This window comes from Flavobacterium johnsoniae (genome assembly GCF_001879205.1).
Lineage (GTDB): Bacteria > Bacteroidota > Bacteroidia > Flavobacteriales > Flavobacteriaceae > Flavobacterium > Flavobacterium johnsoniae_A.
On record NZ_MLFK01000009.1, the window covers coordinates 575,598 to 633,268 of the forward strand.

Annotated in this window: 59 protein-coding genes (2 of these 59 cut by a window edge); 36 read left to right on the plus strand and 23 right to left on the minus strand. The window is 32.7% G+C overall.

What is annotated here, in order from left to right; translation table 11 throughout:
• Positions 1-147: the 5' end (the start) of a 2-succinyl-5-enolpyruvyl-6-hydroxy-3-cyclohexene-1-carboxylic-acid synthase gene (menD, locus tag BKM63_RS18475; protein WP_071638029.1), read on the minus strand. It extends 1,518 nt beyond the left edge of the window; the window shows 147 of its 1,665 coding nt (coding positions 1-147); the start codon lies at positions 145-147; the stop codon falls past the left edge of the window.
• A 177-nt stretch (positions 148-324) separates the two neighbouring features.
• Here menD and BKM63_RS18480 point away from each other — a divergent pair, with 177 nt between their 5' ends.
• On the plus strand, positions 325-1,500 hold the full coding sequence (locus BKM63_RS18480) for a thioredoxin family protein (protein WP_071638030.1): 1,176 nt from the start codon (positions 325-327) through the stop codon (positions 1,498-1,500).
• 73 nt (positions 1,501-1,573) lie between these two features.
• A complete protein-coding gene (locus BKM63_RS18485) occupies positions 1,574-2,071 on the plus strand; it encodes a GNAT family N-acetyltransferase (RefSeq protein WP_071638031.1) in 498 nt (165 codons plus the stop codon).
• 121 nt (positions 2,072-2,192) lie between these two features.
• On the opposite strand, the gene BKM63_RS18490 is transcribed toward BKM63_RS18485, so the two are convergent.
• Together BKM63_RS18490 and BKM63_RS24065 are read right to left on the minus strand one after the other, a co-directional pair.
• The gene (locus BKM63_RS18490) at positions 2,193-2,780 is read right to left on the minus strand and encodes a glutathione peroxidase (protein ID WP_071638032.1); all 588 of its coding nucleotides are present in this window, start codon (positions 2,778-2,780) and stop codon (positions 2,193-2,195) included.
• A gap of 358 nt (positions 2,781-3,138) precedes the next feature.
• Entirely contained in the window at positions 3,139-3,264 is a 126-nt protein-coding gene (locus BKM63_RS24065) for a hypothetical protein (RefSeq protein ID WP_278248026.1), read from the minus strand.
• A 278-nt stretch (positions 3,265-3,542) separates the two neighbouring features.
• Here BKM63_RS24065 and BKM63_RS18495 point away from each other — a divergent pair, with 278 nt between their 5' ends.
• From BKM63_RS18495 to arsB, 8 genes are all read left to right on the plus strand, one after another.
• The gene (locus BKM63_RS18495; RefSeq protein ID WP_053473258.1) at positions 3,543-4,073 is read left to right on the plus strand and encodes an RNA polymerase sigma factor; all 531 of its coding nucleotides are present in this window, start codon (positions 3,543-3,545) and stop codon (positions 4,071-4,073) included.
• Positions 4,073-4,861, plus strand: a complete 789-nt coding sequence (locus tag BKM63_RS18500) for an anti-sigma factor (protein ID WP_071638033.1) — start codon at positions 4,073-4,075, stop codon at positions 4,859-4,861. The genes BKM63_RS18495 and BKM63_RS18500 overlap by 1 nt, the downstream gene beginning before the upstream one ends.
• A gap of 83 nt (positions 4,862-4,944) precedes the next feature.
• Positions 4,945-5,328: a DoxX family protein gene (locus BKM63_RS18505; RefSeq protein ID WP_071638172.1), complete on the plus strand. Its 384-nt coding sequence runs from the start codon at positions 4,945-4,947 to the stop codon at positions 5,326-5,328.
• A 28-nt stretch (positions 5,329-5,356) separates the two neighbouring features.
• A complete protein-coding gene (locus BKM63_RS18510; protein WP_071638034.1) occupies positions 5,357-6,094 on the plus strand; it encodes a DUF3667 domain-containing protein in 738 nt (245 codons plus the stop codon).
• Positions 6,095-6,173: 79 nt separating this feature from the next.
• On the plus strand, positions 6,174-6,506 hold the full coding sequence (locus tag BKM63_RS18515; protein WP_071638035.1) for an ArsR/SmtB family transcription factor: 333 nt from the start codon (positions 6,174-6,176) through the stop codon (positions 6,504-6,506).
• An 18-nt stretch (positions 6,507-6,524) separates the two neighbouring features.
• On the plus strand, positions 6,525-6,998 hold the full coding sequence (locus BKM63_RS18520; RefSeq protein ID WP_071638036.1) for a DUF6428 family protein: 474 nt from the start codon (positions 6,525-6,527) through the stop codon (positions 6,996-6,998).
• A gap of 22 nt (positions 6,999-7,020) precedes the next feature.
• Positions 7,021-7,638, plus strand: coding sequence for a protein-tyrosine-phosphatase (locus BKM63_RS18525; RefSeq protein ID WP_071638037.1), 618 nt, complete (start codon positions 7,021-7,023; stop codon positions 7,636-7,638).
• 3 nt (positions 7,639-7,641) lie between these two features.
• Positions 7,642-8,709, plus strand: a complete 1,068-nt coding sequence (gene arsB, locus BKM63_RS18530) for an ACR3 family arsenite efflux transporter (RefSeq protein ID WP_071638038.1) — start codon at positions 7,642-7,644, stop codon at positions 8,707-8,709.
• Positions 8,710-8,779: 70 nt separating this feature from the next.
• Here the strand turns inward: arsB and ccsA are convergent, their stop codons facing one another.
• Positions 8,780-11,974, minus strand: a complete 3,195-nt coding sequence (gene ccsA, locus BKM63_RS18535) for a cytochrome c biogenesis protein CcsA (protein WP_071638039.1) — start codon at positions 11,972-11,974, stop codon at positions 8,780-8,782.
• A 275-nt stretch (positions 11,975-12,249) separates the two neighbouring features.
• Between ccsA and BKM63_RS18540 the strand changes: the two genes are divergently transcribed.
• The 12 genes from BKM63_RS18540 (at position 12,250) to BKM63_RS18590 (ending at position 24,873) form a co-directional block, all read left to right on the plus strand.
• Entirely contained in the window at positions 12,250-13,011 is a 762-nt protein-coding gene (locus BKM63_RS18540; protein ID WP_071638040.1) for a Rossmann-like and DUF2520 domain-containing protein, read from the plus strand.
• A complete protein-coding gene (locus tag BKM63_RS18545; RefSeq protein WP_071638041.1) occupies positions 12,995-13,522 on the plus strand; it encodes a KdsC family phosphatase in 528 nt (175 codons plus the stop codon). Before BKM63_RS18540 ends, BKM63_RS18545 begins: the two co-directional genes overlap by 17 nt.
• A gap of 145 nt (positions 13,523-13,667) precedes the next feature.
• Positions 13,668-14,594, plus strand: coding sequence for a geranylgeranylglycerol-phosphate geranylgeranyltransferase (locus tag BKM63_RS18550; protein WP_071638042.1), 927 nt, complete (start codon positions 13,668-13,670; stop codon positions 14,592-14,594).
• Complete coding sequence (locus BKM63_RS18555) at positions 14,587-15,171, plus strand: Maf-like protein (RefSeq protein WP_071638043.1); 585 nt, start codon at positions 14,587-14,589, stop codon at positions 15,169-15,171. Before BKM63_RS18550 ends, BKM63_RS18555 begins: the two co-directional genes overlap by 8 nt.
• An 11-nt stretch (positions 15,172-15,182) precedes the next feature.
• Positions 15,183-15,713 carry a mechanosensitive ion channel domain-containing protein gene (locus BKM63_RS18560; RefSeq protein WP_071638044.1) on the plus strand — a complete coding sequence of 177 codons (531 nt, stop codon included), beginning with the start codon at positions 15,183-15,185 and terminating at the stop codon, positions 15,711-15,713.
• A 110-nt stretch (positions 15,714-15,823) separates the two neighbouring features.
• A complete protein-coding gene (locus BKM63_RS24070) occupies positions 15,824-16,459 on the plus strand; it encodes an AI-2E family transporter (RefSeq protein WP_278248027.1) in 636 nt (211 codons plus the stop codon).
• A complete protein-coding gene (locus BKM63_RS24075; RefSeq protein WP_278248028.1) occupies positions 16,456-16,923 on the plus strand; it encodes an AI-2E family transporter in 468 nt (155 codons plus the stop codon). The genes BKM63_RS24070 and BKM63_RS24075 overlap by 4 nt, the downstream gene beginning before the upstream one ends.
• Before the next feature lie 88 nt (positions 16,924-17,011).
• Complete coding sequence (locus BKM63_RS18570; RefSeq protein WP_071638045.1) at positions 17,012-18,841, plus strand: hypothetical protein; 1,830 nt, start codon at positions 17,012-17,014, stop codon at positions 18,839-18,841.
• Between the two features lie 194 nt (positions 18,842-19,035).
• Complete coding sequence (locus BKM63_RS18575; RefSeq protein ID WP_071638046.1) at positions 19,036-19,563, plus strand: hypothetical protein; 528 nt, start codon at positions 19,036-19,038, stop codon at positions 19,561-19,563.
• 153 nt (positions 19,564-19,716) lie between these two features.
• Positions 19,717-22,248: a PIG-L family deacetylase gene (locus BKM63_RS18580; RefSeq protein WP_071638047.1), complete on the plus strand. Its 2,532-nt coding sequence runs from the start codon at positions 19,717-19,719 to the stop codon at positions 22,246-22,248.
• Positions 22,249-22,369: 121 nt separating this feature from the next.
• Positions 22,370-24,094: a sodium:solute symporter gene (locus BKM63_RS18585; RefSeq protein ID WP_071638048.1), complete on the plus strand. Its 1,725-nt coding sequence runs from the start codon at positions 22,370-22,372 to the stop codon at positions 24,092-24,094.
• A 149-nt stretch (positions 24,095-24,243) separates the two neighbouring features.
• Positions 24,244-24,873 (plus strand): MCP four helix bundle domain-containing protein, encoded by a 630-nt coding sequence (locus BKM63_RS18590; protein ID WP_071638049.1) that lies wholly within the window; start codon positions 24,244-24,246, stop codon positions 24,871-24,873.
• An 18-nt stretch (positions 24,874-24,891) separates the two neighbouring features.
• Here BKM63_RS18590 and BKM63_RS18595 read toward each other — a convergent pair whose 3' ends face one another.
• The 7 genes from BKM63_RS18595 to BKM63_RS18625 form a co-directional block, all read right to left on the minus strand.
• Entirely contained in the window at positions 24,892-25,305 is a 414-nt protein-coding gene (locus tag BKM63_RS18595; RefSeq protein WP_071638050.1) for a nuclear transport factor 2 family protein, read from the minus strand.
• On the minus strand, positions 25,305-25,832 hold the full coding sequence (locus tag BKM63_RS18600) for a TetR/AcrR family transcriptional regulator (protein ID WP_071638051.1): 528 nt from the start codon (positions 25,830-25,832) through the stop codon (positions 25,305-25,307). Before BKM63_RS18600 ends, BKM63_RS18595 begins: the two co-directional genes overlap by 1 nt.
• 132 nt (positions 25,833-25,964) lie before the next feature.
• Complete coding sequence (locus tag BKM63_RS18605; protein WP_071638052.1) at positions 25,965-26,807, minus strand: DUF2911 domain-containing protein; 843 nt, start codon at positions 26,805-26,807, stop codon at positions 25,965-25,967.
• 70 nt (positions 26,808-26,877) lie between these two features.
• A complete protein-coding gene (locus BKM63_RS18610; protein WP_071638053.1) occupies positions 26,878-27,540 on the minus strand; it encodes an HAD family hydrolase in 663 nt (220 codons plus the stop codon).
• 161 nt (positions 27,541-27,701) lie between these two features.
• Entirely contained in the window at positions 27,702-28,418 is a 717-nt protein-coding gene (locus BKM63_RS18615; protein ID WP_071638054.1) for a tRNA threonylcarbamoyladenosine dehydratase, read from the minus strand.
• Positions 28,419-28,522: 104 nt separating this feature from the next.
• Entirely contained in the window at positions 28,523-29,173 is a 651-nt protein-coding gene (locus tag BKM63_RS18620; RefSeq protein ID WP_071638055.1) for a TatD family hydrolase, read from the minus strand.
• Positions 29,173-29,772: a DUF1684 domain-containing protein gene (locus BKM63_RS18625; protein ID WP_071638056.1), complete on the minus strand. Its 600-nt coding sequence runs from the start codon at positions 29,770-29,772 to the stop codon at positions 29,173-29,175. The genes BKM63_RS18620 and BKM63_RS18625 overlap by 1 nt, the downstream gene beginning before the upstream one ends.
• 97 nt (positions 29,773-29,869) lie before the next feature.
• Here BKM63_RS18625 and BKM63_RS18630 point away from each other — a divergent pair, with 97 nt between their 5' ends.
• From BKM63_RS18630 to BKM63_RS18665, 7 genes are all read left to right on the plus strand, one after another.
• On the plus strand, positions 29,870-31,087 hold the full coding sequence (locus BKM63_RS18630; protein ID WP_071638057.1) for an MDR family MFS transporter: 1,218 nt from the start codon (positions 29,870-29,872) through the stop codon (positions 31,085-31,087).
• 167 nt (positions 31,088-31,254) lie between these two features.
• The gene (locus BKM63_RS18635) at positions 31,255-31,623 is read left to right on the plus strand and encodes a BlaI/MecI/CopY family transcriptional regulator (protein ID WP_071638058.1); all 369 of its coding nucleotides are present in this window, start codon (positions 31,255-31,257) and stop codon (positions 31,621-31,623) included.
• Between the two features lie 5 nt (positions 31,624-31,628).
• The gene (locus BKM63_RS18640) at positions 31,629-33,209 is read left to right on the plus strand and encodes a M56 family metallopeptidase (RefSeq protein WP_071638059.1); all 1,581 of its coding nucleotides are present in this window, start codon (positions 31,629-31,631) and stop codon (positions 33,207-33,209) included.
• A gap of 26 nt (positions 33,210-33,235) precedes the next feature.
• Positions 33,236-33,604 carry a BlaI/MecI/CopY family transcriptional regulator gene (locus BKM63_RS18645; protein ID WP_071638060.1) on the plus strand — a complete coding sequence of 123 codons (369 nt, stop codon included), beginning with the start codon at positions 33,236-33,238 and terminating at the stop codon, positions 33,602-33,604.
• Between the two features lie 5 nt (positions 33,605-33,609).
• Positions 33,610-35,283 (plus strand): M56 family metallopeptidase, encoded by a 1,674-nt coding sequence (locus tag BKM63_RS18650; RefSeq protein WP_071638061.1) that lies wholly within the window; start codon positions 33,610-33,612, stop codon positions 35,281-35,283.
• 170 nt (positions 35,284-35,453) lie between these two features.
• On the plus strand, positions 35,454-35,594 hold the full coding sequence (locus BKM63_RS18660; RefSeq protein WP_056209078.1) for a hypothetical protein: 141 nt from the start codon (positions 35,454-35,456) through the stop codon (positions 35,592-35,594).
• A 65-nt stretch (positions 35,595-35,659) separates the two neighbouring features.
• On the plus strand, positions 35,660-36,505 hold the full coding sequence (locus tag BKM63_RS18665; protein WP_071638063.1) for an EamA family transporter: 846 nt from the start codon (positions 35,660-35,662) through the stop codon (positions 36,503-36,505).
• A gap of 61 nt (positions 36,506-36,566) precedes the next feature.
• Here the strand turns inward: BKM63_RS18665 and BKM63_RS18670 are convergent, their stop codons facing one another.
• Positions 36,567-37,121, minus strand: a complete 555-nt coding sequence (locus BKM63_RS18670; protein WP_071638064.1) for a fasciclin domain-containing protein — start codon at positions 37,119-37,121, stop codon at positions 36,567-36,569.
• 211 nt (positions 37,122-37,332) lie between these two features.
• On the opposite strand from BKM63_RS18670, the gene BKM63_RS18675 reads away from it, so the two are divergent.
• Positions 37,333-37,872: an ExbD/TolR family protein gene (locus BKM63_RS18675; protein ID WP_071638173.1), complete on the plus strand. Its 540-nt coding sequence runs from the start codon at positions 37,333-37,335 to the stop codon at positions 37,870-37,872.
• A gap of 22 nt (positions 37,873-37,894) precedes the next feature.
• Positions 37,895-38,416: an ExbD/TolR family protein gene (locus tag BKM63_RS18680; RefSeq protein WP_071638065.1), complete on the plus strand. Its 522-nt coding sequence runs from the start codon at positions 37,895-37,897 to the stop codon at positions 38,414-38,416.
• Positions 38,417-38,499: 83 nt separating this feature from the next.
• Here BKM63_RS18680 and BKM63_RS18685 read toward each other — a convergent pair whose 3' ends face one another.
• Positions 38,500-41,307, minus strand: coding sequence for a DUF7619 domain-containing protein (locus BKM63_RS18685; RefSeq protein ID WP_071638066.1), 2,808 nt, complete (start codon positions 41,305-41,307; stop codon positions 38,500-38,502).
• A gap of 138 nt (positions 41,308-41,445) precedes the next feature.
• Complete coding sequence (rpsA, locus tag BKM63_RS18690) at positions 41,446-43,221, minus strand: 30S ribosomal protein S1 (protein WP_071638067.1); 1,776 nt, start codon at positions 43,219-43,221, stop codon at positions 41,446-41,448.
• A gap of 381 nt (positions 43,222-43,602) precedes the next feature.
• Between rpsA and BKM63_RS18700 the strand changes: the two genes are divergently transcribed.
• Complete coding sequence (locus tag BKM63_RS18700) at positions 43,603-44,112, plus strand: hypothetical protein (RefSeq protein ID WP_071638069.1); 510 nt, start codon at positions 43,603-43,605, stop codon at positions 44,110-44,112.
• 63 nt (positions 44,113-44,175) lie between these two features.
• On the opposite strand, the gene BKM63_RS18705 is transcribed toward BKM63_RS18700, so the two are convergent.
• The 7 genes from BKM63_RS18705 to BKM63_RS18735 form a co-directional block, all read right to left on the minus strand.
• Entirely contained in the window at positions 44,176-45,552 is a 1,377-nt protein-coding gene (locus BKM63_RS18705; RefSeq protein WP_071638070.1) for a nucleoside permease, read from the minus strand.
• A gap of 69 nt (positions 45,553-45,621) precedes the next feature.
• Positions 45,622-46,314: a (d)CMP kinase gene (gene cmk / locus BKM63_RS18710; RefSeq protein ID WP_071638071.1), complete on the minus strand. Its 693-nt coding sequence runs from the start codon at positions 46,312-46,314 to the stop codon at positions 45,622-45,624.
• 34 nt (positions 46,315-46,348) lie between these two features.
• On the minus strand, positions 46,349-46,927 hold the full coding sequence (locus tag BKM63_RS18715) for a murein L,D-transpeptidase catalytic domain-containing protein (protein WP_242661181.1): 579 nt from the start codon (positions 46,925-46,927) through the stop codon (positions 46,349-46,351).
• 126 nt (positions 46,928-47,053) lie between these two features.
• Positions 47,054-47,470: a murein L,D-transpeptidase catalytic domain-containing protein gene (locus BKM63_RS18720; RefSeq protein ID WP_242661182.1), complete on the minus strand. Its 417-nt coding sequence runs from the start codon at positions 47,468-47,470 to the stop codon at positions 47,054-47,056.
• Between the two features lie 192 nt (positions 47,471-47,662).
• A complete protein-coding gene (gene porQ / locus BKM63_RS18725) occupies positions 47,663-48,682 on the minus strand; it encodes a type IX secretion system protein PorQ (protein WP_071638073.1) in 1,020 nt (339 codons plus the stop codon).
• A 210-nt stretch (positions 48,683-48,892) separates the two neighbouring features.
• The gene (gene lon, locus BKM63_RS18730; protein WP_071638074.1) at positions 48,893-51,346 is read right to left on the minus strand and encodes an endopeptidase La; all 2,454 of its coding nucleotides are present in this window, start codon (positions 51,344-51,346) and stop codon (positions 48,893-48,895) included.
• Positions 51,347-51,583: 237 nt separating this feature from the next.
• Positions 51,584-52,273 (minus strand): hypothetical protein, encoded by a 690-nt coding sequence (locus tag BKM63_RS18735; protein WP_071638075.1) that lies wholly within the window; start codon positions 52,271-52,273, stop codon positions 51,584-51,586.
• A 171-nt stretch (positions 52,274-52,444) separates the two neighbouring features.
• Here BKM63_RS18735 and BKM63_RS18740 point away from each other — a divergent pair, with 171 nt between their 5' ends.
• The 4 genes from BKM63_RS18740 to BKM63_RS18755 are packed head-to-tail and all read left to right on the plus strand — an operon-like array spanning position 52,445 to position 55,323.
• On the plus strand, positions 52,445-52,999 hold the full coding sequence (locus BKM63_RS18740; RefSeq protein WP_071638076.1) for an RNA polymerase sigma factor: 555 nt from the start codon (positions 52,445-52,447) through the stop codon (positions 52,997-52,999).
• Complete coding sequence (locus tag BKM63_RS18745; protein ID WP_071638077.1) at positions 52,996-53,532, plus strand: anti-sigma factor; 537 nt, start codon at positions 52,996-52,998, stop codon at positions 53,530-53,532. The genes BKM63_RS18740 and BKM63_RS18745 overlap by 4 nt, the downstream gene beginning before the upstream one ends.
• On the plus strand, positions 53,516-54,574 hold the full coding sequence (locus BKM63_RS18750; RefSeq protein ID WP_071638078.1) for a hypothetical protein: 1,059 nt from the start codon (positions 53,516-53,518) through the stop codon (positions 54,572-54,574). Before BKM63_RS18745 ends, BKM63_RS18750 begins: the two co-directional genes overlap by 17 nt.
• A gap of 20 nt (positions 54,575-54,594) precedes the next feature.
• Positions 54,595-55,323, plus strand: a complete 729-nt coding sequence (locus tag BKM63_RS18755; RefSeq protein WP_071638079.1) for a head GIN domain-containing protein — start codon at positions 54,595-54,597, stop codon at positions 55,321-55,323.
• 87 nt (positions 55,324-55,410) lie between these two features.
• Here the strand turns inward: BKM63_RS18755 and BKM63_RS18760 are convergent, their stop codons facing one another.
• A complete protein-coding gene (locus BKM63_RS18760; RefSeq protein WP_071638080.1) occupies positions 55,411-56,736 on the minus strand; it encodes an MFS transporter in 1,326 nt (441 codons plus the stop codon).
• Between the two features lie 153 nt (positions 56,737-56,889).
• On the minus strand, positions 56,890-57,671 hold the 3' portion of the coding sequence (locus tag BKM63_RS18765) for a M48 family metallopeptidase (protein WP_071638081.1). It continues 28 nt past the right edge of the window; 782 of the gene's 810 nt are visible here — the last part of the coding sequence; its start codon lies off the right edge, out of view; the stop codon is at positions 56,890-56,892.

The following is a 57,671-nucleotide window of genomic DNA, read 5'->3' on the forward strand; positions in this document are numbered from 1 at the left end:
ACTGTAACATTTAAAATTTGGATTTTGTGCAAAACCTATTGTCAGAGGCGCATTTCTTGAACCTGGAGAAATTATAATATTATCAATTCCTTTTGCTGCACAAATTTCGATAATGCTTTGTGCGAGCGCTATTTTGGGGTAAATCATTCTAAATGGTGTATAATATTCTAAGAAAATTTACTGCTTAAAATTTCCTTTTACAAATACAAAGTTACAAACTTCGCGGCTGATTTAACTTATATATTAGGAAGATATTAAGACTGATTTTAGAAAAAGAGGATATATTTGTAAAACATAATTTTCTTTACTAAAATAAACACTTTTATGCGTTTTGTATATTTACTCTTTCTATTCATTTCATTACAGGCTGTAAAATCTCAAAATCAGTTTTCTGTTGATGGAATTTCATATAAAACAGCTCTGGAAAATGCAAAATCACAAGGCAAACCCGTTTTTATTATGCTTTATGCCGATTGGTGTCCGCATTGCAATCAAATGAAAAAAGAGGTTTTCAGCGATGCCAAAGTGATGGATTTTTTAAATAAAAATTACATTTGTATCTGGAAAAATATCGAAAAAGAAGAAGGAATGGCGCTTAAAAATAAGTTTAAAACTACCTCACTTCCTGCATTTTTATTTTTAGATTCAAATGAAACATTATTATATGCTTTAAAAGGCGAAATGAAAACGCCGGAATTTTTAGCTGAAGCTGGTTATGCTTTAAATCCAAAATTTCAACTTCCTTATCTGGAGAAAGAATTTCTCGCTGATCCCAGTAATTCTACCAAGTTTTTTGCCTATTTGAATACTTTGAAAAAAGGAAAAGACAGAACCGAATTATCAATTCCTACCCATATTTATCTACAGACCCAATCTGATGCTCAATTAATAAGTGAAACGAATTGGCGCGTAATTGCAAATGGGGTTACAGATATTAATTCGCGTGAATTTCAATATGTTTTAAAACATCAAAACGAATTTGCTGCTGTGGCTTCGCAAAATCGTATCGATCGTAAAGTTGAAAGTATTGTAAATGAACTGCTTCGACCTTTGGTTGATAATTTAGATACGATAAACTATTACAAACAAAGAGAGGTGGCTAAATCAATCCGATTGCAAAAAACGGATTCTCTTGTTTTTAAATTTGATTTAACACTGGCTGAACGAACCGAAAAATGGAACTTTTATAAAAAAGTAACGCTTGAAGATACTGAAAAACTAGTTTGGAATGATGCCAGTTTCTTAAAAGATATAGGTCAGACTTATTTAAAACATATTAATGATACCGAAAGTTTAAAAATGTGTATTTCGTGGGTGAAACATTCTTTAGAATTAAATGATTCTTATGATGGAAATTTACTCGTTTCGAAACTTTACAATAAAATTAAAGACAAAAAACTGGCTTTAAAATATGCCAAAGACGCTAAAGCAATTGGTAAAGAAATGGGCTGGAGTACGAAAGATGTCGATACTTTACTTGCTGAATTAAATTCAAAATAAAACCTAAAAACACAAATTTCACGAATTGGTACTAAATTTTAAATGATATCAATTCGTCACAAATAACAAAAACATGAGCCTTATACTTAGACCTGCCACAACAAATGATTTAATGAAAATTCTGGAAATTGTAAACCATTCTATTCTGCATACAACTGCAAATTATAGCTATGATGTTCAAACACTGGAAGTGCAGACAAAATGGTTTGAAGATAAAAAAGCTAAAAATTTACCAGTTATAGTGGCCGATTTAGACGGAGAAGTGGTTGGTTTTGGAAGCTATGGTCAGTTTAGAGAAAAAATTGGATATCAATTTACCGTAGAACATTCTGTTTACGTCGTTGATAATGTGATTGGTAAAGGCGTAGGATCGAAATTATTAACTGAATTAATTCGGTTAGCAAAAGAACAAGGATTTCATGTTATGATTGGTGCAATTGATGCTGATAATGCAGGAAGTATTGCATTTCATGAAAAATTTGGTTTTGTGGCAACAGGAACTATCCGCGAGGTTGGCTATAAATTTGATCACTGGCTTGATCTTGTTTTTATGCAGCTTATATTGACCTAACGTTTATTGGCTTATGAATAAATCGGTAGCTGCTTTAAAACTTCGTTGCTTTGAACCTAAAAAAAATCCACAAATTTGATTTTCAGATTTGTGGATTTTTTTGGTTTAAATAGTTAGCTGACTAGCTTTTTATCCAGTTGATAACTTCCGGTTCTGTTACTAATGTTTTAGGTTTGATCACTTTTACCAATTCACCTTTTTCGTTGATTAGGTATTTTTGAAAATTCCATTCGACCTCCGAATCTTGTAAACCGTTTTTAGATTTTTGTGTCAGGAATTTATATACATCACACATATCATCTCCTTTTACAGAAACTTTATTCATCATAGGAAAAGTAACGCCGTAATTTTGCTGGCAGAAAGTTTCGATTTCCTTATTAGTTCCAGGTTCCTGAGAAGCAAAATTATTTGCCGGAAAACCTACAATTACAAAACCTTTGTCTTTGTACTCTTTGTAAACTGCTTCAAGATCTTTGTATTGAGGTGTTAAACCGCATTTTGATGCTGTATTTACAATTAAGATTTTTTTGCCTTTTAAAGACGCAAAATCAAAAGTGTCACCCGATAAATCTTCAACCTTAAACTGATAAATTGTTTCTTTTGTCATAGCCTTATCTGATTTAGATAATTTATTCTTGCTTGTTTGAGCCTGAGTTTGTACGCTTAAAAAAAAGACGGCACTGCAGGCTAGAAATAGTATTTTTTTCATTGTGGATTTTTTTTATAAAATTAGTTAAAATCTAATTTAGTGTACATCATTATTTTTATTAATTATAAGTTAAATAAAAATTGAAGCCCGGCGTTAATCAGACGCCGGGCTTCCCCCCATACAAACAAATCAAACCATGAATTAATCTTTGTTTTCTTTTATATATTTTTTTAAACTATAGTTGATGCCTCGGTTATATTTGAAAATTTACTTAATCTAAATCACACTGTTTCTATTTATCAATGGCGTTTATAAGTGGAAAATTTCTGTTCATTATACTGTGCGATCAAACATTAGCAAACTATTTTCTGCTGGAAGTCCGAGGACATCAACTATGCAATCTTTTTTATTTATCTTTTTATAAAAACACTTTAACCTGATCCTGAATAACTTCCTTTTTAAAATCACTATTACTAAAGTTTATAAGTGACAAAACAGTAGTTAAACCGACAATTAATACTCTAATTTTTTCTATTCCTTTCATACATTCTGTAATTAAAAAATTAGTTTTTATATTAATTATCTAAAAGCTTTTATTTATCAATTTCATTTCTAATGTTATATACGTAAGGAGTTTGTTTTTGGATTTAAAAAAAGTAAAAAAAATTGCACTTTTTTTCTAAATATTTTGTCAAGCCTTTATTTTTCTAAGGTTTTGGCTACTAAAAAAAATATGATTTTTCACAAAAAAATAAATTATCTTTATCTCAGGTTATAAAATATGTTCTATAATTTTTTTGTTTAAGCTTTAAATCCAAATCTATGAGTCAAGAAGAATTGTTAGTTTTAATTTACAAAAAAGACGAAAGAGCTTTTACCCATTTGTACGATATGTACTCAAAAAGTTTATTTTCGGTCATAAACGTTTTAATTAAAAATCGAGAAGAAGCTGAAGATGTTTTACAGGAAGTTTTTGTAAAAATCTGGAAAAACATCGATTCTTATAACGAAAGTAAAGGGCGTTTTTACACCTGGATCCTTAATATTGCCAGAAATACATCTATTGATAAGCTGCGATCAAAAAATTTTAATAACAGTCAAAAAAACCTTTCCTCAGATAATTTCGTAAATCTGTTAGATGACAGTAATAAATTAATTAATCGAATTGATACAATTGGAATTCAGGAATTCGTAAAGAAATTGAAACCTAAATGTATAGAGATTATTGATTTGTTATTTTTTAAAGGATATACCCAACAAGAAGCTTCAGAAGAATTGGCACTGCCACTGGGTACTATCAAAACTCAAAACAGAAACTGTATTAACGATTTAAGAAATTATCTAAAAATATAATGGAAGCACAAGAATATATTGAATCAGGAATTCTAGAACTTTATGTTTACGGTTTATTAACCGAAAAAGAGAATCTGGAAATAGCAGAACTGGCTAAGAATAATGCAGAAGTAGATAAGGAAATTATTGCTATAGAAAAAGCCATTGTTGCTTTATCATCAAGCTTTGCTCCTTTTCATTCTGTTGAAAATTTTGAAAAAATTAAAGCTCGTTTAGAACTTAAACATGGTAAAGTTGTTGATTTAAAACCTTCGTTAAACTGGATACAGTATGTGGGCTGGGCGGCAGCAGTTTTATTATTGTTAGGTTTTGGATATCAAACTTTGGAATTAACAAAATCAAAACAAGCAATTGCTGCAGTTGGAACTGAGAAAAACAAAATACAAAGAGATTTTGCTTACTTAGATCAGCAGAATAAACAAACCGAGAAAAACCTTAGTATTGTCAGAGATATTAAAAATACAGGGGTAACACTTGGCGGTCAGGCTGTTTCTCCTACTTCTTTTGCAAAAGTATACTGGAATAAGGAAACGAAAACAACTTATATTGATGCTGCTGGTTTACCAACGCCTCCAAAAGGAATGGTATATCAGGTTTGGTCTTTAAAATTAAGTCCGGTTCTTACGCCTACAAGCATTGGTTTACTGGATAACTTTGAAGGAAATTCGCAAAAAATATTCGCTGTAAGCCAGACAGACTCGGCAGAAGCTTTTGGAATTACTTTAGAGCCTGCCGGCGGAAGCCCAACGCCTACAATGGAACAATTGTATACTTTAGGAAAAGTGTAAAAACAAAAATATTTATAAATGTAAAGCGCATATTAATTACTTTTAATATGCGCTTCTTATTTTCTGAAAAAAAATATATTAAAATGAATGGAACTTTACTTTTAAGAATTGCTGTAGCAATAATCCTGCTGACTCATTCTGTTTTTGGAATGTTTAATAACGGGATAAATGATTTCGGAAACTTATATTTAAATCAAATTGGTTTTGCACCTTTTGGCGTTTTTCTGGCATGGTCCATTAAAATTTCGCATGTTATTGCCGCTATATTATTACTTTTAAATAAATACATTAAACCAGCAGGGTTTGTCACTATTTTTATACTGTTAATGGGAATTGTTCTGGTTCATTTTCAGGAAGGCTGGTTTGTTGTGGGAGGTGGAAGAAACGGTGTTGAATATAATTTTCTACTAATTTGTGTTTTATTGGTTATTATGTATCCAAATGGTTTAAAACCAAAAACAGATTAAAGCATTATTAAATATTTGTAAATAGAGTATGGAAATAATTTGTAAAAACTGTAAACAGAAATTTAAGGGCCATTACTGTAGTAATTGCGGTCAAAGTGCTGAAACCCATAAAATAAATATTCATTTTTTATGGCACGATATTCAACATGGGCTTTTCCACTTTGATAAAGGTATTTTTTATTCTCTAAAACAGTTATATACCCGCCCTGGACATTCTATACGAGAATTTATAGAAGGTAAACGTGTCAGACATTTTAAACCGCTTTCTCTTGTTGTAGTTCTGGCTACGTTGTATGGATTTTTATATCATTATTTTCATATTAACTTGTTTCCAGATTCGAATAATTCTTATGGAATTGATTATTTGGGGTTTAACGAATGGGCAACAACGCATTTTTCATGGACTACAATAGCAACAATTCCAATTTTTACTATCGGGACTTATATTTGTTTTCGAAAGCAAGGATATAATTTTGTAGAGCTTTTTGTTCTTAATACATTTAAAGCTTCTCAGCGCTTATTTTTACATCTGCTTACCTTTCCTTTTCTCTATTATTATAATGGAACGTCCCAGATTGATGCGATTGTAAAAATTCTTTATTTGATGGATATTATTTTGATTTTTTGGACTAATGTTCAGTTTTTCAACAAAATATCCCGAATAAAAGCTTTGCTCTTATCTATTCTAAGTCATATTATTTTCCTCACCATTGTAATGGTGATGGTTGCTATTGTGCTTCTAGTGACTGGAAAATTCTATAATTAGATTTTTTTTCGAAAAAAGTCGGTAAAAAAAGTATTCTAATTAAATTTATATCGTAATATTGCAATATAAAAATAATACGATGGGAGCAACTAAATCAGATCATTTTACAGAAAGCCAAAATGAATTGGCTGTTTTAACCAAAGCACTAGGTCATCCGGCCCGAATTGCGATTATAGAATATCTATTAAAAGTAAATACGTGTATCTGCGGTGATATTGTAAACGAACTTCCACTTTCGCAGCCTACAATCTCCCAGCATTTAAAAGAATTAAAAAATGCGGGATTAATTAAAGGAAATGTCGAAGGAAACGCGATTTGTTATTGCATTAACGAAAAAGGCTTTGAAAAAATAAAAGGTTTTCTGGGTGTTGTATCGCTTCATTTAGAAAAACGAAATAACGAATGCTGTTAATTATTAAATAGAAATATTATGAAACTTTCAGAAATTAAAAAAATATTAGAAACCGTAGAAACAGTAAATTTTCAACTTCCAAACGGAAATTTTGTTCCCGAACATTTTCATGTAACAGAGGTGGGTTTAATAACAAAAAATTTTATTGACTGCGGCGGTGTTGTTCGCAATGAAACAGTTATAAACTTCCAGCTTTGGGATGCCAACGATTTTGAACATAGATTGAAACCTAAAAAACTAGTTCATATTATCGAACTTTCTGAAAAGGTTTTAAATATTCAGGATTATGAAATTGAAGTTGAATATCAAAATACTACAATTGGAAAATATGATTTAGGTTTTAACGGAAAAGATTTTCTTCTGTTAAATAAAACTACAGCTTGTCTGGCACAAGATCAATGCGGAATTCCGTCCGAAAAAACAAAACTAAATTTAACACAATTGAGTCCTGATAATGGTAATTCCTGTACGCCCGGCGGTTCTTGCTGCTAATAAATAATCTAAAATTTCAATTATGAATACTTTATTCCCTGAAATTAAAGAAGTCATTTCCTCTTTTAACTTTAACACCATTACAATTGAACGTAAAACTATTTTACAGCCTTTAATAGATTTTATTCAATCTAAAAGTGATGTTGATTTAGAAATACGATTAAATCTAATTTGTACTCACAATTCAAGAAGAAGTCATTTATCGCAGGTTTGGGCACAGACAGCAGCTTATTATTACAATATAAACAATGTAAGTTGTTATTCTGGAGGAACAGAAGCGACAGCATTATTTCCTAAAGTAGCCGAAACACTTTCTAAATCAGGATTTAAAATTAAAAAAATATCTGAAGGAAAAAATCCGGTATATTCCATAAAATTTGCATCGAATGAAAATCCAGTAATTGGATTTTCTAAAACCTATGATGATAGTTACAATCCTGAAACCGGTTTTGCAGCTATAATGACTTGCTCGCAGGCTGATGGAGGTTGTCCTTTTATAGCAGGAGCCGAAAAACGCATTCCAATTACATTTGAGGATCCAAAAGCATTTGATAATTCACCGGAACAAGACGAAAAATATACCGAAAGAAGTCTGCAGATTGCAGCCGAAATGTTTTATGTCTTTTCTCAGATTAAATAATTTATGTCTGCAACTCATTGTTTCCCGGTAAATAAACCCAAAAAGCTTGGATTTCTCGATCGTTATTTAACCATTTGGATTTTTATTGCCATGACTATTGGCATTTCAATAGGATATTTCATTCCGTCGAGTAAAAACTTTATAAACTCTTTTTCTAGAGGTACAACTAATATTCCGTTGGCACTTGGGTTAATTTTAATGATGTATCCTCCTTTGGTAAAAGTAAAATACGAACGCCTTAAAACTGTTTTTACTAACGTAAAAGTCTTAGGTGTCTCTTTATTTTTAAACTGGATAATAGGCCCTGTTTTGATGTTTGCATTGGCATTGCTTTTTCTTAACGAATATCCGGAATATATGATTGGCCTAATCTTGATTGGATTAGCGCGCTGCATTGCCATGGTTGTAGTTTGGAACGATCTGGCCGATGGAAATAGAGAATATGCAGCAGGATTAATTGCGCTGAACAGTATTTTTCAGGTTTTTCTATACAGCTTTTATGCTTACTTATTTATAACCGTTTTACCTCCCGTATTTGGTTACAGGAGTTTTAATGTGAGTATAAGTGTGGGCCAAATTGCAGAAAGTGTTGGTATTTATCTTGGAATTCCATTTGTCCTTGGTATAATATCGAGATATGGATTGATAAAACTAAAAGGTGAAGAATGGTTTGAGCATAAATACATTCCGTTCATCTCTCCTATTACTTTAATCGCTTTGTTGTTTACTATTATTATAATGTTCAGTTTAAAAGGAGAATTGATTGTTGCGATTCCTATGGATGTTTTTCTCATTGCTGTTCCTCTTTTTATTTATTTTGCTCTTATGTTTGTTTTTAGCTTTTTCATCGGGAAATATTTTGGTGCCGATTATTCTAAAAGTACCGCAATTGCTTTTACTGCTACCGGAAATAATTTTGAACTTGCTATTGCGGTTTCAATTGGAGTATTTGGAATTAACAGCGGACAGGCATTTGCAGGAGTAATTGGCCCCTTAGTTGAAGTTCCTGCTTTAATTGCATTAGTCAATGCTGCATTTTGGTTTCGAAAGAAATATTTTTCTCAAGCCTAGAAAAAGTAATTCACAAAAAAAAGGTTCAACTTTAAGCTGAACCTTTTTTTTTGTATATAAAAGCAAAATACTATTTATAGTGTTTGCGGTATTTTGGATATGTTATTGCCCCAATTATTGCAATTACTCCTAATGAGTACCAAATCCAGCTCAAAGAATGTGCTTCTCCGGTTGCATAAGAATGCAGACCAACTAAATGGAAGTTCACTCCGTAATAAGTAAACAAGATCGAAACAAACCCAAACATACTCATTAAGTTAAAGAACCATTTTCCTCTTAAGGCAGGAACAAAACGAGCGTGAATTATAAAAGCATAAACCATAATTGAGATTAACGCCCAAGTTTCTTTAGGATCCCATCCCCAATAACGTCCCCAGCTTTCGTTAGCCCATTGTCCTCCAAGGAAGTTACCAATTGTAAGCATAATTAAACCTATTGTTAAAGCCATTTCGTTGATATAGGTAATCTCCTTAACATTCAGGCTCATTTTGGCTTTGTTCTTTTCAGTTGTAAAGAAAATCAATAATAAAGATACAAAACCTAAAATCAGTCCAAGAGCAAAAGGACCATAACTTCCTACAATTACCGCAACGTGAATCATTAACCAATAAGAGTTAAGAACCGGTTGTAAATTTGCGATTTCAGGATCAATCCAGTTCATATATGCTGCCATCAAAATCATAGCTGTAACGAAAGCAGATGATGCAACGGTAAGCTTTGATTTTCTGTCAAAAGCCAATCCGAAGAACATGGTTGCCCATGCAACATACACAATTGATTCGTAGGCATTACTCCAGGGAGCGTGACCCGAAATATACCAGCGTCCAATTAATCCTAAAGTATGAAGCGCAAATAAAAGTCCAATAATGATGTGGAAACCATTTATGGTAATACGAAGCCATTTCTTCTCAAAAAAGATATTTACGATTGTAAAAATCAACATTAAGATTGAAGCTGTAATATACCAATATGGCAATACTTTGAAAACGTCATATTTATTATATGCAATCTCGGCATCGATTTTTTGTTCGCTTGGACGAACTTTTGCTCCAAATTTCTTTTGAAAGCCATTGATACTTTCAACCAATTGATCAGCTGTATCCCAGTTTTTAGAAATAGAAGCATTATTTAACGCACTGAAATATAATGGAAGAATCTGTTTCACATAAGTAGAATCCATTCCTTTGAAACCATTATTATCGCGTTCTAAATACGAAACCCATTTATGATTAGGATCATTAGGAACTGGGAAAATTTTCAGAATACTTCCGCTTAAGGCAGATTCCATTAAGTTTACTTTTTTATCTGTTTCGATAAAATCTTTCTCAAACTGATTTGGATTTGCTGCTTTGTAAGCTGCATCTAAATAAGGAGAAAGTTTATAATTTCCGTTAGCATCAAAAAACTGAACAAAAGGAGCACGTTTAGCATCTTTATCAACACCTATTATTTTACGAATACTATCGTTTCCTGCTCTTAAATGCACAATCGGCACCTGAATCCAAACCTGAGCATATTGTGTCATAGACAAAAATACCTGATCAGAATTCATTCCGTTATATGTATCACTTTGGCTTACTTTTCTAAGTAATTCAGAAGAAAATGTATTGACTGGTTTCATTCTTCCTCCCGCATCCTGAATAATCAAACGTCCAAATTTTGCTGCGTGAGATTCCGGAGCTTTGTAAATTGTCAATAACGAATCTAATTGTTTTTGACTTGGCGGTGCCGTAACGTGATTCGCATGATCGTTTGGATCTGCTGCATGATTATGATCGTGATCGTGCGTATGAACGTGTGGTGCCTGAGCAAAACCATTCAAACTCAAAAGTAAAACCAGAACTGTAATTAGTTTTTCTTTTTTCTTTTTCACTACTTCTAATTTTCGTTTCAAGTCGGCAAAACGAGAATGTTTGGTAAACATAATAGCCATTAAACCAAAGAACAGCATGAAATATCCCAAATAGGTTATAGAAGTCCCCCAGAAATCGTGGTTTACAGACAATACTGTTCCTTTTTCATCCGGATCAAATGAAGACTGAAAGAAACGATATCCTTTATGGTCTAATACGTGGTTCATATAAATATCTGCATCAAAAGTTTCCGTAGAATCTAAAACAGTTACTTTGCTTTCAAAAGCCGAATAACTTTTTTCTGTTCCCGGATATTTAGTAGCAATAAAATCATTCAGTTTAACTTTAAATGGTAAAACATAAGCTTTACTTCCAAAAAATAGAGAATATTCAATATTACCAATTTTAACGGTTTTAGGTTCTCCAACACTTCCTTTAGATCCCATAACCATTACTTCTTTTTCCTGACCTTCCGCTTTTACTTTTACAATTAAAGCATCTGTATGAGATTTTGCTTTGTAATCGTTATTTGATTCATAATCAATTTTTCCTTTCATGGCAGGATCTGGAAAAACGATTCTAATATCGCCAATGCTGTATAAAGAACGCATCATTAAAGGCTGTACATTATCTTTCGTAACTTTTCCTTTTAACTGATCTGCCATTCGCATAAATTCTCCTTCAAAAGGAGTCTGAATGGTATATTTTTCGCCAGTTGTATTGATGTTAATTGCACCTTCGGTAGGTTTATTTAAAGCAAATAGAACGTTGTGAATATTTTGAACTTCACCTTCTTTTAGATAATGTTCTTCACGTCCGCCTGAACCGGCTTCAACTAATTTAAGGTATAAAGCTCCGTTTGGATCTGCTTTCACTACTTCCTTCGCTCCCATTATATAATTAGAATAGGTAACTTCAAAAGGAGTCTGATCGAATTTTCCTGAAATCGAAAAATCGTTATTGGTAACGGGAGAAAGTAAAACACTTTTTTCGAAAACTCTTCGTTTCATTTCTCCTTTATATTCACCGTCAACAAAAACGGTTAAAAATGTTTTGTCTGAATAAATTTGGTTTTCTGCTGCTCCTTCGCGGATTGGCATCATTCCTTCATAACTGATATAACGTGTAATAAATGCTCCTAAAAGAATAAAAACAAAAGCAATATGAAGTAATAAAGTGGCCCATTTTTCTTTTTTAAGCAATTGATAGCGCTTAATATTTCCGAAGAAATTAAGCATAAAAATCGCCATTATCGCCTCAAACCACCAGGTATTATAAATTAAAATTCTGGCTGTATCGGTATTGTATTTACTTTCGATAAAAGTTCCAACACCCATTGCAATTGCGAATGTTAAAAAAAGAACGGCCATTAATCGTGTAGAAAACAAAAAAGAGAATATTTTTTTATCCATTATTAGGGAATTACATTGTATAAAAGTGCCACAAAAATACTTAAAAATGTTGATTAGAGATACGCGTAATTTGTTAATAAAAACCAAATATGCCCTTGTAGCAGGTAAGCCGCAGATAATACAGATTAGATATAATCGCTTTTTTACTTGAATGTTTCATATTTTATACTTAATAAAATAGATAAGTAAATAGAAATCAGTTTAATCCGTATAATATGCGGTCAAACTTCTTCCTGTATTATTCTGCTTAAAAAAATAATACTAATTTTGCCATTATGATTCGAATAACGATAATTGGTTCCGGAAATGTCGCGCAGCATTTGATAAAAGCTTTTAAAAAAAGTGAAGCTATCGAAATTGTTCAGGTTTTTTCCAGAAAAAAAGAAAATCTAACTGCGGCGATTGAATTTGATAAAATTATAGATGATTTTGCCGATATAAAGGAGTCAGATTTATATATAATTGCTGTCACAGACAACGCAATTGCAGAAGTTTCAGCACAATTGCCTTTTAACAATCAACTTGTGGCTCATACTTCGGGAACGGCTTCAATTGAAACTTTGGATAACAAAAATCGCAGAGGTGTTTTTTATCCGCTCCAAACTTTTTCTAAAAATAAAGAGGTTGATTTTTCAGTGATTCCAATTTGTGTGGAGGCAGAAAACACATTTGATTTTAGAGTTTTGGAAACCGCTGCTAAAAGCATTTCAAACTCCGTTTTCCCTATAAATTCAGAACAGAGAAAAGCGCTTCATGTGGCGGCCGTTTTTGTGAATAATTTTACCAATCATTTGTACCAGATTGGCCAGGAAATCTGCGAAGAACATCAGGTTCCTTTTGAAGTGCTAAGACCTTTAATTCAGGAAACTGCAGAAAAAATCAAAACCTTAGATCCAATCGACGCACAGACCGGCCCTGCAAAACGCCATGATTCGGTTACAACCAATGCCCATTTGGAATTTATTACAAACGAAAATCAAAAAAATATTTATAAAATACTAACACAATCTATACAGAATAATGGCAAAAAGTTATAAAGAAATGATGAACGACATTACAACATTTATTTTTGATGTTGATGGCGTACTTACAGACAGTTCCGTTTTTGTAACCACAGAAGGAGAAATTCTTCGTACAATGAATATCCGAGATGGTTATGCATTAAAAGCTGCGGTAGAAAGCGGTTACAATGTTTGTATTATTTCTGGCGGAAGCAACGAAGGCGTTCGCGTAAGACTTCGTAATTTAGGAATCGCTGATATTCATTTAGGAACTCCTGACAAAGTTAAAACATTCAAAGAGTATACTGATATTAAAGATATTAAGCCAGAACAGGTTTTATATATGGGAGACGATATTCCGGATTACCACGTAATGAAATTAGTTGGGCTGCCAGCCTGTCCGCAAGATGCAAGTCCTGAAATTAAAAACATCTGCCGTTATATTTCGCATGTAAAAGGTGGAAAAGGCGCTGCACGTGATGTTATCGAGCAGGTAATGAAAGTACAGGGAAAATGGATGGAGCATTTTAATGGACAACATGACTAGTTTATAGTCGCAGTTTGCAGTCTCAGTCTCAGTTTACAACGAATCACTAAAATATAATCTTTGTCAGAGTTTTAAACTTTGACAAAGTCTCTAAAGAAAAACCTCTGCACCTCTGCCCCTTTGAACCTTTGCAACTTAAAAAAAAATGAAATACCTAAAACTAATTCGATATAAAAACTTACTACTGCTTGCTTTTATGCAGCTTTTATTTCGTTATGCTTTTTTAAAACAACAGGATATTCCGTTGGCATTAGCCGACTGGCAGTACGGGCTTTTAGTTTTGAGCACTGTTTTACTGGCTGCCGCGGGTTATGTGATTAATAATATATATGATGTTGCTACAGATACTATAAACAAGCCTCAGGACGTGGTAATCGGCAAAGGAATTTCAGAAACAGCTGCGTTTAATATTTACATAGGACTTAACGTTACAGGAGTTGCACTTGGATTTGTTTTGGCAAATATTATTTTACGTCCAACATTTGCTTCGCTTTTTATTTTAATTGCATCGCTGCTTTATTTTTATGCCACGACGTTAAAATCAATTATGATTGTTGGGAATTTTGTTGTAGCCGCATTATTATCAATAAGCGTACTAATAATTGGTGTTTTCGATCTTTTTCCGGCCACTACTATAGAGAATAAAGCTCAGATGGCAAGTCTTTTTTCAATCCTGACAGATTACGCGCTGTTTGCTTTTATGATCAACTTTGTTCGTGAAATAGTGAAAGATATCGAGGACATGGATGGTGACTATAACCAGGGAATGAATACTTTACCAATTGCAATAGGAAAAACCAGAACTACAAAAATTGCTTTGGGATTTGCTGTAATTCCGTTTATATTATCATTGCTTTATATCAATAAATATTTTGTCGAAAATAATCTTTTCATAGTTACGTTTTATGCGTTTGCTTTTGTTTTAGCACCATTATTATACTTTATCGTAAAAATTTTTAGTGCCAAAACCAAAAAAGATTTTCATCATTTAAGTTCTATTTTAAAATTGATTTTATTGTTCGGAATCTTGTCAATATTCGTAATCAGCTTAAACATTAAATACAATGCTTAAAGACAAACTCAAAAAATACAAATTAATTCTGGCTTCGGGATCACCGCGCAGACAACAGTTTTTCAAGGATTTAGATCTTGATTTTGAAATTCGTTTAAAAGATGTTGAAGAAATTTACCCTCCGGAATTAAAGGCTGTCGAAATAACCAATTTTCTGGCACAGCTGAAAGCAGCTGCTTTTGAAGGAGAATTAAACGAAAATGAAATTTTAATAACAAGCGATACAATAGTATGGCATCAGAATAAAGCTTTAGGAAAGCCAAAAAATGCCGAAGAAGCTTTTAAAATGATCAAATCAATGTCGAATGCTACGCACGAAGTGATTACTTCTGTGTGCTTTCAAACCAATACCGCTTCTACCCTTTTACATGATATTACCAAAGTAACTTTTAAAGAATTATCAGACGAAGCTATTTTATATTACATCGAAAATTACAAACCTTACGATAAAGCAGGCGCTTACGGCATTCAGGAATGGTTTGGTTTCATGGCAGTTACAAAAGTAGAAGGTTCTTATACCAATGTTATGGGACTTCCAACAGCCAAAGTTTACGAATATTTGACTACATTAGTGTAAAAATTAAATTTATGTTTTCGTTTAAAGAATATAGCCAGGAAATTTTAACTACTATAATTCTCCTTTTAGCATTAGCAGCACTAAGAGTTATTATTGCACAATTAGTTCGCCGTTATGCTAAAACAAGTCATTTATTAGAACATCGCACCAATTTGGTTATCAAATACATTCATATTTTAATGAATATTCTGGTAACCATTAGTCTTATTGTAATCTGGGGAGTTGAAACAAAAGATATATTCATTACAGTTTCGTCAATTGCAACCGTAATTGGCGTGGCCATGTTTGCACAATGGTCTATTTTGAGCAATATTACTTCCGGAATGATTTTATTCTTTTCCTTCCCTTTTAGAATTGGAGATACAATAAAAATTCATGATAAAGATTTTCCAATAGAAGCTGAAATAGAAGACATCAGCGCTTTTCATGTAAACCTAAGAACCAAAGAAGGCGAAAAAATTATTTTTCCTAATAACCTCCTTTTGCAAAAGGGAATTTCGATTATGCCAGCACATTACGAAGAGAAAGAATTTTTTGATTAATTTTTGAATGGGAATTTTATAAAGTATACAGAAAAAGCTGGAACGTTATAATTTAATTATATTATAATATTTGCTTAACCAATTATACATTTATTAAAAATCTCACCAAAATGACCCAACCTCTAAAGTTGCCGTTTTATGCAAAACTTGCTTGTATATTAGTAAGCTTGATTTCATTTGCTTACATGTTTTGCATTGCCAAAGATATTATTACTCCCGTATTATTAGCTTTTTTATTTGCTGTTTTACTCCTTCCTATTTTTACTTTTTTAAACACAAAATTTAAGTTTCCAAGACACCTTGCCGCGATTGTTTGTGTTTTAATTTTCCTTTCATTTATAGTAGGAATTTTGGTTTTCATCTCTTATCAGGTCACCAATATGGCCAATGATTTTGATACTATAAAGAAAAATGCCAATTCTTTTATCATTGAAATTCACAAGTTTATTAGAGAAAATTTTCAGGTAAGTATTGGCGAACAGAAAAAATATCTGGATACTGTAACCAAAGATTCAGTAAAAAATGGAAATGCTACTTTAGGTTCGGCCATTATATCAATTAGCGATGTTGTGCTTGACAGTACTATTATTGTCATTTATACGTTTTTGTTCTTAATTTATAAAGAACATTTCAAACTGTTTTTAGCCAAATTAATCAATAAGGAAAACCATGCTGTTTTAAAAGATATTCTTTCTCAGATTAAAGTTTCTATCAACAATTATATTGTGAGTTTATTATCGAAATGATTGTTGTAGCTATACTGACAAGTTTAGGACTGTGGATTATTGGTATAAAATATTTTATTTTATTAGGATTGATAACCGGAATTTTAAATCTCGTTCCATACATCGGAATTTTAATTGCCGGAATTATTACGGTTTTAGCTTCTTTAACAGGATCTGCAGAAACTTCTATGCTTTTAGGGATCCTTGTAGTTAATGTTATTGTTCAATTAATTGATAATAACTTACTTGTACCTCTGATTATTAACTCAAAAGTAGAAATAAATGCATTCGTTTCTATTATGGGAATTATAGTTGGTGGTGCCGCCGCCGGAATTTCAGGAATGTTCCTTGCAATTCCGCTCCTGGCAATTCTAAAAATTATTTTTGACAGAATCGAATCACTGGAACCCTGGGGATACTTAATGGGAAATCACATGCCGAGAAGATTTACGTGGAGAGTTCGAAGAGCAAAAGTACAAGAGTAAAATAATCTGCTGATTTTTAAAATATTTGTGTTATTTATCTTAAATTCATAGAATAATCAGCCTTTAAAATAAGTTTAAAATTATCTGAATGTTACTAAATAAAAAAATAATTGTTTTTATAACCTTATGCTTTTGTTTTCAAAGCATTTGTGCCCAGACAGATAATACAAAAAAAGACAAGTCTCCCAAAAAAGACAGTACCGAGATTTATACCAAAATAAAAAATTACTCCAAAAAAAATAAGTTCACTCAAACACTTCATAAATTGCTTTTCAGGTCAAAAAGACCTAAAAAGAAAGAAATTATTGAGCCGAGTGATACAGAACGTTTCAACGGAAAAATTATCAGAAAAATAAACATTGTTACTTTAGATCCGTTTGGTTATTCTATTTCAGATACTACTGTAGCGCCCAAAAATTGGGGAGAAAGAACAGGAAACAGGCTCCATCTTAAAACAAAAAAAATTGCCATTTATAATCTTTTATTATTTAGAAGAAACACGCCCTATGACTCCTATAAAGTACAGGAAACTGAACGTTTAATTCGTGCTCAAAGATATGTTACGGCTGTTAGGATTTCTAATGAACTAGCCAGTCCGGCTTCAGATTCTGTTGATGTTACAATCAGGGTTTTAGACTCATGGAGTACAATTCCGCGGTTTTCTATATCCAGCAGCAGAGTTTCGGTTGGATTTAAAGAAAAAGACTTTTTTGGATCAGGACAACAGCTGGAATATCGATTTACCAATCGATTTGACGATGGCCGAAACGGTAATGATGTAACCTATACCGTTCCTAACATTAAAAACACCTATATCTCAACCATACTTCACTATAACAAGGACTTAGACAACAATTATACTAAAAGTATAGATATTGAAAGAGATTTCTATTCGCCTTTAACTAAATGGGCCGGCGGTGTTTATGTTGGTCAAAACTTTAGAAGAGATAGTTTACAGGCTCCGGATTTAACGTATGCATTTCAGCCTTTGAAAAATAATTTTCAGGATTTATGGGTAGGTAAAGCAACAAAAGTTTATGAAGACGACAATGAAGCCATAACAAACTTAATTACTTCTGCACGGTTTTTAAATATTAATTACAGCGAATCGCCAGATTCTTTATATGATCCAACTGATTTTTACTCGGATGAAAAACTTCTTTTAATGGGAATTGGACTTAACCGACGTAAATTTATAAAAGACAATTATATTTTTAGAAACGGGCAGACAGAAGATGTGCCGATAGGAAGAATATATGGAATTACATTCGGGTATCAATATAAAAATAGGATTTGGAGACCTTATGCAGGCGCGCAGTTTTCTTTTGGAAATTATTACCGTTTTGGATTCCTGAGTATGAATTTTGAAGCAGGAACGTATTTCTACAAGTCCAACACTTACCAAACAGCTTATTTGCTCGAATCAAATTATTTTACAAAACTATTTAATCTTGGAACCTGGAAACTGCGGCAATTCATAAACCCGAAAGTTGTCATTGGTGCCAATCATGAAGATGTAATAGGAGATCAACTGAATATAAACGAGCGAAATGGTTTAGCTGGGTTCAATAGTGCTTTGTACGGAACAAGTAAAACAGTTTTATCTCTTCAAACCCAGACTTACTCCCCTTATGCGCTCTGGGGATTCCGTTTAAATCCTTTTTTTAATTATACAATCGCATTTTTAGGAACACCGGATAGCGCTATGTTTAACAGCAAACCCTATTCAAAAATTACTTTAGGATTATTAATCAGTAATGACTACTTAGTTTTTAGTTCTTTTCAGCTGTCACTGTCTTATTATCCAAGTATTCCTTTCCAGGGAGATAATGTTTTCAAAACCAATACTTTTGAAACAACTGATTATGGTTTACAAAGTTTCGAACTTGCAAAACCAAGAACTGTTGATTATAAATAATAAAAAATATTTTGATTTTTTTTTGATTACATAAGCTGATACAAATGCTTTAAAAATCAATATTTTACAAAAGACATAACTCAAACCAAGTCGTCAAAATACATTTTTTATCCGACGAAATGCAATTGTTTTTTATTTTTGGCACGGTATATGAAAATCCTTAAACAAGATTAACATTAAAAACTTTAGAAAAGATGAAAACAATAAAAATAGCAATCGCCGGACTATTCCTTTTGATTGCAAATGCCACGCAAGCTCAGGTATCGATTAACGTTAATATAGGAAATCCGCCAGCTTGGGGACCTGCAGGATATACTGAAATGGAGTATTACTATCTCCCAGATATCGAAGCTTATTATGATGTACGTGCATCGCAATTCATCTATTTTGGAGGAGGAAGATGGGTAAGAACCACTTATTTGCCAAGACAATACAGAAACTATGATTTATATGGAGGTTACAAAGTAGTTTTAACTGATTATCACGGAAGAACTCCTTATACTTACTTCGATCGTCATAGAGTAAAATATTATAGAGGATATCATGGTCCTGCTCAAAGACCTTACAAACCAAGACCGGTTTACGGCTACAACGAACGTCGTTATGATCGCAGAGATTACAAACATTACGACAAACATGATAAACACCATGGAAAACATGACAGACACGATCATGACGACCACGATGATGATCACAGACATGGAGGTCACGGAAGAAGATAAAACAATGAGAGCGTATTAAGTTTAATACGCTCTTTTTCTATTTTAAAACTCATTCAAAGAGCTTTCAAAAATTACCATTAACATTTCATTTAAATACTGTTTCATAATTTTATTAGTATTTTTGAAGCTATTACAAAACCATTTAACTACACCATGCAAAAAATACAGGTTCAAATACTTCTTTTATTTTTTATAGGTTTTCAAATCTCATTTGCACAACAGCCGCAAAAACCAAACACAGTCGAAATTTACAATCAAATCAAGAAACTAAACTTTTTAGGTTCTGTATTGTATGTTGCCGCACATCCTGATGATGAAAATACCCGAATGATAGCTTATCTGGCTAATGAAATGAATGCAAGAACCGGTTATTTGTCATTAACACGAGGCGATGGAGGTCAAAACTTAATTGGTCCGCAATTGCGCGAATTACTTGGTGTAATTAGAACTCAGGAATTAATTGAAGCCCGTAAAATTGATGGAGGCGAACAGTTTTTTTCGCGTGCAAATGACTTTGGTTTTTCTAAAAATCCATCAGAAACATTAGAAATCTGGGATAAAGACAAAGTCCTTGCCGATGTGGTCTGGACCATAAGAAAATTTCAGCCGGACATTATTATTAATCGATTTGATCACCGTTCACCGGGAACTACACACGGTCATCATACTTCATCGGCAATGTTGAGCGTTGAAAGTTTTAAGCTTACAAATGATCCGAAAATTTATCCTGAACAATTAAAATTTGTTTCGCCATGGCAGGTAAAACGCCAGTTTTTTAACCCTTCCTGGTGGTTTTACGGAAGCCAGGAAAAATTCGACGCTGCTAATAAATCTAAATTCACAAAACTGGAAACAGGTGTTTATTATACCGGATTAGGAAAATCTAATCAGGAAATTGCCGCTTTAAGCAGAAGCCGTCATCAATCGCAAGGATTTGGAAGCACTGGTGTTCGCGGTCTTGAAACGGAATATCTGGAATTAATTAATGGCGAAACACCCAAAGACCGCGACAATTTATTTGACGGCATCGATACCAGCTGGAACCGCGTTAAAAACGGAAAACCAATTGGAGATTTGATTGCAGTAATTATCGAAAAATACAATTTCAACAATCCATCTGCAAGTATTCCGGATTTGGTAAAAGCATATACCATGATTGAAGCTTTAGAAGATGGACATTGGAAAACTTTAAAAGCAGCGGCAATAAAAAACATTATTGCTTCTTGTTCCGGTTTATATCTTGAAGCTGTTGCAAGCGAGCAGGAAGCAACTCCGGGAAGCACTATAAAATTAAGTTTAGAAGCCATTAACAGATGTGCAGTCGAAATGCAATTAGCAAGTATAACAACATTGCCAGACAACAAAACGACAATTCAAAACAGTATTTTAAAAGACAATAATGATCAAAGAATCTCTTTGCAAATGCAGCTTCCAAACAATATCGAATATACACAGCCCTATTGGTTAAAGGAAAAAGCAACTGTTGGAATGTATACAGTTTCTAATCAGGAAAACATTGGAATTCCAGATATTATTAGAGAAGCAAAAGTTGTTTTTAATGTTAAGATAAATGGAGTTGAAATTCCGTTTGAACGAACTGTTGTGTACAAGTATAATGATGGCGTAAAAGGAGAAATGTATAATTTCCTGGATATAGTTCCGGAAGTTACTACTTCTATTTTAGAGAAAGTTTTGGTTTTTAGAGATACAAAAAGCAAAATGGTGCCGGTAAAAGTTCGCGCAGGAAAAGATGACATAAAAGGAAATCTGCAATTGGAACTTCCAAAAAGCTGGACGGTTTCTCCAAAACAAATTCCGTTTTCTTTAGATAAAAAAGGAAACGAACAAATATTTTATTTTGAAGTTACACCTCCTGTAAATCCTGAGGAAGTGACTGCAAAAAGCATTGCTGTTGTAGATAATAAACGTTTTGACAGAGATCAGACTATTATTGATTTCAATCATATTACTAAACAAATGGTTTTAAAACCAGCCGAATCAAAATGCATCAGGATAGATTTAAAAACTTCGGGTGACGCTATTGCTTATATTATGGGTGCCGGCGATGAAGTTCCTGAAAGTTTAACCCAAATGGGATACAAAGTTTCTATTTTAAAACCAGAGGAAATCACACCTGAAAAACTAGACTCTTTCAGCACCGTAATAACAGGAATTCGTGCTTATAATACCGTAAATGCTTTGGCAAACAAGCAAAACATTTTATTCAATTTTGTAAAAGGCGGTAAAAATATGATTGTGCAATACAATACAAACGGAAAATTAGTAACCGATAAAATTGCCCCTTATCCATTAAAATTATCTAATGACCGTGTAACCGAAGAAAATGCAAAAGTTACCTTTTTGGCACCAAATCATCCTGTTCTAAATACGCCTAATAAAATTTCATCCAAAGATTTTGAAGGCTGGACTCAGGAACAAGGTTTATATTACCCGGACGAATACGATCCTGCCTTCACTCCTATTATTTCATCTCATGATAAAGGAGAATCTGCTAAGAATGGTGCTTTATTAGTCGCTCCGTATGGAAAAGGATACTATATTTACACGGGTTTAAGCTTTTTTAGAGAATTACCAGAAGGGGTTGCCGGTGCATACAAACTACTGTCGAATATTATTTCGCTAAAACAGCCCTTAGAAGCTCCTAAACAAGATATAAAGCAATAAATTTCGAGAAATGGAAGCAAAAAAAACAAAAAAATGGAAGAAAAGTTACACCTATGTCCTGGTTGCTAATGCAATTTACATTGTGATTTTTTTCTTAATCATGCAATTTTATTCATAACCTATGCAGCTATTTGACTGGATCGTACTTATTGTAACACTTTTATTCATTGTTGGATATGGTTCATGGAAAACCAAAGGAAGTAAAAACGTTGAAGATTTCATTTTAGGAAACAACGAAACTCCCTGGTACACCGTTGGGCTTTCGGTTATGGCAACTCAGGCCAGCGCCATTACTTTTCTGTCAACACCCGGGCAGGCTTATCATGACGGAATGGGGTTTGTGCAATTCTATTTTGGACTGCCAATTGCCATGATCGTCATTTGTTTGACATTTATTCCGCTTTATCATAAAAATAAAGTTTTTACCGCTTATGAATTTCTTGAAAAACGATTTGATGTAAAAACCCGTTCTCTTGCTGCAATCTTATTTCTGGTTCAAAGAGGTTTAGGAACAGGGCTTACCATTTATGCTCCTGCCATTATCTTATCGGCTCTTTTGGGCTGGAACCTTACGATTATGAATATCATAATTGGAGTTCTTGTTATTATTTACACTTTTTCGGGAGGAACAAAAGCTGTAAACGTAACTCAGAAACAGCAGATGTTTGTAATCATGTCTGGAATGCTCATTACATTTTTCCTGATTTTGCATTATCTGCCAAACGATATGACGTTTACAAGCGCACTGCATATTGCCGGTGCTAATGATAAAATGAATATTGTAGATTTTTCTTTTGATCCGGAAGAAAAATATACTTTTTGGAGCGGTATTACAGGAGGTTTTTTCTTAGCCCTTGCCTATTTTGGAACAGATCAATCTCAGGTAGGAAGGTATTTATCCGGAAAATCAGTTGCAGAAAGCCAAATGGGATTAATCATGAACGGACTTTTGAAAGTGCCAATGCAATTTTTCATTCTGTTAACAGGAGTAATGGTTTTTGTATTTTTTCAGTTCAATCCCGTACCGTTAAACTTTAATCCGAATAATAAAATTGTAATTGAAAAATCAGCTTACAAAGAAGAATATCACACTTTAGAAAAAAAGCTGAGCAAATTGTCCGAAGACAAAAAGGTAATCAATTTACTGTACATAGACCAGTTGAATCAAGACTACGACAATCCTATTCTACGCAAAGAATTGGTGGCCTTATCAAACAAAGAAAAAGACCTGCGCGATCGTGCTAAAGAAATTATTTCAAGAGCGGACAGCAACAGCGAAACAAATGATAAAGATTATGTCTTTTTTCATTTTATCCTCCATTATTTGCCAAAAGGATTAATTGGATTGCTGCTGGCTGTTATTCTTTCCGCAGCCATGTCGTCAACTGCTTCCGGATTAACTGCTTTGGCTTCGACCACTGCAATTGACATTTATAAAAGAAATCTCAAAACCGAAAAATCAGAGAAGCATTATCTAAATGCCACCAAATTTTTTACACTGTTTTGGGGAATTGTAGCCATACTTTTTGCCTGCGTGGGAACTTTGTTTGAAAACTTAATTCAGCTGGTAAATATTATCGGTTCTATTTTCTACGGAACTGTGTTGGGAATATTTTTGGTTGGTTTTTACCTCAAAAGAGTTCAGGCAAAGCCAATGTTTATTAGCGCTATAATAAGCCAGTTAACCATTTTTGTTATCTACTATTATATGATTTATACCAATGAAAAATTAGGTTACTTATGGCTGAATTTCATTGGAGCGATTTTAACTATCGTATTATCGTTGATTATGCAGTTTTTATTTTTCAGAGGAAAACCGAATGACAATGATTTAGTATTAGAATAAAAAATGATTCTGTTTGTCATTTCAATGGATTGTTTATTTTGAACTTTCATACAGATTATTAAAATAGGCCGTTACGTTTTTCAAATTGCAAAATAGTGTAAAATCTAAACAAATTTCTATCTTTGAGAAAGCCACTTAAACAGAGCATTATGAAAGATCAGAAAAAATACAGCAACAAAACCAAAGCCGCTTTTATACTGCTGATTGTAATGCTCATTATTTTATTGGGAAACTTTAATACACTTTTAAACTCTAAAAATGTAAACGAAAACATCAATGCGATTTATAAAGATCGCTTGGTGGTTGCGCATTATATTTTTCAATATTCTAAAGAACTTCATTTTATAAAGGCCGAAGCAGAAAAACTCAATCTGAGCGATAATATCAAAAAAGATGAAATCGTCCATACTTTAAGCGTAATTCATGATATAGATGATTTATACGCCAAAACTGTTTTAACCAATAAAGAAAAACAATATTTTGATGCTTTTCTGCTTTCCTGTAAAGAGATCAACAAGCAAGTTGAAAATAAAAACTGGAATAAAATCGCCATTTCAAGCGGCGAAGCCTTAAAAACGTTAGAATCTCTTTCTCAAATTCAAATTCAGGAAGGAAAATCAAAACTAGCGAGTGCCAATGCCATGTATAGCAAAAACAATAGTTTAGGACAGCTTCAGATTGCTTTACTAATCATTTTAGGAGGCATAACTTTTTATCTTTTAATTGTAAAGAAAATTAAAAGAAAGATCAAAATTCCGGAACCGCCTAGTATGAACTAGTTTTTAAAATTCCGGATTTTATTTGAATTTCCTGTCCTCTTCTAAAATTTGAAGATCATTGATACTCGCAAATCTTTTCTGCATTAAACCATTACCGTCAAACTCCCAGTTTTCGTTTCCGTAAGCTCTGAACCAAATTCCTTCAGGGTTTTGATACTCATATTCAAAACGTACAGCAATTCTGTTTTCAGTATGGGCCCAATATTCTTTTTTTAGTTTGTAATTCTTCTCTTTTTTCCATTTTTCAGTTAAGAAAAGAATAATTTCATCGCGTCCGTTTACAAATTTATCCCTGTTTCTCCATTCGCTGTCTATTGTGTAAGCTTTTGAAACACGTTCCGGATCCTGGCTGTTCCACGCATCTTCTGCCAGTTGAATTTTTTCTATTGCTGTTTCTAATGTGAAAGGAGGCAATGGTAATTTCTGTTCCATTATTTTAAAATTAAAGTTTGAATTATTTTTTTTGATTGTTCTATTAATTGATTTGATTTAAATAGCTGACTTTCAATTATACAGCTTTCAAAAAGCAAATAAGCATGATCTGAAACTAAATCATCTTTTAAAATATCCTTAAAATAAGCTCGTAAATCACTTTTATGATTTTGAATAACGCTGAGTATCTTAATATTATCAGACGGAATCTCCGAAAGGATATTTAAAAAGCTGCAACCCCTAAAATTTTCATTTTTGTTCATAAAAATCAAAAAGTCAAAAGATTTCAGAACCTTCAAATTTGAATCTTCTGCATCTGAAGTAAATTTCAGCAATTCGTTAAACCAAAAAGAATGGCGCTGATTTAAAAAAGCGGCACACAAATCTTCTTTTGATTTAAAATGCTGATAAAAACTAGCCTTTGCTACTTTCGCTTCCTCAATAATCTGATTAATTCCAGTAGCGTTATAACCCTGTTTATGAAATAAAATAAAAGTCTTTTCTAAAATTCGTTCTCTTGGCTGCATCTTGAAACAATTGATGTACAAATATAATAATTATTTTAACATACAGACAAGTCTGTCTATATATTTTGCTAAAAAAAATTCCAAAGCTCAGCAAGCTTTGGAATTTATATTTTAATATGAAAAATTAAAGAATTATCTACTCCACTCAGAGATACTATCTTTATTCATTTTTACGTAATCTTGATTGTTAGCAGCCTCGGCAGCAGCTAAAGAAGCTTTTGCAGTTTCAATCGCTCCTTTTTTATCACCTTGTTTTGCCTGAATTAAAGATTTTAATCTGGAAACATAATAAGGCTTCTCTGTACTCATATCCAAAGCTTTGTCTACATAAACTCTTGCTGTTTCAATATTTCCGTTTGAAGAAAATAAATACTGAGCAGATGCAAAATAATCATTCCATGTTGGTCCGGCCAATGTTTTTTCAATACTAGCCGTTGCTGTTTTAGCAGTTGGAACTTCAAATTTTAAAGCAACATGAGAATTTTCCCAAGCCATTTCTAAATAAGCAAAATTAGGGTCTAAACCATTAATGCCAATTGTAAAACTCTCAACCGGAGTTGGCAGCGCATTTTCTTTAACCGTTGTTTTTAAAACAACATACGATTCGTTCCAGTTTTCAGGCAATCCCCAGTTATCTGTAGAAAGGTAGAAAATAACTTCCCAGCTTTCAATTTTAGGAATAGTATAAATAGCGTATTTTCCTTTTTTCAAAGTTTTACCATCGATAACCACATCATCACTAAAATTAATGATTGTATTTTCGTTAGCTCCGGTTCTCCAAAGTTTACCAAACGGAACTAAATTTCCAAAAACCGCTCTTCCTCTGGCACCTGGTCTTGAATAAGTAACTTCAACGTCAGTTAAACCAACTGTTTGTTTAATATATGCTTTTGGACTCGCTTGCGGCGTTTTTACTTGTGCTTCAACAGCAAAAGGGGCCAAAATAATGGCTAGTGCAATAAGTAGTTTTTTCATTATATGAGTTTATTTGTTTTCTTCAAATTTACAAATTCAATTACCGAACAAATGTTAAATTTTATATAATTCAGGCTTTAAGCTGTGATATTTTTTCAGCATTTAATTCGCTGAAATTGTGGATAATAATATTAGCATCACTAAGATCCTGCAGGTACGAATGGTCGCTCTTATAACCAACACAATAAATGCCTGCTGCTTTTGCTGCCTTTACACCATTTGTACTGTCTTCTATAATAATACATTCCTCTTTAGGAGCAATTGATAATGAAGCCGCATGAATAAAAATAGCCGGATTTGGTTTTGACTGAGGAAAATCTTCTCCGCTTACAATATCCGTAAAATATTGATGAAGATTAAATCTTGTAAAGACACGCTCAATTGTAACCTTTGATGCCGAAGAAGCCAAAATCAACTGAATTCCGTTTGCGTATAAATCCTTGATCAGATCTTCAACACCGTCAAGTAAATACAAATCTTCTTTGGTGTCAAAAGCATCATTAAAAATATTTCTTTTTCTTTGAATTAAATCTTCAACTTCATGCTCAATTGAAGGGAAAAATCCTTTTAGAGACTGAAATGTATTACGCGTAGAAAATCCGGTAAAGGAAGTATACATTTCTTCAGAAACCTCAATGTTTAATTCTGAAAATTGTTTGTAATACGCATAGCGGTGAACGGGTTCTGTATCGACAATTACACCGTCCATATCAAAAATTACTGTTTTTATCATTTTTTTTAGTTTCTGAGGTTCTGAGATTCTGAGATTCTAAGGGGCTAAGTTTATAGTTTGACGTTTCAGGTTTCAGGTTTTAGGTTGCGAAACATGAAACATGAAACCTGAAACAAAAAAAAACTTACCAACTTAGAACCTTAGCATCTCAGCCTCTTTATTTACTCTTTTTTTAATAAGTGACGAATAACCGTTTCAGCAGCGTGAAGTCCAAATAATCCCGGCATATAGCTGTTTGTTCCGTAGAATGATTTTTTGAAATTTTTACCGTCAGTTAATTTCAAGCTGTTTTCATTTTGAATTTCAGATGAAAAAACCACTTTTAATTTATTGATTTTTACCGCTTTTAATCTCTTGCGGATTGCTTTTGAAAAATAACAATTGATCGTTTTAGAAATATCGGCCACTTTCACTTTAGAAGCCAGCATCTTTCCTCCTGCTCCCATACTGCTTATTATTTTGACTCTTTTGCGCTTTGCTGCTATAATTAAATTTAATTTCGGCGTAATACTATCGATGCAATCTAAAACATAATCAAACTCTGGAGAAACGATTTCAAATGCTCTTTCCGGCGATAAAAATTCCTGAACACGTGTAAGTTTTAATTCCGGATTAATATCCATTAAACGATCACCTACAATTTTAATTTTTGGTTCACCAACTGTAGAATGCAAAGCCGGCAATTGTCGGTTAATATTAGTAATATCCACAACGTCTCCATCCACAATTGTCATATTTCCTACTCCTGCTCTTGCTAAAAATTCAGCAGCAAACGAGCCAACGCCTCCTAAACCAACTACCAAAACATTTGCATTACGCAAGTTTTCTAATCCTTCTTTTGTAAATAAAAGCTCGGCTCTTTCTGTCCACTCTGCCATATATTTTTTATTTGTTTTTAGTATTTATTTTTTTGTTTCAGGTTTTTCAGGTTTCAAGTTTCAGGTTGTCAGGCTGAGCGTAGTCGAAGCCCTTCTACTTCACTTCACTTTACTTCAAACACATTTTTATAATTACTTGAAATAATATCTTGTAATTCTTTTATTGTTATACTTTTATATCTTGATGCTATTTGATAAACTTGTTCAATATTTTCTTCAATTGTATCGGTTTCAAGAAAAAAACGATCATTTGGAATATTCTGAAAAACCGTTTTTAAATCTGGATTCTTTAATAGATATTTTCCAAATGAAAGATAAAATCCGTCTTTAATTAATTGTTCTGCAAGCTGCTTGTTTTTTGAAAAACCGTGAATAATCATAGGGACAGAAGTTTTTAACTTCTTTTTAATTGCCGTGATTTCCTGAAAAGCAGCGACACAATGAATTACAACAGGTTTCTTATATTTTTCGGCCAAAGCCAATTGTTTTTCAAAAACTATAATTTGCTGCTCCATTGGAACTTCTATTCGTTTATCTAAGCCGCATTCGCCAATAGCTAGACAATTTTTAGTTTGCAGTTTCTCTTCGATAATTTTCAATTCTAAATCAATTTGATCTACTTTAATATACCAGGGATGAATGCCGATTGAATAAAACGGAATAGATGAATCAAACTCCTTTGGATATTGATTCACCAATTCTAGTATATTAGACTGATTTGTAAATTGATGGGTATGAAAATTAAAGAACTCCATTAATGAAACGTTTTCACACCAGCTTTAATTTCTACTTTTAAATCATTTTCTAAAGGCACAAGCGGGCAAGAATATTTATGGTTGTATGCACAATACGGATTATAGGCCTGATTAAAATCGATAGCCATTGTATCTCCTTTCGGGATTTTTAGATCGATGTATCTGCCGCCTATGTAGCTTTCTTTTCCACAGGTTAAATCAGAGAAAGGCAGAAACAAATGATCTTTGTATTCTTTTTGCTTAGAAAGTTCAATACTTCTGTAAACATTCAATTGCATTTCTATACCATCCAGTGTAAAATATATAGTTCCGTATTTGATATATTTTGGCGTTCTTGTTCCCGTTGTTTTCATTTCGAAAACTTTCTCATTCTTTGCTTTTTCAAATTTTGCATTCACAAAATATTTCTCGCTGATGGGATAAAAATCTAAAGTTTTAAAAGTCTTTAAATCTTCTTCCATTAACGGACTTGTCTTAGCATCAGCATATTCTGAATTAATCTGCTTCTGAAATTTTTCTGCATCACTTTGGCTGAATTTCTTTTGGCTGAAGCCAAAATTAAAACCAAGTAATAAAACAAGGACTGCAATATTTTTCATCTTAGAAATTTTCTGCAAAAATAGTTTAAAAGTAACAAAGCAACAACCGTTGTAAGTGACAAAGTTTCCTAACTTTGTGGTAAATACGACAATTATAATGCTCAAAACTGCTTTCGGTCACTACATCAACAATTTTAAGGGATTTTCAAGAGAAATTTGGATACTTACTTTAGTTACTTTTATAAACCGAGCCGGTACAATGGTACTGCCCTTTTTATCAAAATATTTAAAAGAAGACCTTCAATTTACTTATAATCAGGTTGGATGGATTATGGTTTCTTTTGGTTTGGGTTCTATGCTGGGTTCCTGGCTGGGTGGTAAACTTTCTGATAAAATTGGGTTTTACAAAATCATGATTTTTAGTTTGTTTACAAGCGGTATTTCACTTTTCTTTATTCAATATGTAACCACATTTTGGGGACTCTGCATAGCTATGTTTTTCTTAATGGTTATTGCCGATATGTTTCGCCCTGCAATGTTTGTGTCTTTGGGCGCCTATGCTAAACCCGAAAACAGAACACGTGCGTTAACACTTGTGCGTCTTGCCGTAAATTTAGGTTTTGCCGCCGGACCCGCATTGGGAGGTTTAATTATTATGGGAATGGGATATTCCGGCCTTTTCTGGGTTGATGGTGCTTCTTGTATAATTTCAATTTCAATTTTCGCTTTATTAGTTAAAGAGAAGAAAAAAGTCGAACACCATGATAAATCAGAAAGCGCTTCTGATACAAAATCGGTTTTTCATGACAAAATATTCTGGGTTTTCTTATTTGTAAGTTTTGTAACGGCTATGATATTCTTTCAGCTTTTTACAACCTTACCACTATATCATAACGAAAAATACGGATTAAGCGAATTACAAACCGGTCTTTTAATGACTCTAAACGGGCTTTTGATTTTTGCTCTCGAAATGCCAACGGTTGGTTTTATGGAAAGAAAAGGTTTCCCGAAAATCAAAATCATTATTATAGGTTCACTTGTAATGGCTATTAGCTTTCTTTTACTGTTAATCAATATTTGGGCAGGAATCCTGGTTATTTCCATGATTTGTATTTCAATTGGAGAAATACTCACCTTTCCTTTTTCGAATGCTTTTGCACTAAGCCGTGCTCCACGTGGTCAGGAAGGCCGTTATATGGCATTGTACACAATGAGCTTTAGCTTGGCACATATTATAAGTTCAAAAGTTGGCTTTGAAATTATCTCCGATTTTGGGTATCAAATCAACTGGTTTTTTATGGCCTGTATCGGAATCTTTGCTACACTATGCTGTCTTTGGATCAAAAAAGCTTTGCATTTAGAGAAAAATAAATAAATCTAACCTCCTATCGTAAGACATTGTAATTCAAATCATTAATTTTGATTCTGGATTCATTTTCTATGCTTTAAACTCATCTTAAAACTAAAAACTTAGTTAAATAACTATATTTATAGTTGCGTAACTAAAAAAATAGTTGTAGGTTTGAATTAAAATTAGAAAACATGCAAAAGTTAACCAACAAAGAAGAAGAGATAATGCAGATTTTATGGAAACTTAAAAAAGCATTCGTAAAAGAAATTCAGGCAGAGATAACTGAAGACCAGCCGCATTATAACACGCTTTCGACAATTGTTCGAAATCTGGAGGAAAAAGGTTTTGTAGCGCATAACGCCTTTGGCAATACACATCAATATTATCCAATTGTTACCCTTGAAGCCTACAGCAAAAAATACATGAAAACGGCCATTGATAATTATTTCAACAGCTCGTATAAGAATATGGTTTCGTTTTTTGCCAAAGAAGAAAAAATATCTGCGGCTGAATTAAGAGAAATCCTGGACATGATCGAGAATCCTAAAGAAGAAAAATAATTGTTATGGAAGCACTATTTATTTATATCGCAAAATCGGCCGGGTTGATTATTTTATTTTATTGTGCTTATTATTTTTTACTTCGAAAAGAAACCTTTTTCAACAGTAACAGATGGTTTTTACTTATTGGTCTTATTACTTCCGTTGTTCTGCCGTTTGCAGTTTATAAAAAAGTGGTTTGGGTAAATCCGGATTTAGCTTCCAATTTAAGTTTAAGTCCAATTGAATCTCTTCAAAATTCTGAAAATAAATCTTTTGAAATCAATTGGTTCTACGTACTTCTTTCTATTTATATTATTGGACTTTTGGTTCTTTTGATAAAATTTGCCATGGATTTTTACAGTTTAAATTCGGTTTTAAAAGGAAAAAAGATCCAGCAGCAGGCCGACTTTAAATTTATCGATACAAACGAAAACATTGCTCCTTTTTCTTATTTTGAGTATATCGTATACAACTCATCAATGTATACGGCCTCTGAATTAGAAAATATTATTGAACATGAAAAAGTACACAGCGACCAGAATCATACTGTAGATGTTTTAATTTCCCGTGCTTTTTGTATGCTTTTTTGGTTCAATCCGGTTGTCTGGCTTTACAAAAAAGCTATTGCCCAAAATTTAGAATTCATCGCAGACAAAGAAGCAGCTAAAAAATTATCTGACAAAAAAGCGTATCAATACACGCTTTTAAAAATAACAACACATGAAAGCTGTGTTGCCATTACCAATCATTTTTATCAATCATTAATCAAAAAACGAATTGTCATGTTAAACAAAAATCAATCAAAAAAGAGGAATCTAGTAAAGTATTGTGTTGTAGTTCCGGCACTAGCTGCATTTGTATTATTATTTCAAGTTGAAGTTATTGCAAAAGAAAAGCAGCAGAGTTTAAAAGAAGTTTCAGGCGACATTAAATCTGTACATGTTTACAAAATCAATAAAAATTCTACAGATGCAGAATTAAATTTAATCAAAGAGAATTTAAAAAAAGATCATAATATTGATTTTGAAATCTCTGATGTAAAAAGAAATTCTGATAACAATTTAACGTCAATAAAAATTGATCTTAAAAATGGAAATCAGCAGGCACAATCTATTCAAACAGCCGGAGATCAAACAATCAAAGATTTTGGTATAATTGTTACAACACAAAAAGACGGTACTCAAAAAATTGGTATTCAGACTTCTGATGAAACAACTAATACCAAAACAGAAAAAAGCCCTAAAATCGTAACCAGCAAAAAACTAAAAACAAAAGTAAATACCAATGACAACACTTATTCTAATGTTAGTACAAAAACTAATACTAATAGTGACACAAATATTAGCACTACTGTAACAGTAAATAGTGATAATAAAACAGTTACTGCAAATGGAGTTACAATTTTAAAATCAAGCAAAACTAAAGTAAAAGCAGGTTCTCAGCTTATCATTGTTGACGGTACTGAAATGCCTGGTTCTTTTGATATTGAAGAGATTGACCCTCGTGAAATAAAAAGCGTAAGTGTTTATACTGGTACTAACGCCGAAGCTAAATATGGTGATCGTGGTGCAAATGGTGTTATTGAAATCAAAACACGCGATTAACTGCCTTTAATCTAAAAACCAAAAAAATGCAAAAACTAACCAATAAAGAAGAAGAAATAATGCACATTTTATGGAAGCTCAAAAAAGCTTTTGTAAAAGAAATTCAGGCAGAAATTACTGAAGACCAGCCGCATTATAACACACTTTCAACAATTGTTCGAAATCTGGAAGAAAAAGGTTTTGTGGCGCATAATGCTTTTGGAAACACTTATCAATACTTTCCTGCTGTAAGCTTAGAAGCTTACAGCAAAAAGTATATGAATACAGCAATTGATAATTATTTCAACAGCTCTTATAAAAATATGGTTTCATTTTTTGCCAAAGAGGAAAAAATCTCAGCAGCAGAATTACGCGAAATCCTGGCTATGATTGAAAATCCAATAGAAGCCAACTAATCATTATGGAAGCACTTTTCATTTTTATCATCAAATCAAGTGGTTTAATCGCTTTGTTCTATTTCGCTTACTTTTTTTTACTGCGAAAAGAAACTTTCTTCACCAGCAGCAGATGGTTTTTACTGGCTGGCTTAGTAACCTCGGTAATACTGCCTTTAGTTGTTTATACAAAAGTAATCTGGATTGATCCGGCTCCTGTTTCATATCTGCCGATGACAAACTATCATTATTTGCCAAATCATAAGCAGCATTTTACAACACCCGAAGAATCTTTGGAAATAAACTGGTACTTAGTTTCGCTCGCTGTTTACGCCCTTGGTTTTACTGCTTTTATGATAAAATTCGGAATCGATTTTTATAGTCTAAATTCCGTTTTAAAAGGAAAAAAAATAGAACAGCAGGCTGATTTCAAGTTTGTGGATGTAAATGAAAATATTGCGCCGTTTTCTTATTTTGATTATATCGTGTACAACTCATCAATGTACAGTGAAAAGGAATTAGAAAGCATTTTGGAGCATGAAAAAGTGCACAGCGACCAGCATCATACTATTGATGTGATAATTTCAAGAATCTTCTGTATTTTATTCTGGTTCAACCCATTAATATGGCTGTATAAAAAAGCGATTCTTCAAAATCTGGAGTTCATCGCCGATAGCGAAGCTGCTAAAAAAATTTCAGACAAAAAAGCATATCAATACACGCTTTTAAAAATCACAACACATGAAACTTGTGTTGCAATCACCAATCATTTTTATCAATCATTAATCAAAAAACGAATTGTCATGTTAAACAAAAATCAATCAAAAAAAAGAAACTATTGGAAGTATTATGCTGTGCTTCCGGCATTGGTAACTTTTGTTCTTTTATTTCAAATAAAAACTATTGCACAAGAAAAAGAAAAGAAAGCTGCCCAGGAAGTTATTGAACCCGCTGATTCTGTTGATGTATTCAAAATCAAGAAAAGTACAACCGATCAGCAATTAAAAGAGATGGCCGGAAAGCTAAAGAAAAATCATGATGTTGATGTCGTGATATCTGATGTGAAAAGAAATTCAAAAGATGAATTAACAGCCATTAAAATTGATGTCAAAAAAGGAAATGAGGAAAATCAAACCATTCAGATAGAAGGAAATAAAGCTATTAAAGACTGTGGTATTATAGTTTCTACCGCTGATAACGGTTCTAAAAAAATTGACATCGTTACCAATGGAGGAATTGACAAACCAATCGCGATTCAAAACCGTGTAGTACAGGTTAGAGAATTTAATAATCCTGATATGGCAGCGGCTCCAACTCCGCCTTCACCACCCGCAGTACCAGCACTAATTGATGCGCCTAAACCGCCGGTATGCCCTATTGATATGCCAAAAATGCCAAAGGCTCCGGTTATGCCAAAAAATATGAAAAATAAAGTATCTATGGCAAAATTTGAAAAAGAAATGGAAGAGTTTGACAAAAAAATGGAAGCTTTACAACCAGAAATGGACAAGTACGACATAGCGATGGAAAAATTTGGAGAAGAAATGGATAAATACAGCGCGTATATCGACCAGCAATTAGGACCAGATTTCGAAAAGAAAATGGAACAATTTGAAAAGGAAATGAAAGTCTTTGAAAAAACGATGAAAGAACAAGAAAAACAAATGATGAAAATTGAAAAAGAGAATAAACGTTCGTAGTTTATTTTTTTCAAATCCTCTTAAATATCAAACCAGTGTACTAGATGCACTGGTTTTTTTATTGCAAAATTTACCGTCACCGCTTAAGCGAAATGTATCAGGAGTTAGTTTCTGCGTATTATATTGAATGCCTTTTTCTTTTTTTATATCTTTGAAAAAACAAATTTGCCATGTATAAAATTTTAGCCAAACTAAATAAAATTCTTCTGCCAAGTTTTACAAAACAAGGCTTAGACATTTCGAAAGCAAAAAAATGGCAAATGGCTATTATTGGTTATCGCGCTTATGTTACTAAACGGGCTTTAGGATAGTCATTAATATACATTTTGTTTTATGCAGCAGAAGATAATCCTTTATTTTCTGCAATATTATTTTTATGAAAAACAAAGAAATTAACCTCCCTCCCGTTTCGGCGGTATTATTAGCCATTATAAGTGTACAATGCGGTGCAGCGATTGCAAAAACTCTTTTCCCTGCAATTGGAGCGGCAGGAACTGCATCAATGCGTATTGGCGTTTCTGCAGTCATTTTATTATTAGCCTACAGACCTAATTTAAAAGCCATTAGAGCAGACCAATGGAAAATTGTAATTCCTTATGGCATGGCATTAGGAGCTATGAATTTAATTTTTTATCTCGCCATTGAAAGAATTCATATTGGCTTGGCTGTTACTTTAGAATTCATCGGTCCATTACTAGTGGCTATTATCGGCTCAAAACGTTTAATTGATTACTGCTGGGTTTTACTGGCTGCCTTAGGAATTATTTTAATTGCTCCCTGGACAAACGATCGTTTGGATATTCTGGGCGTTATATTTGCACTTTTAGCGGGCGCACTCTGGGCTGCTTATATTGTTTTAGGCGGGAAAATATCTAAAATAATGAATGGAGGACAGGCCGTTTCAACCGGAATGTTATTTGCAGCCATCTTAATTCTGCCATTTGGATTTTTTGAAAACGGACTCACTAATCTAACTCCAAAACTATTCGGAATGGGCGTTGCGCTTGCTCTTTTATCCAGTGCGATTCCGTTTACGTTAGAAATGAAAGCGCTCGGTCAGCTTCCTCCCCGAACCTTTAGTATCTTAATGAGTTTAGAACCTGCCGCGGCTTCTATTTGCGCATTTATTTTTCTTCAGGAAAGTTTGAATTTTTATGAAATTTTAGCTGTCATCTGTGTTATAATTGCTTCGGCAGGAAGTACTTTAACGGCTAAGAAATAAAAAAAGCCCCGCATAAAACTGCAAGGCTTCTTCATTGTAGGCATTCTGTTTTTGGAGATCTTTATTTCTTTGACAGTAAAACAGCATCAACAACATGAATTACACCATTTGACTGATTCACATCAGCAATTGTAACTTTTGATTTATTTCCGTTTTCGTCTGTGATATATAAATCTTTTCCTTTCATCCAGGCTGTCAGAGTACCGCCACTCACTGTTTTTAGAGTTGCTTTACCTTTTCCATCTTTTATTGCTGTTGCAATGTCAGAAGCATTCATTTTACCTGCAACCACGTGATAGGTTAAGATCGTTTGAAGCGTTTTTTTGTTTTCAGGTTTTAGCAATGACTCAACAGTACCTTTTGGTAATTTATCAAAAGCTGCGTTTGTTGGGGCAAAAACGGTAAATGGACCTGCCCCTTGCAATGTTTCAACTAAGCCTGCCGCTTTTACAGCTGCAACAAGTGTTGTATGATCTTTTGAATTAACGGCATTTTCAATTATATTTTTATTTGGATACATGGCTGCTCCCCCAACCATAACTGTTTTTTGAGCATAAGAAGTAAATCCGAATGTTAAAGCTAAAATTGCTGTGGCTAAAAAATTTCTAGTTTTCATAATAAATGTTTTAAGTTATAAGCTCATTTACGGGGATATATTTGTTTTGGTTTTGCCGAAGATTAAAATAATTAAATATGAATCTTAAAAATCATTAAAACAGCCTGTAAAACAAGGCATTAAGAAAATAATTATTTTTTAATAAAACTTTCAATATCTGCCATTGATTGTGTTAAATTTATTATTAACTTTCAATGTAAATTCATTCGCTATGGAAAATCTACCTAAAAAAGTAAGAAGTAAAAAGTTAAATACAAGAGTTGATTTAACCGCAATGGTCAGCGTTTCGTTCTTGCTAATTATATTTTTTATGGTTGTTGGAGAATTATCGAAACCAAAAATTATGGATTTGAGTTTACCAGAAAGACATTGTGATGAAAAATGGAATCACGTAATAGTTTGTGGTTTACGTGCTGATAACCGTACAATAACAGTTTTACTCGATGAAAATGACAAGATAATTACGTATTCTGGTCTTTTGTTTGCTCCAATAGGAAAGCCTAAGAAATTAGATTATGGTAAAAACGGAATTCGTCAGGAACTTTTTAATAAGAAGAAAACAATTCTGGAATATGGAGCAGCAATTGGAAAACCCAAATATGGACCAATTGTAATCATAAAACCCAGCAAAAAATCTAATTTTAAAAATTTAGTAGATATTTTAGATGAAATGGCTATTACAAAAATTGACACTTATGCCATTGTACCAGAATACACTCCAGAAGAATCTAATCTTTTAGCATCAAAATAATTTCTAACCAAAACCAAAATCTATGCAAAACCTTCCTAAAAAAGTTCGAAGCAGAAAATTAAGCTCAAGAGTCGATTTAACCGCAATGGTCAGCGTTTCTTTCTTGCTAATTATATTTTTTATGGTTGTTGGTGAATTGTCTAAGCCAAAAAACCTAAATTTAGATTTTCCTGATAATGGATGTTGCGACTGTAGGCCTTATTATAGCGAAAATAGGTCTGTTACTATTTTATTAGGTGATAATAATAAAATAATATCTTACACTGGACTTCTAGATTTGCCAATAATTCCCCCAAAAGAAACAAGTTATGGAAAAGAAGGAATTCGTCAAGAGCTGATAAAAAGAAACAAAAGTGTGCTTGAATATTCAGCGGCATTAGGAAAACCTGGAAGAGGAATTAGTGTTATTATTAAGCCCAGCAAGAAATCTACTTATGGTAATTTGATAGATATTTTAGACGAGATGAAAATTACAGGAATAAACTCTTACTCTATTGTTCCTGAATTTACTCCTAAAGAAACAAAATTACTAGCTTCAAATTAGTTCAAGCAAAAATATCACTTTTAAAAAATTATAATAAAAAAAGCCCCGCAATAATTGCGGGGCTTTCTGTTTAAAATATATTTTTAATTTTTGATAAACTTCGTACTTGAGCTTCCTTTATCTGATTTTATTATTATAAAGTAATTACCTGAGTTTAATTTTGAAACATCTATACTAGAAACGGCTTTTGCATTTGGAACCGCAATAACCAATTGTCCTAAAATATCATAAATTGATATGTACTGTATTTCTATACTTTCCTTAGAATTGATATTCAATACATTATTTGTCGGATTTGGATACAACGTAACATAATTAGAGAACTCAAAATCTTTGGTTCCCAGTGCTGTAAACGTTGAAGCGGCTTTATTGGTTAAGATTGGGAAATTGTAATCGAAGTAAATATTGGCTTCATTCGTAAATGTATCTCCAACTCGCAAAGTAGGTTTTGTTTTGATTTTAAAAGCGATATAACCATCATTATTTGCATCGTCAAAAGGGAGATTGATTCCTTCAAAAATAAATTCTACTTTGTTCGTTTCTGATATTTTAATTACAAAGGAATGGCTTGAACTTGTTGGAATTAATGTTGTAATATCAAATTTATTTAGATCGATCATGTCTTTCACCACAATGTTTTGTGCCGGATATGTTCCTGTATTTTCAAAACGAATCATATAATGGACATACTCCCCTATTAAACCTGGCGTAATAACTGTTCCTTCTAAGCAGGTTTTATCATTTGGATCATAAGAACCAACAACAGTTTGATTTAAGCTAAATGAATTATCCAGAGGCATTTCGTCTGTGCCGCTAGAATTAATTTTTGATATAAATTTTAGAATATCACCATTATTTACGGCCGGAATCTCCATTGGAGAATTAATATTCATGGTAAACAATATTTCTTTGCTCTCAAATGGTTTTAAATTGGTAAAATTCCATGATAATTTATTAGTTGCCTGAGTCGAAACCAGCGGAATTGCTTCAATAAGATCTAAAACACTGTCATCAAAAATTAGATCAAGCGATCCTGATTGTATTATATTTCCTTTATTTTTATAAACAATTTTATACTTAACATCAAATCCAGGTCTTGCTGCTTCTAAAGGAATTAATGATATTTCTAAATCCTGATGTGTTCCATTTGCAGAAATACAAAAATCTTGTGTAAAAGGGCTGCTTTGCGCAGGAAAAGTAACATTAACAGAAGAAGGAGAAATTATAAAATAATTAGGGTTTTCAATACTAGGCTTAACTGTTATTGTGCCTTCTTGTGCCGCTATCGCGTAAGAACCTTCTTTTGTTGAATAAAAGTTATTAATCTTACTCCCATTCGTAACTGTATATTTTATATTTGAAAACAATAAACTATCTGCCGTACATCCTTTGTTATCTACATTATACATATTAGCTCCTTTGATGATAAAATTCTCTTTACCCGAAACAAAGCTGCAATACGCATTTATTTCACAATTCTTTATCTGATTCTGAGTTAATACTTGTTGATAATATTTAATATTCTCCTCATCTACACATAAATACTTTAGATTTGGTGCTCCTAAAAAATAAGAATTATATGTTTTTCCATTTTTTAATAGTAAATAATGCAGTTCATTATTGCTTGTCAGGCTAACATCAAGTAGTTCTTTTAATGGCGATAAATCTAAAAGTTCTATTTTAGTAAAAGAAGCTGTAAGAGTATTTAAATGCAGGCTTTTTATTAAATCCAGCGTTATTAAAGGACTAGAGCTGCAATTTAATGACTCTAAGTTTTCTAAGCCCGTAGTGCTTAGAGAAGTTAATAAAGTATTACTACTACAATTTAATTTTTTTAAGCTCGGAAGGTAACCTAGATTTAATTCTACAAACTTATTACTGCTGCAATTTATTTCAGCCAAACTTGTACAGCCCGAAACATTCAAAAGAGCTAATTTAGATGTAGAAAAATTTCCAATACAACTTAAAGTATTTAATTTTGTTAGATTAGATACATCTAAAGAGGTTAATGGATTATTACCACAAGTCAAACTCTCTAAATCTCTTAAATTCAAAACATTAATACTTGTCAAAGAATTATAATCTGCATACAATGTTTTCAATTTGGTTAATCCTGAAAGGTTTATACTAGTCAGTCTATTAGATTGAAAACTTAATTTTTCCAAGCTGGTCAACCCATTAAGATTCAAACTTGTTAATGAGTTAGAACCACAGTCTAAAAATTCCAATTTACTCAGCCCATTCAGTATTACATTAGTTAATTGCCCGCTGTATAAATTTACTTTTTTAAGATTTGTTAGTCCAGATAAATCTAAAGTTTTAAAACCATTCAAAGTACATTGCAATTCTGTTAAGTTCTGTAAAGGTGATAGATCTATAGTAATTAAAGCTAGTCTGCTGCAATTCAAGTATTCTAAATTTGGTACACCCGAAAAATCTAAACCTGTAAGATTAATGTCATGTGTAACATCCAAATATTTTAATTTTGTAAGTCCTGAAATATTTAGAGTTTTCATTTGATAAGTTTCGGAACAATCTAATTTCTCTAAATTTTTAAGCGCCGTAAGATCAAGGTTCGAATTATAAAATCCGGAACAATTAAGGTCTTTTATATTTTCAAAGTATTCAATTCCTGATAAGCTTGAAATAAAACCATCTATTAAACGCATATATGTATTTAGCTTATATACATTTAAAGCTTCACTGACTTCAATTTCTTTATTGCCATTGGAATCAATTGTTATCGCATTTCCATTACTATCCTGAGCAATAGTATTATCAGGACTTGCTTTAAGTAAAATTTTTTTAAATTCAGCATCAGCAAAGTAAATTACCTGTGCATTCAAGCCATAAAAACATAAAAATAAAATTAAAAAGTAGAGTTTCTTCATATTTAAGAATTTTTCAAACAAAAATAGTTTTTTAAGACAATAACACAACTTTTTTTGTTAAAATTTAAATACAAAAATATTGGAAACAAAAAAGCCCCACATTGCTGTGAGGCTTTTTATTTATAAAAAATCTAAGAATTATTTTTTCTCAGTTTTTTCCATTTTAGCTTTAAGAGCAGCTAATACGTCATTGTTATCACCTAAAGTTGCAGCTGGTGCGTTTGTAGATGCAGATGCAGTATTTTCAGTTGCAGCTTTCACATTTTTCTCTTCTTCTTCACGGAAGATAGCAGTGTGAGAAGCAACTACTCTTTTGAATTCTTTGTTGAATTCGATTACTTTGAAATCAGCAGTATCACCTTTTTTCAATTTCTTTCCGTCTTCTTTTTCAAGGTGGCGAGTAGGAATGAAAGCAACGATATCATCTCCGAATTCTACAGTAGCTCCTTTGTCAACAATTTCAGAAATCTCACCATTGTGGATAGTTCCTACAGCGAAAGAATCTTCGTATTGATCCCAAGGATTAGCAGTAGTTTGTTTGTGACCTAAAGATAATTTACGTCCTTCAACATCTAATTCTAATACAACTACTTCAAGTTTTTCACCAACATTTACAAATTCAGATGGGTGTTTGATTTTCTTAGTCCAAGAAAGATCAGAGATGTAAATTAATCCATCAATTCCTTCTTCTAATTCTACGAAAATACCAAAGTTTGTAAAGTTTCTAACGATACCTGTATGTTTAGAACCTACTGGGTATTTAGAAGTGATATCAGTCCATGGATCTTGAGTTAATTGTTTGATACCTAATGACATCTTACGATCATCTCTATCTAAAGTTAAGATAACAGCTTCAACAACATCTCCAACTTTTACGAAATCCTGTGCAGAACGTAAATGAGTTGACCATGACATTTCAGAAACGTGGATTAAACCTTCAACACCTTCAGCAACTTCGATAAATGCACCGTAATCAGCGATTACAACTACTTTACCTTTAACTTTATCACCAATTGTTAAATTAGCATCTAAAGCATCCCATGGGTGAGCGTTTAATTGTTTCAATCCTAATTGAATTCTTGTTTTCTCATCATCGAAATCAAGGATTACAACGTTTAATTTTTGGTCTAATTCAAGAACTTCACTTGGGTGGTTGATTCTGCTCCAAGAAAGGTCAGTAATGTGAATTAATCCGTCAACACCACCTAAGTCAATGAACACACCATAAGAAGTAATATTTTTAACAACACCTTCTAATACTTGTCCTTTTTGTAATTGACCGATGATTTCTTTTTTCTGTACTTCAATATCAGCTTCGATAAGAGCTTTGTGAGATACAACAACGTTTTTGAATTCGTGGTTAATTTTTACCACTTTGAATTCCATCATTTTGTTTACATATACATCGTAGTCTCTAATTGGCTTAACGTCAATTTGAGATCCTGGTAAGAACGCCTCGATACCGAATACGTCAACGATCATACCTCCTTTAGTTCTACATTTAACAAAACCATTAACGATTTCTCCAGTTTCATTAGCTGCAATAACTCTATCCCAAGATTTGATAGTACGTGCTTTTCTGTGAGATAATACTAATTGACCTGTTTTGTCCTCACGGATGTCGATTAATACTTCTACTTTGTCACCTACTTTTAAGTTTGGGTTGTAACGGAACTCGTTTAAAGAAATAACACCTTCAGATTTAGCATTGATATCAACGATAACGTCTCTATCTGTAATTCTAACAACAACTCCTTCAACTACTTCTTCTTGATCTGTAGCGATGAAAGTTTTAGATACTAGTTCTTCAAACTCTTGTAAGTTTTTCTCATCTACTGCATCAATTCCTTCTTGGAAGTTGTGCCAGTTAAAATTTGCTAAAAACTCTTCTTGTGATTTTAATTGTTCAGACATGCTGATAAAAAAATTTGTATTCTGCTTTTCTCGAGTTTCTTCATGCGATAGAAAATACAGAAGTTGTTTTACATAAATAGTTGATTCCTAATGGAAACTCTTCTCTGCCAAAAGGACTGCAAAATTAATACATTTTTTTGTAACAGCAAAATAAAAGCAAATGATAATCAATCTATTATTAAGCAGCAGGAAGTTTTCGGTTTTTTCAAGACGTTCAGTCCCGCTTTCGCTCCTATCTTTTATGTCTCGTTAAAGAAACGAGACATAAAAGGATAACCGCTCTATCGGGGCTAGATTAGAAAATTTTACTTTTCATAAGCAGTCAATCCATATATTTCAAAGTAACATTTTATATTTACAGACCGAAAATCTTAACAAATAATGAAACAAGAAAACACAAAAACAAGTATCGCATCAGTTTTACTTATTGCATTAATAGGTTTTTCAAGTTTTATGGTATTGATTTTCATATTGGAGTTTGCGGACAATTATAAAATTATTACAAACGAAAATCAATTTAAAAAAATGAAAGTAAAAATTGATTCTACAAATACATCTTCTACCAGAAGTGGAAAAAGTTCAGCATCTTCAACTTCAACTACGTTTTACTTTAAAAAAGGACATCTTTTATCACCTTCTGAATCAAAAGGAATTATTTTGAACAAGACATCATATCAAAAAGAAATAAACGAATATATGTCTGATCATCAAGACTCTTTAAACATTTGGTATCTAGAAAATAATACTGCAAAGTTCGCCTATGAGGATCAAAAAAAGATAGACATTTCGGAAGAAGTAAAAAATAATAATAACCTGAAAATTTTCTTTCTTATCTATATTTTGCTTTTATCACTATTCTTAAAATTTAAAAACAAATTTTCAACAGTTTAAAACAACAAACCCGACAGGTTTTAAAAACTTGTCGGGTTTGTTGTATATAAAGAAATTGTAATCTTAATGACTCAAACCTTCTAAATCCTTTGGATCATGTTTATGTTTAAACAGAACCGCAAAGGCAATTGCAATTACCAATGCATAAATAGCAAATGAAAGCCATATAGTATGCCAGTCTTTCATTAAAACCGGATTACCAAAAATACCATCAGCAGAGATTGAATTTCCTTGACTTTTTACAAATTCAGCCATTTTTGCATTGGATGCATCAGTTTGTAAAAAACCAGCCAATTCTGTTGTACTATTGAATGACTTAGTAAAAAAACGATCTATTGCCCAGCCAGAAGTCAAACTTCCCAAAACTGCCCCTACTCCATTTGTCATCATCATAAATAAACCCTGAGCAGAAGAGCGAATTTTAGAATCAGTGTTGCTTTCTACAAAAAGAGATCCGGAGATGTTGAAGAAATCAAACGCCATTCCGTAAACGATACAAGATAAAATAATCATCCATAAACCATTTACAGGATCTCCAAAAGCAAATAAACCAAAACGCAGCACCCAGGCAAGCATACTAATAAGCATAACCTGTTTTATTCCAAAACGTCTTAAGAAAAATGGAATTGCTAATATAAATAACGTCTCAGAAACCTGAGAAATAGACATGATAATTGTAGAATACTGAATTACAAAAGAATCAGCATATTTAGGAAAATGTTTAAACTCGTCTAAGAAAACATCACCATAAGCATTTGTTAATTGAAGTGCTCCTCCTAAAAACATAGAAAACACAAAAAACAAAGCCATTTTGTAATTTCCAAATAATTTAAAAGCCTCAAGACCTAGTGTCTCTACCCAAGAAGCATTTTCTTTAATGAGACGCTGCGGTTCACATTTTGGAAGCGTAAAAGCATAAAAACCCAGAATCAAAGCACCAACTCCGGCAATATAAAACTGGTATTCTGTCGCTTTACTTCCCGTTAGATTGGTAATCCACATGGCAACAATAAAACCGATAGTTCCCCAAACACGAATGGGTGGAAAATCTTTTACAATATTTTTATTATTCAGCTTAAGCGAAGTATAGGAAATAGAATTACTTAAAGCGATTGTTGGCATGTAACAGCACATTGCTATCAGCATCACATAAATAAAATTATCCGGGGTGGTAACCTGAGCAATTCCAAATAAAACTGCCGCATAAACAATATGCAGAATTCCGTAAAGTTTTTCAGCGTTTACCCATCTGTCGGCAATAATTCCGGTTAACGTAGGCATAAATAAAGAAGCTATTCCCATGGTTCCAAATACTAAACCAAATTGCGTTCCTTCCCAATTTTTGGTTCCAAACCAATAATTTCCAATTGTAATAAGCCAAGCTCCCCAAACAAAAAACTGAAGAAAGCTCATCACGATTAACCTGTTTTTAATTCCCATATAATGAAATTGTCTTTTTAGTAAAAATGAAGCGGTAAAACTACCATTAAAAATAATATCTACAAAAAATTAATCTAATTTAACAACATCATTTACCAATTCTAAAACAGCGGCAAATTGTTCTTCTCTATTTAAGTAAGAATTATCAATCTCGATAGCGTCATCTGCTATAACCAAAGGAGAATCCTCTCGATGAGTATCTATATAATCTCTTTCCATTACATTTTTTAAAACATCCTCATAAGATACATTGTCACCTTTTTGCTGTAATTCATCAAAACGTCTTTGCGCACGTGTTTCGGCACTTGCAGTCATAAATATTTTAAGTTCAGCATTAGGAAACACTACCGTTCCAATATCACGGCCATCCATAACGATTGCTTTATTGGTTCCCATTTCCTGCTGTTGTTCAACTAATTTGGCACGTACCTCAGAAACTTCGGCCACTTTGCTTACAAAACTGGAAACTTCAATCGTCCTAATTTGTTTCTCAACATTTTCACCATTTAAATACATTTCAGCAAAACCTAATTCGGCATTAAATCTAAATTCCAACTGAATTTTAGGCAGCGCTTCAATTAAAGCTTTTTTATCAAAAAAATCAGCTCCTATTAACTGATTCTGCATTGCAAAATAAGCTACGGCACGATACATTGCACCGGTATCTACATATACATATTCAAGTTCCTTTGCTAATTGTTTTGCCAGAGTGCTTTTTCCTGTTGATGAAAACCCGTCGATGGCAATGGTAATTTTTTTCAATTTTTTATGTTTTAATTTTATTCTTTTAAGCTTCTCAATAATAAATGCGCATCAAAATATTTGATTTAGAATCATCTATCATTTTGGCTGTTTTTTCAAAATACTTTTTACTGACCATTGGACAGCCAAAGCTGTTGCAAATGTAACCATCTTTCTCCTCATATGGAACATCATAATAATAATGAAAAACAATATCCCGTTTAAAAGCATTACTATTTGTTTTATCTAAACCGTACAATTTATAGGCTTTTCCAAATTTTCCATAATACGAATTCCCAACGTAATAATTACCTAAAGAGGTACTTAACGAATTCGGTACATTGCTGAATTTAAGTTTTCCTTTAATACCCGTTTCAGAACCGGAACCATGTGCCACTATCCCTTTATCAATAATTTTATTATTTTTTAAATCATAAATAAAAAACCGATTTTTTCCGGAAGGGATTTTCATATCGATCAAAAAAGCAATTTCCTTATTAAATCTCGAATCGTTTTTTATTAGTTTTTTCACCTGATTAACCTGCGAATTAATTCGGGAAATAGTTTCAGAATTAACGCTTTCAACTTTCCAGATAGCTTTATAAGCAATAAAAGCCAGTAGAATAAAAAACAAAAAAAAGACGAGTTTTTTCATAGAGAATTTAGCATAAAAAAACCTCTTATAATCAAAAAACAAAATTGTTTCTGACGATAAAAGGTTTTGTAATTTTAATATTTCCGAATTTTTCCGAATGAAATATTAATAATAAATATCTAAGATGATGTTCGACTTAGAACTATCAATTATTTTCTCTATTCTTTTAAAAAATTGTTCGCTAACCATAGGACATCCATGGCTGTTGCTAATGTAATATTCTTGTTCTTCAGATGGGACAGCAGAATAATAATGCAATACTATAGCTCTTTTTAATGCATTATTATTTGTTTCGTCTAATCCGGCTAACCTGTAAGCTTTTCCGAAGATACCTTTGTAGGTTTTACCAATTGAATATCTGCCAAGTGCAGTGCAATTAGAGTTAGGCGTATTACTGAATCTAAGCATTCCTTTAATACCGGTTTCTGAACCGGATCCGTGTGCCACAAGACCTTGATCGATAATTTCATTTTTTTCTAAGTCATATACAAAAAAACGATTTTTTCCTGAAGGTACTTTCATTATCAACCAAAAATGCAATCTTTTGATTGTATTTATGATCGATATTGATCATGTTTCGTATTTCGCCTACCCTGTTATTGATCCTTTCGATCTCTACGCTGGTAATAGAAGATTCTTCTTTGAAGTAGTGATTTGAACCCGTAAAAAACCCTACAGTCATGAACAAAAATAAACTGAATAATTTCATATAAATTACTGAAAATTTAAAATTAGACCAAAAAGACTTGTATTTGCTGCCAATGTATATCTAGAATAAGAATAGTTAAACTTTAACTTATTCATCTTTAATCCAAAACCTAACGAAACTCCTGAAAAATTGCGTTGTTCTTCAACGCGTAATTCTTCCCCTCTTCTAAAATTATATCCTAAACGCAGATTAAATGCTCTTTGCGGGAAAAGCTCCACGCCAAACAAAACATGTCTCAAAGCGTTATTTACAAACGAAACTTTTTCATTACTTGTTGATCCATCAATATTGGTCTCTCCGCGAACGGGGTTCGAAAAAGAAACATTCCATTGCTGTAAATTATCTAAAGTAAGATGCCAGCGGATGGGAACATGCTCTAATTCTTGCGAAACTCCAGCAATGATTTCAAAGGGTAAATTTTCTTTTATTCCTGAATACGTAGTAAACTGCGTACCAATATTTCGAAATACCAGAGCCAAATTTACATTATTTTTTTTAATTTCATACATAATTCCCACATCAATTGCACCGCCAATAGAATTATAACTTTCTAAAGTTGAAGTTATTAACTTAGCATTAGCTCCAATATGAAGATCTGTAAAAGGAATATTATATGCATATCCCAGTGATAATGCGCCTTCGCTTCCTGTAAAATCTGATGTTTTTTGACCGTTTTCATCGTAACCTTCAAATGATCCGTAGTTTACATAATTAACTCCGGCATAAAAAGTCTGTACATGGCGGTCATAAGTATAAGCATACGAAGCAGTTCCGTAAGAGGCTTCTCCGTAATAATTTCCATAATTCAAGGCTAAATGATTATCCATATCTTCGTTTAAAGCTGCTGGATTAGACATGGCCTGGTTAACGTCTTCATCATAAATCGTAATCGTTTTTCCGCCCAATGCTGCCTGACGCGGAGATGTTGTTAAATTTAGAAATTGATAGGTGTAACGCCCGCCAACCTGTCCGAAGGAAACCGAACAAATTAGTATCATTAAAAGTAAAACGAATCGTTTCAACATGCTTTTGGGGCGAATCCTATATGGGAATAACGCAAATACAAAGATAAAATTATATAACTTAAAAAATAATTTTTATAATTAACTGCAAATCAAGTATTATGCCAAATTTCAAACTCAGTAATAGCGAGTTTTGGCATAAAAAAAATCCAAATCCCAGTCTTAAAACAGATTGGAATTTGGATTTAGTTATTGTAATCTAAAATTTGAAAATTATTTCAATGTTTTAGCATTTTTTACATTTTGATCTGTCAAAGCCAAAGCTAAAACCTCGCTCATTTCTTTTACATAATGAAAAGTAAGTCCTTCAAGGTATTCAGCTTTAATTTCGTCGATATCACTTTTGTTTTCATGACATAAAATGATTTCTTTAATACCAGCTCTTTTAGCTGCCAGGATTTTTTCTTTAATACCGCCAACTGGCAAAACTTTTCCACGTAAAGTAATTTCTCCCGTCATAGCAAGACTTTTCTTTACTTTCTTCTGTGTTAATAGAGAAACGAGAGAAGTAAGCATCGCAATACCGGCGCTTGGCCCGTCTTTTGGCGTTGCTCCTTCCGGAACGTGCAGGTGAATATTATATTTTTGAAATAATTCAATTCCTAAACCTAACTTTTTGGCATTGGCTTTAATATATTCAAGAGCAATCGTTGCTGATTCTTTCATTACATTTCCAAGATTTCCGGTAATGGTTAATGCACCTTTTCCTTCAGAAATTAAGGATTCTATAAACAAAATATCACCGCCAACACTTGTCCAGGCCAAGCCTGTTACAACTCCTGCAACGTCATTATTTTCGTATTTATCACGTTCTAGTCTCGGAACACCTAATACCTTTATGATATCTTCATCAGTAACTTTTTTATTGTACTCCTCTTCCATCGCAACAGCTTTTGCAGCATTACGAATAACCTGAGCAATTTTAGTTTCTAAATTACGAACACCAGATTCTCTTGTATATCCTTCAACAATTTTTTCTAATTGTTTTTTTCCAATGGTTAAATCTTTAGCTGTTAATCCGTGTGCTTCTAATTGTTTTGGAAATAAGTGTCTTTTAGCGATTTCTACTTTTTCTTCAATAGTATAGCCTGACATTTTAATCACTTCCATTCTGTCACGCAAAGCAGGCTGAATGGCTGCCATATTATTTGAAGTCGCAATAAACATTACTTTAGATAAATCGTATCCCATTTCAAGGAAATTATCATAAAAAGCATTGTTCTGCTCCGGATCTAAAACCTCTAGCAAGGCAGATGACGGATCGCCGCTGTTTCCATTTGATAATTTATCAATCTCGTCTAAAATAAAGACCGGATTAGATGTTCCTGCTTTCTTTAAACTTTGAATGATTCGGCCCGGCATAGCGCCTATGTATGTTTTTCTATGGCCGCGAATTTCTGCTTCGTCACGTAAACCACCTAATGAAATACGAACATATTCGCGTCCTAAAGCTTCTGCAACAGAACGGCCAATAGATGTTTTACCCACTCCCGGAGGCCCTGTCAAACATATAATTGGTGATTTCATGTCATTTCGCAATTTTAAAACTGCCAAATGTTCAATCATTCTTTTCTTTACTTCATCCAGACCAAAATGATCTTTATCTAATACTTTTTGAGCAAATTTTAAATCGAATTTATCTTTAGAATATTCACCCCAGGGCAATTCTAAAAATAACTCTAAATAATTGCGCTGAATTCCAAAATCCGGCGACTGCGGATTCATACGGCGCATTTTAGATAATTCTTTTTCAAAATGTTTCTGCGTTTTTTCGTCCCATTTTTTGGTTTTCGCCTTCTGCCCCATTTCGTCCATTTCTTCTTCCTGCGAAACACCTCCCAGTTCTTCCTGAATGGTTTTCATTTGCTGATGAAGAAAATATTCACGCTGCTGCTGATCAAGATCAAAACGAACTTTTGACTGAATGTCATTTTTCAATTCTAATTTCTGAAGCTCTACATTCATGTAGCGAAGCGTTTCTAAAGCGCGTTCTTTTAACCCATTTATCGATAAAAGTCCTTGTTTTTCTTTTACAGATAAATTCATATTTGAAGAAACGAAATTGATTAAAAACGATTGGCTTTCAATGTTTTTAATAGCAAAAGTTGCCTCAGATGGAATATTTGGACTTTCTTTAATTATTTGAATTGCCAGCTCTTTAACAGAATCCAGGATCGCTGTAAATTCGGTATCATTTTCGTCAGGACGTTCTTCTGAAACCTCTTTTATAGTGGCTGTCATATAAGGTTCTTCTAAAACTACTTCATCAATTTCGAAGCGTTTTTTTCCTTGCAGAATAACGGTAACATTTCCGTCAGGCATCTTTAAAACACGTAAAATACGTGCTACAGTACCTATTTTATGAATGTCATCTTTTGACGGATCTTCATCTTCTTCATTAATTTGAGAAACTACACCAATAATTTTTCCGCCGGCATTGGCATCATTAATTAGTTTAATTGATTTATCTCTTCCTGCAGAAATCGGAATTACAACTCCCGGGAACAAAACGGTATTTCGTAAAGGTAAAATTGGCAGAGAAACCGGAAGTTCCTCATTGTTCATTTCCTCTTCGTCTTCTGGAGTTAATAATGGAATTAATTCTGCTTCTGAATCAAATTCTTGAAGTGACAGATTGTCAATAGTGAGTATTTTATGATTTGACATAATAATATATAAGTCGTTTTGTCATTAAAAGTTTTATACTATCTGTAAATCGTTCCTTAAAAGCTATTGTTTCTAATAAGTGTTTAGTTTACAAGACAGGCCATAAAAATAGACAATCATTATGCCAAATGCAAAATAGTCAGGTTTGAAATTTAGATTTTTAATTTCTTTTGAAAAATTGCACCGCATAAAAAAAGCCGAAACTAATTTCGGCTTTTAAATCTTAAATCATTAAAATTAGTTCAGTTTATAAGAAACCAATTCAGAAGATGTATTCTCAAATCCAAACTTAATAATACCAACTCCTTTAGCAATCCAGTACTCCGCTTCATAGGAACCGGCAGATTCTCCTTCAAGCCAAGTTTCCAGTTTTAGTTTAAATCGGATAACATCTTTATAACTTACACCTTTTACGGTAAGAGTTAAGCCTTTCTCTACAATAATTCCTGTATATTTTGTACTTGTTTCAATAGTTCCTAAACCTGTGTACGTAGTTTCTTGCTCGTAACTTCCTGTCCAGGTTTTATTTGCATCTAGATAATCCTTAAAGAAAAGAAACTCATAACCACTGATTTTTCCGCTAAAACCATTAGCTGTAACGTTAATATCATCCAGTTTAATAAAATAATCTCCTTTTATTTTTTTAATATATGCCGAAGCTGAACCTGCAACCGGACTGGAAGATGATATAAGAAACTTATCAAACTTAAAATAAGTTTCTCCTTTTATATTTTCTGAACTTGTAATTTTCATGGTAGTTTCAGTACCGCCCCGGTTTAAAACCCATTGATTTCCAACTGCTGTAGGCCAATAATCTCCTTGCGCATCTGATGTTTGATCATCGCTTCCAGAATCACTTGAACATGATGTAATTAATGATGTTGACACAAATAATGTCATTAGCGCAAGGCTTTTTAGTTTTTTCATGGTTTAAATTTGTTAATTGGTTTATTGTAAGTAAATTTCTAACAAAAATAAATAGATCCGTTTATTTTACCTTACGGCTTTACGTAAACACAAAAAAATAAAAAAATATTTTATCAAAACTGTAACATCTTAAAAAAACCAAAGTCATTATATAAAACTAGCAACCATTACTTGAGTATAACTAATCAAAATATCGAAGAATTAATCGCACTTTGTAAAAACAACAATCAAAAGGCTCAATTCGAAATTTACAATCGCTATTCTAAAGCTATGTACAACGTAGCCTACAGGATTGTAAAAGACGAACATTTTGCACAAGACGTCATGCAGGAAAGTTTTTTGAAAGCGTTTACAAAAATTAACGATTACAGACAAGAAGTCGCGTTTGGTGCATGGCTTAAAAGAATCGTTATTAATTACAGTATTGATTTTTATAAAAAAAACAATGCTTTTCAGATGGAAGACCTGAACAAAACCCTTTTTAAAGTTGAAGAAAATGATTCAATCTTATCTGAAAGTATTGATTTGAATTCACTTAAAGTGAAACAAGTCTTAGATACTATTTCAGGCCTAAAAGATAACTATCGAATGGTTTTAACGCTCTTTTATATTGAAGGTTACGATCAGGAAGAAATCTGTGAAGTATTAAATATAAGCTATGCCAATTGCAGAACAACGCTGAGCAGAGCTAAAGAAAGTTTACGAAAAAAATTAGAGGATATATGAAAAAGGAAAATGACGAATTAGATCAATTATTTAACAAGTTTGAAAATCAATGGGATATTCATGAAATGGATCCGGATCACCAGGTTGATTTCTTAAACAAACTAAATAAAAAATCTCCAAGAAAAAAGAATTATGCCGGCTGGGCCATTGCTGCTTCTATAGCGGTGCTGTTAGGAATATCTCTATTTTACAATAATACCGAGAAACCTAAGGAATTCAAATTTGCTTCGCAGGAAACCAAACGCACAGATTCTATATTTAATATTTTGATTGAGAATGAGCTAGTTAAATTAAAAGAAAAAAGTTCTCCCGAAAACGAACAAATTATAAATGATGCATTGAAGCAAATGAAAGTCTTTGATGCCGATTATGAAAAAATCATTAAAGAGGTTCAAAAAAACGGTGAAAACAAGCAAATTATTTACGCTATGATAAGCAATCTGCAAACCAGAATTTCTTTTTTGCAAACGGTTTTACAGCGAATTGAAGAAAACGAAAACTTAAAAAACACGACTCATGAAAAAACATTATAATTTATTAATCTTATTTCTTTTGATTCCTTTATTGGGATTTTCAAATGATGATACTTATATAACAAAACAAAAAACAATCAAAAAAACATATATCGTAAACTCTAACGCCGGAATTGATATTGATAATAAATACGGAAACATCACTGTATCTACCTGGGACGAGGATAAAATTGATCTTGACATTACAATTAAAGTAAATGGTGCCAACGAAAACTGGGTAAACGAAAGGCTAAACAGCATTGATGTAGAAATTACAGCTTTAAAAAGCATGGTAACCGCTGTAACTTCACTTGGTAATTCTTCACTTAAAAGCAGAGGAAGCAATAACAGCTTCGAAATTAATTACATCATTAAAATCCCTAAAAATGGTTCTGTAAAACTAGTCAACAAGTATGGAAATATCTCAACGCTTAATCTGGAATCTACGACAGATATAAGCTGCCGCTACGGAAAAGTAAATCTTGCCAAATTAAACGGTTCGAGCAATAAAGTTGAAATTGCCTATTGTCAAAACTCAACAATTGACTATATCAAAAACGGAAATATAGAAGCGCGTTATTCTGGTCTAAAAATTAATGATTCAGGAAATTTAAATCTTGATGCAAGCTATACTGATGTTGTGCTGAATGACGGCCAAAACATAAAGTATGACTGTAACTATGGTAACTTAAAATTTCATAAAATAAATTCATTAACCGGATCTGGAAATTATTTAACGGTTTCAATTGCCGAGATTTTGAACAACTTTAATCTGGATACTAACTACAGCAAAATAAGCATTGGAACCATGAATGAAAAAGCAGGAAATATAAGCGTAAATGCTGGATATACTGATATTTCTATAGGATATAACCCTAATTATGCTTTTGATTTTGATATCTCAACCAGATATGCCAATATCAAACACGACAACAATTTGGATATTTCAGTTACTGAAAGCAAAAATAACTCCAAAAGAATAAGTGGTTTCTACAAGAAAAAAGGGCAGAACAAAGTAAATATCACAACTAATTACGGCAACGTATCAATATTAAAGAATTAATAACTTAAAAAAACCAAAAAATGAAAAAATCAATTCTATTTTTAATCTGCACTACTTTTTTAGTAATTTTTACAAGTAGTGCGCAAACATCTGAAAAAATAAAGGGAAATGGTAAAGTGGTGACCGAAACCCGTACAACAGGAGAATATGACGGTATCAAAATTGCAGGATCTTTTGATATAGACTTAGTGGCCGGAAAAGAAGGAAAAATTTCTATTAAAGGAGAGGAAAACCTTCTGGCGGTTATTAAAGTTGAAGTTGAAGAAAATAACCTTAAAATCTATGTAGAAAGAAACATAAATATTAGTACGAGCGCCGGTAATAGAATCCAAATCACAGTTCCTTTTGAAAAAATTTCTGAAGTAAGCCTGGCAGGTTCTGGAAATATTCAAACTAAAAATGTTATTAAATCTGATAAATTCACTGGCAAATTAGCGGGTTCCGGAAACTTTAATTTATCTCTTGATTCAAACGACGTTGAGCTTAATTTGAGCGGTTCAGGAAATGCACGCTTAAAAGGGACTGCAGATAATTTTACAGCTAAGCTAGCAGGTTCAGGTGGTATTGATGCTGCTGATTTAAAATCTAAAAACGTTACTGCAAATGTTTCGGGATCAGGAAACAGTAAAGTAAGCTGTAATGAAAGTTTAACAGCAAGAATCGCAGGTTCCGGCAACATTAAATACACAGGAAATCCTGAAAAACGCGATGTAAAAGTATCCGGATCAGGAAATATCACAAAAGTATAATGCCTAAAAAAAATATCACGAATTACAAAATATCATCAATCAAAACAATACAATGCAATTCGTGATACTATAAAGAAAGACGTTTCATTAATTTGGAACGTCTTTTTTATGTACTCTTCTTAAAAGGAAAATAGCCGTTACAAAGAAAACTGCTAAAATTACAATAGCAGCACGAGGACTGCCTGTAATTTGATCGATAATTCCGTAAACGCACATTCCTATTACAATTCCGATTTTTTCGGCAACGTCATAAAAGCTGAAAAACGAAGCTGTATCTTCGGTTTCAGGAAGTAATTTTGAGTAAGTCGATCTTGACAAAGCCTGAATACCTCCCATCACAAACCCGGCAACGGTGGCCATGACATAAAAATGTATAGGCAAAATAATGAAAAAAGCCAAGCACAAAAATATTGCCCAAATGATATTAATGACGATTAATGTTGGAATATTTCCCCATTTTGATGATGCTCTCGACGTTAAAACAGCTCCAATAACCGCTACTAATTGTATAATTAAAATGCAAATAATCAGTCCAATAGTACTTTCTTCTTTTGATGACCATTGAATTTCCTGTGCTCCAAAATAAGTAGCAACCAGCATTACGGTTTGTACAGCCATGCTCGAAACAAAAAAACCGCCTAAATAACGTTTTAATGGAATGTTTTTCTGCAATAAAGCCCAAACTTTTTTTAATTCCTTAAAGCCATTAAATATCACAGATCTTGTTAATTTCTGTCCCGTTTCTTTACTACCTTTTGGCAAATAATAATAAGTATACTGGCTGAATATAATCCACCAGACTCCCACCATTATAAAAGAATAACGCATAGCTTTCATTGCCGCTTCACCATCTGTTCCTGAGATTCCGAAAAGTTTTGGTTTCATAATCATCGCCAGATTGATAACCAGCAAAATAACACTTCCTATATATCCTAACGAATATCCTTTTGCACTAATTCTGTCCTGCTGTTCTTCAAAAGCAATATCCGGAAGATAAGAGTTATAAAAGACCAAACTTCCCCAATATCCTAATAAACCCAGAAAGTAAAATAATAATCCAGCATAAATATTATCAAGATCAAACCAGTATAATCCCATGCAGGACAAAGCACCCAGATAGCAGAAAAATTTCATGAAAGATTTTTTATTCCCAACATAATCTGCGATTCCGGATAAAAGCGGAGAAATGAAAGAAACTACTAAAAAAGCAAAAGCTGTTATAAAACTTATTAGAGCTGAATTTTTTAAATGAAGTCCGAAAACATCGATATAATGATCACGGTCAGAAAATAGTGCTTCGTAAAAAATTGGAAATACTGCCGATGCTATGGTAAGGGTATAAACTGAATTTGCCCAATCATAAAATGCCCAGGCGTTTAATAGTTTTTTATCTCCTTTTTGTAGGTTTTTCATTGAAATGATTTTGTTAATGCGGTACGAATTTATTCAATTTTTATGATAATCGAATAGAAATTTATTAATTCATATATTAATAAATTATAAAGGTTTAAAAAAAAAAAAAAGCTATTCGGATTGCGAATAGCTCTTTTTATATTTTAGATTTACTTATTTAATAATACCAACCTTTAATGCTGTCGCTTTTGCTTCTGGAATTAATGCCTTGATATTGGCAATTCTGGTTGCATCAGAAGGGTGTGTGCTCATAAACTCCGGCGTTGAGGCTCCCCCTGATTTTGCTGACATTCTGCTCCAAAAAGCAATAGCATCATCTGGATTATATCCTGCAATAGCCATTAAGGTTAAACCTATTTTGTCTGCTTCACTTTCATTACTTCTGCTAAATGGAAGCATTACTCCTACCTCAGAACCAATTCCGTAAGCCTGAGCAAATATTTGTTGTGTTGTCTCAGATTTTCCGCTAGTCGCCGCTCCTAAAGCTGCACCGCCAATTTGCTGTAATTGTGCCGCCGACATTCTTTGTGCACCATGATTGGCTAATGCGTGCGAAACTTCATGTCCCATTACAGTGGCTAACCCAGCTTCATCTTGTGTAATAGGTAAAATTCCCGAATACACTACAATTTTTCCTCCTGGCATACACCATGCATTAACCTCTTTATTATCAACTAATTTATATTCCCAGCGATAATCTTTTAAATATTGTGACTGTCCTAAAAAAGTTAAATATTTCTCTGCAGCAGCTTTAATTTTAAAACCTACAGTTTCTACACGTTTTGCATCTGCTGTTCCTGTAATCACTTTATTTTCAGAAATAAACTGACTGTACTGCTGGAAAGAAGATGGAAATAATTCACTATTCGAAACAAAATTTAAGTTTTGCTTCCCAGTAATTGGATTTGTCGCACAGGCTATTGCAAGCGCAGCAA

Excerpts from the sequence above, each read along its gene's own strand:
- BKM63_RS18640 (WP_071638059.1), top strand. The coding sequence starts at position 31,629 with ATGGAAGCACTATTTATTTATATCGCAAAATCGGCCGGGTTGATTATT.
- BKM63_RS18675 (WP_071638173.1), top strand. The coding sequence starts at position 37,333 with ATGGAAAATCTACCTAAAAAAGTAAGAAGTAAAAAGTTAAATACAAGA.
- BKM63_RS24075 (WP_278248028.1), top strand. The coding sequence starts at position 16,456 with ATGATTGTTGTAGCTATACTGACAAGTTTAGGACTGTGGATTATTGGT.
- BKM63_RS18635 (WP_071638058.1), top strand. The coding sequence starts at position 31,255 with ATGCAAAAGTTAACCAACAAAGAAGAAGAGATAATGCAGATTTTATGG.
- BKM63_RS18650 (WP_071638061.1), top strand. The coding sequence starts at position 33,610 with ATGGAAGCACTTTTCATTTTTATCATCAAATCAAGTGGTTTAATCGCT.
- lon (WP_071638074.1), bottom strand. The coding sequence starts at position 51,346 with ATGTCAAATCATAAAATACTCACTATTGACAATCTGTCACTTCAAGAA.
- BKM63_RS18560 (WP_071638044.1), top strand. The coding sequence starts at position 15,183 with ATGTTTTCGTTTAAAGAATATAGCCAGGAAATTTTAACTACTATAATT.
- BKM63_RS18615 (WP_071638054.1), bottom strand. The coding sequence starts at position 28,418 with ATGGCAGAGTGGACAGAAAGAGCCGAGCTTTTATTTACAAAAGAAGGA.
- BKM63_RS18750 (WP_071638078.1), top strand. The coding sequence starts at position 53,516 with ATGAAAAAACATTATAATTTATTAATCTTATTTCTTTTGATTCCTTTA.
- BKM63_RS18620 (WP_071638055.1), bottom strand. The coding sequence starts at position 29,173 with ATGGAGTTCTTTAATTTTCATACCCATCAATTTACAAATCAGTCTAAT.
- BKM63_RS18630 (WP_071638057.1), top strand. The coding sequence starts at position 29,870 with ATGCTCAAAACTGCTTTCGGTCACTACATCAACAATTTTAAGGGATTT.
- BKM63_RS18480 (WP_071638030.1), top strand. The coding sequence starts at position 325 with ATGCGTTTTGTATATTTACTCTTTCTATTCATTTCATTACAGGCTGTA.
- arsB (WP_071638038.1), top strand. The coding sequence starts at position 7,642 with ATGTCTGCAACTCATTGTTTCCCGGTAAATAAACCCAAAAAGCTTGGA.
- BKM63_RS18665 (WP_071638063.1), top strand. The coding sequence starts at position 35,660 with ATGAAAAACAAAGAAATTAACCTCCCTCCCGTTTCGGCGGTATTATTA.
- BKM63_RS18660 (WP_056209078.1), top strand. The coding sequence starts at position 35,454 with ATGTATAAAATTTTAGCCAAACTAAATAAAATTCTTCTGCCAAGTTTT.
- BKM63_RS18600 (WP_071638051.1), bottom strand. The coding sequence starts at position 25,832 with ATGCAGCCAAGAGAACGAATTTTAGAAAAGACTTTTATTTTATTTCAT.
- BKM63_RS18545 (WP_071638041.1), top strand. The coding sequence starts at position 12,995 with ATGGCAAAAAGTTATAAAGAAATGATGAACGACATTACAACATTTATT.
- BKM63_RS18595 (WP_071638050.1), bottom strand. The coding sequence starts at position 25,305 with ATGGAACAGAAATTACCATTGCCTCCTTTCACATTAGAAACAGCAATA.
- BKM63_RS18760 (WP_071638080.1), bottom strand. The coding sequence starts at position 56,736 with ATGAAAAACCTACAAAAAGGAGATAAAAAACTATTAAACGCCTGGGCA.
- BKM63_RS18495 (WP_053473258.1), top strand. The coding sequence starts at position 3,543 with ATGAGTCAAGAAGAATTGTTAGTTTTAATTTACAAAAAAGACGAAAGA.
- BKM63_RS18745 (WP_071638077.1), top strand. The coding sequence starts at position 52,996 with ATGAAAAAGGAAAATGACGAATTAGATCAATTATTTAACAAGTTTGAA.
- BKM63_RS18685 (WP_071638066.1), bottom strand. The coding sequence starts at position 41,307 with ATGAAGAAACTCTACTTTTTAATTTTATTTTTATGTTTTTATGGCTTG.
- BKM63_RS18555 (WP_071638043.1), top strand. The coding sequence starts at position 14,587 with ATGCTTAAAGACAAACTCAAAAAATACAAATTAATTCTGGCTTCGGGA.
- porQ (WP_071638073.1), bottom strand. The coding sequence starts at position 48,682 with ATGTTGAAACGATTCGTTTTACTTTTAATGATACTAATTTGTTCGGTT.
- BKM63_RS18520 (WP_071638036.1), top strand. The coding sequence starts at position 6,525 with ATGAAACTTTCAGAAATTAAAAAAATATTAGAAACCGTAGAAACAGTA.
- BKM63_RS18550 (WP_071638042.1), top strand. The coding sequence starts at position 13,668 with ATGAAATACCTAAAACTAATTCGATATAAAAACTTACTACTGCTTGCT.
- ccsA (WP_071638039.1), bottom strand. The coding sequence starts at position 11,974 with ATGGATAAAAAAATATTCTCTTTTTTGTTTTCTACACGATTAATGGCC.
- BKM63_RS24065 (WP_278248026.1), bottom strand. The coding sequence starts at position 3,264 with ATGAAAGGAATAGAAAAAATTAGAGTATTAATTGTCGGTTTAACTACT.
- BKM63_RS18490 (WP_071638032.1), bottom strand. The coding sequence starts at position 2,780 with ATGAAAAAAATACTATTTCTAGCCTGCAGTGCCGTCTTTTTTTTAAGC.
- BKM63_RS18670 (WP_071638064.1), bottom strand. The coding sequence starts at position 37,121 with ATGAAAACTAGAAATTTTTTAGCCACAGCAATTTTAGCTTTAACATTC.
- BKM63_RS18605 (WP_071638052.1), bottom strand. The coding sequence starts at position 26,807 with ATGAAAAAACTACTTATTGCACTAGCCATTATTTTGGCCCCTTTTGCT.
- BKM63_RS18510 (WP_071638034.1), top strand. The coding sequence starts at position 5,357 with ATGGAAATAATTTGTAAAAACTGTAAACAGAAATTTAAGGGCCATTAC.
- BKM63_RS18705 (WP_071638070.1), bottom strand. The coding sequence starts at position 45,552 with ATGGGAATTAAAAACAGGTTAATCGTGATGAGCTTTCTTCAGTTTTTT.
- BKM63_RS18590 (WP_071638049.1), top strand. The coding sequence starts at position 24,244 with ATGAAAGATCAGAAAAAATACAGCAACAAAACCAAAGCCGCTTTTATA.
- BKM63_RS18540 (WP_071638040.1), top strand. The coding sequence starts at position 12,250 with ATGATTCGAATAACGATAATTGGTTCCGGAAATGTCGCGCAGCATTTG.
- BKM63_RS18580 (WP_071638047.1), top strand. The coding sequence starts at position 19,717 with ATGCAAAAAATACAGGTTCAAATACTTCTTTTATTTTTTATAGGTTTT.
- BKM63_RS18505 (WP_071638172.1), top strand. The coding sequence starts at position 4,945 with ATGAATGGAACTTTACTTTTAAGAATTGCTGTAGCAATAATCCTGCTG.
- BKM63_RS18735 (WP_071638075.1), bottom strand. The coding sequence starts at position 52,273 with ATGAAAAAACTAAAAAGCCTTGCGCTAATGACATTATTTGTGTCAACA.
- BKM63_RS24070 (WP_278248027.1), top strand. The coding sequence starts at position 15,824 with ATGACCCAACCTCTAAAGTTGCCGTTTTATGCAAAACTTGCTTGTATA.
- BKM63_RS18755 (WP_071638079.1), top strand. The coding sequence starts at position 54,595 with ATGAAAAAATCAATTCTATTTTTAATCTGCACTACTTTTTTAGTAATT.
- BKM63_RS18645 (WP_071638060.1), top strand. The coding sequence starts at position 33,236 with ATGCAAAAACTAACCAATAAAGAAGAAGAAATAATGCACATTTTATGG.
- BKM63_RS18485 (WP_071638031.1), top strand. The coding sequence starts at position 1,574 with ATGAGCCTTATACTTAGACCTGCCACAACAAATGATTTAATGAAAATT.
- BKM63_RS18700 (WP_071638069.1), top strand. The coding sequence starts at position 43,603 with ATGAAACAAGAAAACACAAAAACAAGTATCGCATCAGTTTTACTTATT.
- BKM63_RS18500 (WP_071638033.1), top strand. The coding sequence starts at position 4,073 with ATGGAAGCACAAGAATATATTGAATCAGGAATTCTAGAACTTTATGTT.
- BKM63_RS18570 (WP_071638045.1), top strand. The coding sequence starts at position 17,012 with ATGTTACTAAATAAAAAAATAATTGTTTTTATAACCTTATGCTTTTGT.
- BKM63_RS18525 (WP_071638037.1), top strand. The coding sequence starts at position 7,021 with ATGAATACTTTATTCCCTGAAATTAAAGAAGTCATTTCCTCTTTTAAC.
- BKM63_RS18575 (WP_071638046.1), top strand. The coding sequence starts at position 19,036 with ATGAAAACAATAAAAATAGCAATCGCCGGACTATTCCTTTTGATTGCA.
- BKM63_RS18720 (WP_242661182.1), bottom strand. The coding sequence starts at position 47,470 with ATGAAAGTACCTTCAGGAAAAAATCGTTTTTTTGTATATGACTTAGAA.
- BKM63_RS18515 (WP_071638035.1), top strand. The coding sequence starts at position 6,174 with ATGGGAGCAACTAAATCAGATCATTTTACAGAAAGCCAAAATGAATTG.
- BKM63_RS18610 (WP_071638053.1), bottom strand. The coding sequence starts at position 27,540 with ATGATAAAAACAGTAATTTTTGATATGGACGGTGTAATTGTCGATACA.
- BKM63_RS18625 (WP_071638056.1), bottom strand. The coding sequence starts at position 29,772 with ATGAAAAATATTGCAGTCCTTGTTTTATTACTTGGTTTTAATTTTGGC.
- rpsA (WP_071638067.1), bottom strand. The coding sequence starts at position 43,221 with ATGTCTGAACAATTAAAATCACAAGAAGAGTTTTTAGCAAATTTTAAC.
- BKM63_RS18585 (WP_071638048.1), top strand. The coding sequence starts at position 22,370 with ATGCAGCTATTTGACTGGATCGTACTTATTGTAACACTTTTATTCATT.
- BKM63_RS18680 (WP_071638065.1), top strand. The coding sequence starts at position 37,895 with ATGCAAAACCTTCCTAAAAAAGTTCGAAGCAGAAAATTAAGCTCAAGA.